Here is a 57,671-nt window from a genome sequence, read left to right on the forward strand (position 1 = left end):
CTCATCGCCGCTCAAGAGTTGGTCGCCATCCTCTTCGGCCGGACGGGGACCATCTACCCCCGGCCCGAGTGGCTCACGGGCGCGATTTCGCTTCCCGTCATCGGCACGCCGCCGGGGATGAGCGCGGCCTCGACGATACGCGTCCTCGTCGTCGCGCTCACGCTGTTGCTCGTCGCCGGTATCTTCGCGTTCTTCAAATACACCGACTACGGGCTGGCCGTGCGGGCGGGGACCGAAGACTCCGAGATGACGCAGATGCTCGGCATCCGCGTCGGTAGGCCGTTCCTCCTGATATTCGCCGTCGGTGCCGCCTACGCGGGACTCGCCGGCGTCCTCGGCGGGTCGCTGTTCAACGTGACTTCCGAAATCGGCATGGAGATAATCATCCCGTCGCTGGTCATCGTCATCATGGGCGGCGTCGGCAGTTTGCGCGGGACCGTCGTCGGCGCGCTGCTCGCCGGGCTCACCTTCGCGGTGGCGACGGAACTCGAACCGAGCATGACGCAGGCCAGTATCTATCTGCTGGCCATCGTGGTGCTGACGATTAGGCCGAGCGGTATCTTCCCCTCGGCGGAGATTGGACAATGAGCACGGACAACATCCACAAGACCGTAGACGAAGAATCGTCGTTGATTAGCTGGGACACCTGGGACGGAATCAAGCACACCGAGTCGTTCGTCCTCCTGTCGTCGGTGCTGTTCGTCCTGACGTTCTCGTACGCGTTCGGCCGCGCACCGGTCGTCTCGGATATCTTCCAGGGGTATCACGGACTCGCGGTTACGATTCTCATCTGGTCGATATTCGCGCTCGGGTTCAACCTCCTGTTGGGCCAGACCGGCCTCCTCTCGTTCGGGCACGCCATGTTCTTCGGGACCGCGAGCTACGCCTCGGCGCTGTTCGCGATTCACGTGTACAACGACCCGCTGGCGGTCATCGTCGTCGGGACGCTGGCGGCGGTCGCCCTCGGGGCGGTCGCGGCGCTGATTCTCCTGCGCCTCCACACGGTGTACTTCTCCATCGTGGCGCTGGCTATCGGCCAGTTCCTCTACTTCCTCGCCCGAGAACCGCTCGTGGAGATAACCAAGGGCATAAACGGGCTCGAAGTGCCGCGGTCGCCCGTTCTCGGGTTCTTCGAACTGGAACACCAGTACGGCGGCCTCCTCGGCGAACTCATCGTGAACAACCTCTACCTCTTCGTCGGCGTCTTCTTCGTCGCCGTCGTCGCCTCCATCACGCGCATCCGCAAGTCGCCCTACGGGCTCATCTTCAAGGCGATTCGCGAGAACGAGACGCGGACGGCGTTCGTCGGTCTCGACGTCTGGCGCTACAAGTTCGCGGCGTTCCTCCTCTCTGCGTCCATCGTCGGCCTCGCCGGCGGCCTGATGGCCGTCAACACCCAGTTCGCGGGCGTCGAGCGACTCTACTGGTCCGTCAGCGGCGACGTCGTCGTCATGACCGTCCTCGGCGGCCTCGGCACGCTCGCCGGGCCGGTCATCGGGACGTTCGTGTTCTTCTACTTCAAGGGCATCGTCAACGGCTTCCCGACGCTCGGCAACTACTGGCTGCTCCTGCTCTCGCTTTCGTTTACCACGGTCGTGTGGGTCTACCGCGACGGTATCTGGGGGATGACGACCGCCTTCACCGGCGCGCTCCGCGAACCCAGAGAACTGCTTGACTCCCTCACGGGTGGCGACTCGACCGGCGACTCCTCGGGAGGTGAGAACTGATGGCGCTGCTCGAAACCCACGGGCTCACCAAGGAGTTCGGCGGGCTCACGGCGCTCGACGGCGTCGACATCGAAGTCGAAGAGGGCGAACTCGTCTCCCTCATCGGCCCGAACGGCGCTGGCAAGTCCACGCTCATCAACACCATCACCGGTCGGCTGCGCCCGACCGAGGGCGAGGTGTTCTACGCCGGGAACGAACTCGTCGGCATGAAGCCGTTCGAAATCGCACAACTCGGCGTCGGCCGGTCGTTCCAGACGGCGTCGATTCTCCCGGAACTCACGGTGCGCGAGAACGTGCAGGTCGCGTCGTTCGCGGCCGAACACGGCTCGTTCCGGGTCAATTTCTTCCGCCGGCGGGACTCGTTCGACGAGGTCCAAGCGCGGACGAACGACATCCTGGAGACCATCGGCCTCGACTCGAAGGCCCGCATGGAAGCCGGTTCGCTCCCGTACGGCGACAAGCGGCGCTTAGAGGTCGCCATCGGGCTCGCGACCGACCCGGACCTGCTGTTCATGGACGAGCCGACCGCCGGCATGTCGCCGACGGAGACCGAGATAACGGTCGACCTCATCCACGACCTCCTCGCCGACTGGGGGATGACCATCTTCCTCGTCGAACACGACATGGACATCGTCTTCGACGTGTCCGACCGCATCTTCACGCTCCACCAGGGACGGCTCATCGCGCAGGGCACCCCCGAGGAGATTCGGGAGAATCCGGCCGTTCGCGAGGCCTACCTCGGAGGTGGGGAACAATGAGCCTGCTCGAACTCGACGACGTGCACGCCTACTACGGACCGAGCCACATCCTCCGCGGCGTCTCGCTCGGCATCGACGAGGGCGAGGTCGTCACGCTCCTCGGCCGCAACGGCGCGGGGAAGACGACGACGGTCCGCAGCATCGCCGGGACCGAACCGCCGGCGATTCGGTCCGGTTCGATTCGGTTCGACGGCGACGACATCACGGACTGGCCGGCCGACAACATCGCCATGGGCGGCATCGGCGTCGTTCCCGAGGGTCGCCGGCTGTTCTCCGAACTGACGGTCGAGGAGAACCTCGAGATGTCGAAAATCACCCGCGGCTGGTGGAACACCATCCGCCGGGGCGGTCTCGGCGGCGGCGAGAGCACGATGTCGATAGACGAGCTGTACGACCTGTTCCCGCGGCTCGACGAGCGGCGGACCCAACAGGCCGGGACGCTCTCGGGCGGCGAACAGCAGATGCTCTCCATCGCGCGGACGCTCAGGCTCCCGAACCTGAAGCTGCTGTTGCTGGACGAACCGACCGAGGGACTGGCCCCGCAAATCGTCAAGGCGGTGGGCGACTCGGTCGCCGAAATCGCCGACCAGGGGCTGACGGTGCTCCTCATCGAGCAGAACGTCCGTGAGGCGCTCCGCATCGCGGACCGCGGCTACGTGCTCGACCAGGGCGACATCGTCTACAGGGGTACCGTGGACGAACTCGAATCCGAAGACCTCGACGAGTACCTCGTCGTCTGACCGCGCCGAACGCGCGCCCCTCGGCGCGACGGACGCGCTCTTTCTCTCCCACCTCGCTTCCGTTTCGGTCCGTTCTCGTTCCGATGTTCTCCGCGGCTCTCGTTCGGCTCCCGTTCCGGTTCCTGCCCCGGCGCTCAGTCTCGCAGTTCGAGGTCGCTTTTTCACCCCGGTCGCCGTCAGTCAGTCGACAATATTATTTCGTGACACTCGAACACACGGGACATGAAACGGACCAACCGACGACGATTTCTCGCCGCGTTCTCCTCGTCCGCGCTCACGTTCGCCGCGGGCTGTCAGCGACCTCCGGTCGCGTCTACGTCGCAGAGTCACCCCGTGTCCGAGCCGGTCACCTCGTGGCCGACGTTCCGCGGGGGGCGGTACAACACCGGCTACATCGGCGACGTGTCCCCGCTCGACTCGGAGCCCTCGGTCGAGTGGACGTTCGAGGCCGACGGGGCGTTCTGGGGAAGTCCAATCGTCGCCGACGGCACCGTCTACATCGGGAGCGCCGATAGCTCCCTGTACGCGCTCGACGCGGAGACCGGCGAGGACCGTTGGTCCTTCGAGGCGGACCATCGAATCGAGGGGACGCCGGCCTACGCCGACGGTATCGTCTACATCGGGTCGTACGACAAACACCTGTACGCCATCGACGCCGAGACCGGCGAGGAGCGCTGGTCCCGGGCGTTCGACGGGTTGATCCGAGGGAGCCCGACCGTCTGGGACGGGACGGTCTACACCGGCGTCGGCTGTCACAATCTCGCGTGCGCGTGGTACGCGGAGGAGGCCAACGTCTCGGAGTCCGGGTGGGTGTACGCGCTCGACGCGGAGACCGGCGAGACGGAGTGGCAGTACGAGGTCGGCGACGAGGTCGTCAGCAGTCCGGCGGTCACGGACGACCGCGTGTACGTCGGCTCCTCGGACGAGGCGCTGTACGCGCTGTCGCGCTCGACCGGCGAGGTCGAGTGGCGGTACGAGACCCGCGATATGATATGGTCGAGCCCGGCGGTCGCCTACGGCTCCGTGTACTTCACCGACTGGAACGGCAACGTCCACGCCGCCGACGCGGCGACGGGCGAGCGAGAGTGGCTCGCCGACACGGCAGGTCGATACATCTCGGGCTCCGTCGCGGTCGGCGAGGAGGCCGTCTACGTCGGTCACACGCCGTACAACACGCTCGACGACCCGACGACGAACCACGCGAAGGTGTTCCGCTTCGACCGCGAGAGCGGCACCGAGAACTGGAGCTTCGAGACGCCCGCGCTGGAGGTCGGGAGCAGTCCCGTCCTGACGGAGGACACGCTCTACGTCGGGACGCACCGGCAGTCGGACGGCGACGGCGTCGGCGTCCACGCCATCACGACCGACGGGCAAGAAGAGTGGTTCATGGAAATCGACGGGCGTGGCGTCGGGTCCAGCCCGGCGCTCGTCGACGGGCGACTGTACTTCGGTGGAACCGACGCGAAGGTGTACGCGGTCGAGTAGTCCGACTGTACGCGAGACCGCCTCCGCGACGACCTAGTCACCGCAGCGGTAGCAATCGCTCGAACGAGAACGTCTCGAAAGCCCTCAGAAGTCGATTTCCTTGAACTTGCGCGCTTGATTCTCGATGGCCTCCTCCGTGGCGAGGCGCTCGATGCTCGACGCGCCGAAGAAGCCGACGACGCCCTCGGTGTTGTTGAGGACGTACTCCGCGTCGTCGGGCCACGCGATGGGGCCGCCGTGGCAGATGACGTGAACGTCGTCACGGACCGACTTGGCGGCGTCGTGGTGCGCCTGCACGCGCTCGGCCGCGTCGTCGAGGTCGAGCGCCGTCTCCGCGCCGATGTCGCCGGAGGTCGTCAGCCCCATGTGGGAGACGATGACGTCGGCACCGGCCTCGGTCATCGCTTCGGCCTGCTCTTCGGTGAAGACGTATGGGCACGTCAGCATACCCTGCTCGCTCGCCTCGCGAATCATCTCGACTTCCTTGTCGTAGCCCATACCGGTCTCTTCGAGGTTCTTCCGGTAGCTGCTGTCCTCGTCGATGAGTCCGACGGTCGGGAAGTTCTGGACGCCGGAGAAGCCGCGACGGCGCAGGTCTTCGATGAACACGCTCATCTCGCGGAAGGGGTCGGTCCCGTTGACGCCGGCGAGTACCGGCGTGTCTTCGACGACCGGGATGACCTCGTGGCCCATCTCGACGACGATTTCGTTGGCGTCGCCGTACGGCAGGAGACCGGCCAGCGAGCCCCGACCGTTCATCCGGTAGCGTCCCGAGTTGTAAATGATGAGCAGGTCGACGCCGCCGCGTTCCGCGAACTTCGCGGAGATGCCGGTTCCGGCACCGGCGCCGATGACGGGGTCGCCGGATTCGATCGTGGATTCGATACGGTCGAGTGATTCAGCACGAGTATACTTCATCCGAGTTGACAGGCCATCGCATACGACTTTAATATTTCGGAAGAATCGACCGGCGGCCGGGCGTCGGGCGAGCGACGCGACCGAAACGGCGTCGATACGAAGGCGCTCGTCCGCGCGAATCAGTTGTCCGGGAACTCGCCGGGCGGGAAGACCGTCGCGTCGTCGTCCTCGCGAATCACGGCTTCCGGGCCGGGCGGGCAGTACACCGCGAGGAACCGAAGCGGCTCCCACGACGTGTTGATGGTGCTGTGTTCGACGCCGCTGGGGATGTGAACCATGTCGCCCGCGCTGACCGTCCGCGTCTCGTCCTCGATGGTCTGTTCGCCCTCGCCGCCGAGGATGTACAGTATCTCCTCGCTATCGGGGTGGGTGTGTCGCTCGTGGCCCTTCCCGGGTTCAAGCAACACGACGCCGGCACTGAACCCCTCGGAACCGGTGACCTCGGGTGTGTTCATCCACTTCAGCGTGCCCCAGTCCAATTGAATCGTCTCTACGTCGTCCGCCTGGACGAACCGCTTTTCGGATACCATGACGTGTTGAGTCAAACAGTATCAATTATTAAATATTTTGGTGGTCGGAACGCGGTCAGAGAACCCGCCGACGCCAACGAGGGTGCTCAAGCATTTTCGAGAGGAAAACGACGATGTCGAGCCGAAATGAGCGAGGTTCGCCACAGAACCGGCAACAGATAGCCTCAAACGCCGGTTCACTCCGGTTCGAACCGTCAGTACCCGCGCGGACGGAGCACTCCGTTTGCGTGTTGTAAATTATTAATACACCAATATAATCGCCGAGTAGAGCGTGAACGTCCCCACCGGTGACCGAACCGTGAACGCCCCGAGACCGAGCGTAATCAGACCGGCGTACGGGAGATTATCCACCTCGTCGAGCCCGGGAGGCTGTTCGCCTCACGCGGGCGACGTGGATGACGACCGGCAACACGACCGTCGTTCTCGTATCGAGAGCGAGTCGCGGGGTGACGAACGGGACGGCCGCTAAACGCTCATTTTCATATCGAGAATGGAGGCGTACAAACGCGAGTGCGGTGTCCCTCGGAGTCGGCGCTCGACCCCCATATTCAGTCGAGATTACAGGCATACATCTGTAACAAATTCATTACAGTCCTATAATTGTAATTCAATGTGCCGTCATTCGCGGTTTACGAGACGTGGAGAAGACCGCAGTGGAACCACCAGTCGGTTCTACGCTGTACCGTCCCGCGGAGTGTCGAGCGGCTTCGTGGCGCTGGCACGCTCCTGACTTCCGTCTGAGAAACGACTGCCGCTACGGCTCGCCGCGTTTACGAGACAACAACCAGCGCGACTCCGTGGCGCGCCGCGAGACCCTCGTTCGAGGTTCACGCGAGAAGTGGGCGGGGCGTCCGAAACGGTGCTTTCGAAATGTGAATCTAGAGCGTTCGTCGATAGCGGGCCCGAATACCGCCGTCCCGAGGTTACTCAGAACAGCGCGCCCGCCTGCAAGACCGCCACGAGAACGGTCAGGACGGCGACGCTGGCGACGGTGGTCGTGAAGATGGTCGTGCTGAGGTACTCGGGGGCGGTGATGCCGTCGACCGCCGTCTCGTCGGCGTACTCGATGGTGAGCGCCAGCGGGATGACCGCGGCGGGAGTGGCACACTCAAGGACGAACACCTTCGCGACGGTCGGGTCGCTGAACCCCAGCGCGAGCGCGAGTCCGAACCCGACGAGCGGCGCGACGACCAGTTTCAGCGCCGTCGGCGCGAGCGACCGCGATATCACGGACACGTTGGTCTCAGCCAGCTGGATGCCGAGGATGAGCAACATGACCGGAATCGACGCGTCGCCGACGAGTCCGACGGTCTCCATGAGCGCCGAATCGGCCGGCGGGACGAGACCGAGCGCGCGGGCGATGACGCCGGCGATGATGGCGTACAGGAGAGGGAGACGGAATATCTCCGTGACTGCGTCGAGAACTCCGCTGTCGGAGCCGTTGGACGCGATGTAGACGCCGAGGGTGTAGACCACGAGGTTCTGGATGGTGAGGTAGATGACGGCGGTCGTTCGTCCGACTTCGCCGAACGCGAACCCGGACAGCGGGATACCGACGAAGCCCGAGTTCGGGAACGCCGCCGCCAGCATGAGCGCGCCGAGGAGCGGCCCCGACTCGCCCGCGAGCCGGCCGACGCCCCACGCGATAGCAATCATGAGGAGGGCGTAGCCGACGACGCCGACGCCGAGTTTGAGCACTTCACCGCCGTCGAGGGTCGTCGTGGCGATACTGTGGAACGCCAACGCCGGGATGAGCACGTACAATCCGAGCGTGTTTATCGGCCCGACGTCGATGTCCGTCGTTCGTGCTAGGAGATAGCCGACGACGGCGACGCCGAGAATCGGGAGAATCGCGTTCGTGAACGCCCCCGTCAACGACATAGTTGGCCCCCCGAGGAGGGTCGGTTCGGCGGTCGGACGGGGTCGACTGAGACTCTGCGCTGTCGCTGTCGGCTCATGTCACTTCCATATTGCTTCTGGTATAAATAGTATCGGAGACGGTTACGTGCGGGGTCGGAGACCGTTGCCGACGAGGACGACCGACGTCAGAATTTGGACGGTCGCTTCCGAAGACACGCAGTCGGTTGTGCTTAATATATACAACTACAGTTCGAATAAAAGTCATAATCAGATGGCGAATGGCATCGGTTGGTTCGTATCGATCTCCAATAAGTAATATCTATCCTCAAATAGAATACGGAAAGCAAGTAGTAACGCCTCAATCTCGGCTATTCCACAAAATGCAAGATTATTTAGAATATTCAGATTATTCAGAATTTTCAAATTCTTCTGGATAGACCAACGATGTTTCTACAAGTATACAATTCAAATGAGAGCTGAGACCCATCGGGAGCCCTCCCTGCACCTCGGACACGCCAACTTACTTGGTTCGGGCGGCCTCGACGGCCGCGCTGAACGCGCGGGCGTTCGCTTCGATACCGTCGAACTCGCCGCAAGCGATGGCCTCGGTGTCGACGATGGAGCTCCCGACGCCGACGGCCGTCGCGCCCGCATCGAAGAACTCGCCGACGTTGTCCAGTCCGACCCCGCCGGTCGGGACGGTCGGGATGTGGCCGAGGGGGCCACCGAGCGCCGAGACGAACCCCGGTCCGAGCGTGCCGGCGGGGAACACTTTCACCATGTCCGCGCCGGCTTCGAAGGCGTTGACGGCTTCGGTCGGCGTAGAGATACCGACGAGCGAGGGCGCGCCGTAGCGGTTCGCGGTTTCGACGACGCCCTCGTCGAAGGAGGGGGTGACGATGAACTCCGCACCGGCGAGGGTCGCCGCCCGCGCCGTCGCCGCGTCGAGGACGGTCCCCGCGCCGACGGTGACCTCGTCGGCCGCGAACGACTCAGACACGGTCTCGAATCATGTCGAGGACGCCCTCGGTGTTTGCGGTTATCTCGACCGTCGAGACACCGCCGCGGCGGAGCGCATCGACCGTCTCAACTGCTGTCTCAGGGTCGGTCCCGCGGATGATTGCGACGATGCCCGACTCCGCGATTCGCTGAGCGGTGGAAGCGACCATGCTCGTAGCAGGACGGCCCACCGCTTAGCCTTCGGGGTTCGAGGGTGTACTGCAGCAAACACCGTCGGATGCAGAGGGCAAGCCGCGGCGGCCGCCCCCAAGTGGGCCGTAACTCAACGACACGGGCACACAGTTCGGACCGCGCACTTCGCTACCGACTTCGGCCCCGCGTCCTTCGTCGCCGAATTTGCTCACGCGACCACTGGCTCTCAAGTGGAACGTCCCCTTCGGGGCACGTAGGGCGACCCGTGATCCGATCGTCGACAGACAGACACCGATATTCGAGACTATGTTCCAAACTAGAGAACGTCGTTTAAAAGATGGCGTCGTCGGTCCTCTATAGGCGCTTCACGGCCAGTTGTGAGTTCGAACGAGATTTTCCATACAATACTACGACTGTAATGGTTTGGTTCAGAAACGGGGTTATTCAGACCTGACACGGAGGATATCAGCGTGGCTTCGGGACACGTCATTCTGAAATCAAGAATACCTTATTAATTTCTAACCACCGGTGTTCGGTTCGATAAACGGCTCGAACCAATGATACCCGAACACAGACACGGCTGACAGCACCACGCCATCCGATGGGAGGGGAAGAGTGTATACTCGTTCTAACATCCATATCAGAGTTCACGTTTACGGATGTACAACGTAACTACATTTTTCAGCATCAACCGACATCTTCTGCCAGTTCGTTGCAGGTGGTTCCGCCGAGTCGACGACCCGGGACGAATCTATTCTGTGATTCAGAACGTGAGCGTTCGTCACCCGGACTGCGGAGACAACGTGTGGTGTGGGACACCACAGAACATAATTTTATTAGATTTGGTTATAAACCAGGGTTCGAATGCAGTACCACCAGCTTGAGGTGTCGGGAGAGCGCTGTCTCACGGCAACTCGCGACTCCACGACGTACGACCTCACGAGCGCCGACGAGGATCTCCGGACGTTCGGGGATTTGGCTCGGGTGGCCGGTATCGCCCGAATCCCAATCGACCGACTCGCCGCCGAACTCTCCGAAAACGCCGATGTCGTCGACGAGAAGTTCGTCGACCAGCACACGACCGTCCCAGTTGACGCCGAAGAAGTCTGGGCGGCGGGCGTCACCTACCAGATCAGCGAGCAGGCGCGCGAAGAAGAGAGTTCCATGCCGGACATGTACTACGACGTGTACGATGCCGACCGGCCGGAGATTTTCTTCAAGGCTACACCGTCTCGGACGGTCGAACCGGGCGACGCCATCGGCGTCAGGGACGACTCCGAGTGGGACGTTCCCGAACCCGAACTCGGTATCGTCCTCCGGCGTGGCGAAATCGTCGGGTATACTGTTGGCAACGACGTGAGCAGTCGGTCGATTGAGGGCGAAAACCCGCTGTACCTGCCGCAGGCGAAGGTCTACGACCGCTGTTGTTCGCTCGGGCCGTGCGTGGTCACGCCCGATGACATCGACGACCCCCACGAGTTGGAGATGAGCATGACTATCGAGCGTGACGGCGAGGTCATCTACGACGACGCCACGAACACCAGCGAGATGGTCCGCAGTTGCGAGGAACTCGTGTCGTACTTCACGCGCCACAACACGGTCCCCGAACTTGCGGTCATCCTCACGGGTACCTCGCTCGTCCCCGAACAGCCGTTCGACCTCCAAGAAGGCGACCGCGTCGACATCACCGTCGAAGATATCGGCACCCTCTCGAACGGCGTCACCACCGTATGAACTCCACACCCACCGACAGCCTCGAAGAGTTCAGTCTGCCGACGGGGTGGACCGACGGAGACCGATAGAGGCATCGATGGCGTCGCCGCTCCCCGTCGGAGTCGAACCGTAGTTCCGACTCCCGCCTTCACCGACGAATCTCACCGACGCGTCGCTCGCGTCTCGCTCCGCGAAAACACTACTACTGTTCAGCCGCCGCCGCCTCTAACGACGGTTCCTCTTGAGCGAGAATGTTGATGCCGTCCGATTGCCGAAAGAGATGCAGCCGCTCCTCGTCGAAGGCGAGCGATAGCTCCTGGTTCGTGTCGGGTTTGACGTCTCCGGGCACGCGGACCCAACACTCCTCGCCCTCGATGTCGAAGTGGAGATAGTTGTCCGACCCCACCGGCTCGCGGACGTCGAGGTACGCTCGAACCGCGTTGGGTTCGTCGCTGTCTGTGAGGGTGATGTTCTCGGGGCGGATACCGAGCACGAACTCGTCCACTCCGTCGGCGTACTGTTCGATGTGTTCGAGGACCCTCTCGGAGAGGTCGTAACTGAAGCCGTCGGCGACCAGCGACGTGCCCGACAGCCGCACTTCGAACTGGTTCATCGGCGGGTTCCCGACGAAGTCGCCCACGAACAGGTTCCGAGGTTCGTTGTATATCTCCTCGGGCGTCCCTATCTGCTGGAGTTCGCCGCCGTCGACGACAGCGATGCGGTCGGACATCGTCATCGCCTCCTCCTGGTCGTGCGTGACGTACACCGTCGTCGTCCCGAGCGTGTCCTGTAACTGCTGAAGTTCCGTCCGCATGTGCAGTCTGAGCTTGGCGTCCAAGTTCGAGAGCGGCTCGTCGAACAGGAAGACGGACGGCTCGCGCACGATGGCGCGGCCCGTGGCGATGCGCTGTTGCTGACCGCCAGAGAGGTTCCCGGGATGCTTGTCCAGTTGGTCCGTGACACCCATCATCTCCGCCGCCTCCATCACCCGTCGGTTGATCTCGTCTTCGGGGAGGTCGGTCGTCAACTGCAACCCGTAGCTCATGTTCTTCCGCGCGGTCATGTGCGGGTACAGCGCGTAGTTCTGAAACACCATTGCGACGTCGCGGTCCTGCGGCTGTACGCCGTTGACGACCCGGTCTCCGATACGTATCGTCCCCTCTGTGATATCTTCCAGACCCGCAATCATACGGAGCAACGTCGACTTGCCCGAACCCGAGGGACCGACGATAGTCAGAAACTCCCCGTCTTCTATCTCGAAGCTGATGTCGTCGACAGCGACGATATCCGAGTCGCCGCCGTAGACTTTCCGCACGTTTTCGATGCTAACAGTACCCATAGTGCGTGGGTTGCCAAGAGAACTAATAATAGTTGTGGTTACTTCCGGTCAAGGCTGCATCATTGGGGTACGCGAGCGCATTCTGAACGGAACTCTCCGCACCGCCACGACGGGCAGACGAACGGGTGATGTGTCCGGCTTCATCTACCGGCAGTATTAGTCACGGAAAATAGTTTAATCCGTACCCCAGCATGTACATGTGACACATGGTTCGAGAAGCTATCACTAGCAGTACCCGTCGGAAGTTTATCAAATCTGCCGGAGTCGCGGGGACCGTCGCACTCGCAGGCTGTGCCGGCAACGGCGACAACGGTGGAGACAGCGGAAGCGGCAGCGGTAACGGTGACAACAGCGACGGCGGCAGTACCGGCAACACGGGAAGCGAGTCCTACGAAATCACCTTCTGGGAGCTGTTCAGCGGTGGCGAAGGCCCGATCATGGAGAGCATCGTCAACAAGTTCAACGAGGAACAGCCGCTCGACACGGACGCGGAGGTGACCATCAATCGACAACGAACGCCGTGGAACGAGTACTACAACAAGCTGTTCACCGCCCTCTCCGGTGGGGAGGCACCCGACATGGCCATCATGCACGCCGCGTATCTGCGGGCGTGGAGCGGAGGTGTCGACTCGATCGGTACCTACGCCGATACGGCGTCGATCAAGAGCGATTACACCGCGAGCCACTGGGACCTCGTCACCGTCGACGGCAACGTGAACGCGCTGCCGATGGACATGCATCCCCTCGGCGTGTACTACAACAAGGACCTGTTCGAGCAGGCCGGCCTGGACCCAGAGAGCCCACCGACGAACTGGGAGGAGTTCCAGCAAGCGGGTAACGCGGTCGTCGAGAATACTGACGCCCACGCGTTCACGCAGTCGCCGTACAACGACGGGTTCGGTTCGTACCGCGTGTGGAGTAGTTGGGTCAAACAGCAGGGTGGGAGCCTGTACGACGAGGAGTGGAACCCGACGTTCGACAACGAGGCCGGCCAGAACGTCGCCCAGTTGTTCTCCGACATGACGGGCGAGATGGGCTGGTCGAAGCCTACGAGCGAGGCCAACTGGGGGAACAACGCCTTCCAGAACGGGACGTGCGCGATGGCGATGAACGGGACATGGTACGTGGCGGCCTTAGCGAACGTCGACGGACTCAACTGGGGCTTCTTCGAGCCGACCGTCGCCCCGAACAAACAGCAGGATAAAGTCTGGGCGGACGGCCACTCCATCGTCCTCCCGAAGAAGCAGGGTCGGAGTGACGCCAAGTCCGAGATCGCCGCTGAAGTCGCCCACTGGATGACGACGCAGAACCCCTCGTGGGGTGCCGAAGCCGGTCACCTGCCCGCCGCGAACAGCATCTACGAGTCCGACGCCTTCCAGAACAGCCCGTACTACGACAAGACGCTCAACAAGTACGTCGAGATGGCCGAAGACGGCGACTACTTCTACCACCCGAAGGTCCCGAACGGCGACCCGAACGCGCAGAACTGGTACACGTGGCTCGTCGACATCTGGGCGCAGAACTCTGAGCCACAGGAAGCCATCGATTCCGGAATCCAGACGGTCTCCAACGGCATCTCGGAGTAATCGAAGATGGGGATAACAGAACGCATTATGGGAGGTGAGAACGCGACGAACAGCAAGACAGTCATGGGTCTCCGCAAGGAGACCATCGAGGGCGTCCTGTGGTCGATTCCGTACCTCGCCGTGTTCACGGTGTTCCTCATCTGGCCGGCCCTGAAGGGGCTCTACATGAGCTTCCACACGTACCCGAACAAGTTCGACCTCACCCAGACGGAGTGGGTCGGCCTCCAGAACTACGTGGAACTGTTCCGCGACCCGGTGTTTTACAACGCCATGGAGGGCACGCTCCTCTTCGTCGCCATCTCGGTTCCAGCGCTGGTCATCCTCGGGCTGATAATGGCGCTCGGCGTGAACCGAGACGTAGCCGGAAAGCGTACGCTCCGGGCCATCTACTTCAGCCCGTACGTCCTCACCGTCGCCGTCGTGACGCTGGTCTGGGGACAGATGTACTCCCAGAGCTACGGCCTGATAAACTACTATCTCGGCTTCTTCATCGACAACCCGCCGGGATGGCTCACGTCGCCGGACCTCGTCATGGCGGCGCTCGCGTTCATGACCGTCTGGTGGCTGGTCGGGTTCAACTTCGTCATCTTCCTGGCGGCCCGACAGAGCATCCCCGAACGGCTCTACGAGGCCGCACGCCTCGACGGTGCGACCGGCTGGCGGGCCTTCAAGGATATCACGCTCCCCCAGATGCGAAACTCGGTCGTGTTCGTGGTCATGGTACAGTTCATCCTCCAGTTCCAGGTGTTCGCACAGCCGTACGTGATGACGCAGGGCGGCCCGAAGGACACCTCGGACACGCTCGTCTACTATCTGTACCGGAGCGCCTTCTCCCAACAGCAGTTCGGCTACGGCGCGGCGATGGGGTACGTGCTGGTCGCAATCCTCATCATTATCGCAATCGTGAACTTCAAAGTAATCGGTGACTCAAATGACTGAAACGACATCGCAGAGCTCGATACGCGCGCGGCTCAACGGCGACACGGTTCGGAACGTGTTGCTTCACGCGTTCCTCTACGGCCTCGCCGTTCTCATGGCGGTCCCGTACCTGTACACGCTCTCTCGGTCCTTCCAGCCGACCGAGCTGTTGCGCGACCCGCGACCCTACTGGATACCGCCGCTCGCGGGCGAGCCGATAACGCTCGAACACTACCAGTACCTACTGAACAACACGCTCGTCGTGGAGTGGACCATCAACACCTTCATCATCGCCGCCGGTGCGACGCTGCTCATCGTCGTCATCGACTCGATGGTCGCGTTCTCGCTCACGCGGCTCGACTGGCCCGGACAGGGGCTGGTTATGGGGGTTATCCTCGCGAGCTTCATGGTTCCGTACTACATGAACATCGTTCCGCTGTACCAAATCGTCTCGGACCTCGGCCTCATCAACTCCTACTGGGGTGTGATACTGCCGGCCGTGGCCAGTCCGCTCGGCGTGTTCCTCCTCTACCAGTTCTTCAAGGACATTCCGGTCGAGTACGAGGAGGCGGCGAGGCTCGACGGGTTCACCACGTTCCAGGTGTACACCCGCATCATCCTCCCGCTCGCGAAGCCGATTCTCTCGGCGCTAGCGCTGTTCATGTTCGTCTACAACTGGAACGCGTTCCTCTGGCCGCTGCTCGTGCTGTCGAACGAGACGGCGTACACGCTTCCCATCGGACTGGTGAACCTCTATCAGGGGAACATCGACACGCCCGGGCTCCACATGGCCGTCGCGATTCTGGGGTCCTTGCCGCTGTTCATCATCTACCTCATCTTCCAGGGACAGATCGTGCGAGCAGTGCAGATGCAGGGCGCGACGGGATGAGCGAGTCAGCGGACGGCACCGTCGGCGTCCACCGCGCGCTCGTCGCCGCGGTCCGAACGGTTTTCCATCACCCGGTTCAGATGGTCGCCATCAGCGTCGGCTGGGTACTCGCATCGATCCCCCTGGTCACGCTCGGCCCGGCGACGTTGGGCGTCTACAGCGCCGTCGCCTCCGTCCGCGAACAGGGTCACATCGACCGCGACGCCGTCAGAGCGACGCTCTCGAACTACTGGCTCGACGCGTTCCTCTTCAGCGGGCTCATGGTGGCGTTCCCGGCTCTCGCCGTCTTCTATCTCGGCCGGTTCGCTGCCTCCGGGTCGGCGCTCGCGGGCGTTCTCGGGATGGTCGGGTTCTATCTCGCGTACCACGCGTGGGTCGTCTTCGCGCTGGCATTCGTCGCGCTCGCGCAGGGTGACGACGCGTTCGACGCTGTCACCGACGGATACCGGTGGTCCGTCGAGCGGCCGGTGGCGACGGTACTGGTCGGTGTCGTGACCGCGACGCTACTCGTCGTGTGTTCGGTGTTGACGGTCGCACTCCCGCTCGTGTTTCCCGCGCTCGTGGCCGCGTTCCACACGGAACTGGCCGCCCAGACGCGCGACCGAAAAGAGGACGCGGCCGACGCAGCGGACTCGACCGCTCCGACCGACCGCCCAGTCTCCGGTGAGAGTCTGCGAAACGATTTCTCCGCGACGTTTCGACGGTGACGCTACGTCCCGTCGTCGAGTTTTAGCGACTGGACGCCGTAACTGATCTCACAGAGGTTCGGCCCGTCCGCGACCGACGTGAGCTGCAGTAGCTCATCTCCGTGGCGTGAGGGCAGCAGCGGTGTCGTCCAACCGACGAACGCCCGACCGCCGAGGTCGCCCTCCGTCTCGAACGACAGTGGGGCGTCGACCGCCTCCCAGTCGCCGCTCCCGTCGAGGTTCGAGTTCGCGAGCACGACCTCGCCGTTCCCCTCCGCGAGCTCGCGGTTCCCGTCGACGAGCTGTTTTCCGGACACGAGTATCGTCCCGTCTTTGCCGCCGGCGCGGGTCCACGTCACGTACGGGCCGTTGATGAACCGCCGGCCGTCGGCGGTCGAGACGAGGGTTCCCGCGTCCGTCGGGTCGCCCCAGTCGCGCCCGTCGGGCGAGGTCTTGACGTGGACCTCGCCGTACAGGTAGTCCGGCCCGATGACCTCGTAGCTCATCATGTACGTGCCGTTGGGCAGCGGGGTGACGGTGGGCATCCCCGGGCGCGTCGTCTCGTCCGGAATGGCCGCGACGAACTGCTCGTCGCCCCACGACCGGCCGCCGTCCTCGGAGGCCTTGTACGCGACCAGCTGATTGTAGTCGTCGTCGCTCCCCATCCGCTCGTCGGCGAAGTAACAGACGAGATTCCCGTCGTCGTCCAGCCCAAGCTCCGGCTCCCAGACGGGGCTGTTCCCGTCGTAGGGGACGGCCTTGCCGCCCGTGACGACGGTGCTCACGAACTCCCAAGACGCCCCGCGGTCTGTGCTGGCGTACAGGTCGATGCTCGTCTCGCCGAGTTCGCCGACCTCGCCCTCGGGGACGTCTTCGGGGTCGTCGAGGATCGGGATGGAGTTCCCGGCGGCGAGGACCGTTCCGGCCGGCCACGGACCGACCGCGTGCGGGAGTTCGAACAGGGTCGGCTGGTATCGAAGCCCCCAGCCCTTCCCGCTCGTGTCGTGAATCTCGGAGAACTTCGACCAGGTTCGTCCCCCGTCAGTACTCCGGTAGACGGGGAAATACGGCTCCGACCCGCCGCTCATCGACGGGTAGAACTCGAACGTCGCGAGCAACTGCTTCTCGCCGCCCTTTCCCGACCCGTGTTTCAGTCGCGTGACTCGGGGATACAGCGACCCGGGAACGGGCGCGTCCGACGGGGGCGAGTACAGCGTTCCTTCGACGTCTGTCTGTTCGTCGTCGCGGCCGCTGCCCGCGATAACGCCGGTGGACCCGACTGCTGCGGCCCCCACGGCTCCGACCGCGGCGAGGTACTTCCGGCGGCTGTGCTGGCGGATGGAATCGCGTTCGCTCATGACGCTGCTATGTGTTCACACGACACCATAATAACTGTATCCCCGCTGTCAACTCGAAAAAGAACGACGGCGGCTCCGTTACTCCGTCAGGGTCAGGCCGACGACGGACGCCGGCGGCGCTTCGAACGTGATAGTTCCGTCGCCCTCGTCGGTGACTGCCAGGTTGCTGGCCTCGAACGACTCCGCGTTCTCCTTCGTCGAGTACTCCCGGATGTCGTTCCCCTCGAACAGGACGGTGGCCGAGGACACCGAGTACGCCGACGACCCGACGTCGACGGTGAGCAGTTCGGCCTCGTCGTGGCGGCGGTTCGAGGCCGTGACGAACAGCTCTCCGTCGCCTTCAGAAGCCGACGCCGAGACCATCGGGACGTCGTGGTCCTCGCCGTCGATTTCGCGTTGCTCCGTGTCGACGCTCGTTTCGAGCGCCGTCTGGCCGACGTGGTTCTCGTACAGGTCGAAGACGTGGTACGTCGGCGTCCGCCAGGCGTCCTCCTCGTCGGTCTGGACGAGGCACTGCAGGACGTTGACGAGCTGTGCGATGTTCGCCATCGAGACGACGTCGGCCCGCGCGTGGATGAGGTCGAGCACGCCGGCGGTCGTCAGCGCGTCTCGGACCGTGTTTTCCTGCTCCAGTCCGTTGTCGCTTCTCGCCTCGGGATGCCACACGCCCCACTCGTCGACGATGATTCCGATTTCTCCCTCCGGAACGTACTCCGAAATCGTCTCGGCGGCTCGGTCGATGTCGCCACCGACCTTCTGTGCGCGCGCGAAAATCTTGTAGTACTGCTCGTCGGTGAAGTCGGTGTCACCGCCCGCCTGATAGTAGCGGTGGACGGAGAAGTGGTCCATCAGGTTGAACGGCGACCCCATGCCGAGGAACGAACCGGGGCCGAACTCCATCCCGCCGTTGAGGCTGTCGAAGAAGACCTTGTTCCAGTCGTCCGTGAGGTGCCCGCAGGCGATGAATTCGGTCGAGTCCTCGTTCATCAGCTTGTCGAAGCCGTTGAAGTAGTTCGCGAACCGGCGGTACTCGTCGGCGTACTCGTCCGGCGCGAACCGACCGCCACAGCCCCAGTTCTCGTTCCCGATGCCCCAGTACTTCACCCCGTACGGCTCTTCTTGCCCGTTCTCTCGCCGCCTGTCGGCGAGTTCCGTGTCGCCGCCGTAGTTGCAGTATTCGATCCAGTCGAGCGCCTCCTGCGGCGTCGACGACCCGACGTTGACCGCGATGTACGGGTCCGTGTCGAGGAGTTGGCAGAGTCGGAGGAACTCGTCTGTCCCGAACTCGTTGGACTCCTCGGGGACGTTTTCTCGCCCCTGCGTCCACCACAGGTTCCGTCGGCGAGGACGGTCCTCTCGCGGGCCGACACCGTCTTCCCAGTGGTAATCGTCGGCGAAGCAGCCACCCGGCCAACGGAGCACCGGCATGTTCAGTCCGCGGAGCAGCGAGACGGTGTCCATTCGGATGCCGTCCTCGGTCTCGACTCTATCGTCGTCGCCGACCCAGAGACCGCCGTAGATACACCGTCCGAGGTGTTCGGCGAAGTGACCGTAGATGTTCTCCGAGATGTGGTCTATCGGCTCCTGACTGCTAACGCGTACTTCACTCTGCATACGTTCTCTCATCAGTACCCGGTTAAATAACTATTGTGCCTTGTTCCCTGTTTGCACGAGGTCAGATGCCGAACCATCCAGTTAAGCGATGGGCGCAGGTCGAAGCGCTGGTGCCTCAAGTCCGTCAGTAACGCGTTCATTGCGATCTCTCAAAGGTTCCCTATTTCAGAACGAGTGAATATCGTTCCGCGCACAATGATTACAAACCTAAATGTGTAATCTACATCAGGGTAGCAGCGGATACTCTACGAAACCGGTCTCTCCGGGCGGGTTCGAGGAATCCGGCATGTTGTTCCGGCATACTGAACAGCATCAAATAACTCGTGGGCATAGTAGTGAATAGTTAGTTCCGTTAGCTCGGCGACGTTGGCCGTATCCGGCACTCCGTCCGGAGAGTTCCCCGTGAAATCTATCGCCGCTGGCGCGACCGGCCGACGCCGAAATACGACCCGTTCCCAGAACACTATCGGGCCGATTTAACAGAGAGTTCGATACGGCGGGCCTTCCGGGCGTTCGTCCTCGATCGCGCATCCGAGTTCACGGAGACAGTAGTTCCGTCCCTGTAATTGTCTCCAGACTGCAACACGGACTGTGTTCCTGGAGCGTCGTCAGACGGGGTCAGTCTGCGCTTTTGCTTACGGAGAGGGAGGTGGCCGACTCAGTGACACTACACTCCTGCGTTTCAACCCGTACACCTGAGCAAGTTTTGCTAATTTTTCTGGTATTGAGAACAATATCTCGGTTGGGGGAAACGCGAAAGCGGGGTCATCGCGTAAGCTCAGGTAGAAGTCGGAATGTCCAACTGGTCGGTGACCCGTGGCTTCCAAGCGTACACAAGAGTTCTAACTCGGGAGGCGAGATTCGCGGTTAAAGTTATCAAAGCTAGATGAAAAATGATGGCAGCGGGTGGTGTGTTGAGCTCGACGTAGTAGTGCTGTCAGGTGTTCATGAGCGTCGACCGGGACAGACCTACTCCGCCCATAACGCCACGTCTATGACATGACTGATACGTTAGCCTCGTTGGTCGGTTACGCTATCGACCATGTGACTCGACGATTGACCCCCACATTACGTTTTCTTTCTCTGCAAATCTTAACAGCGGAACTAAACGCGACCGCTCTCCGAGAGATGTCGACAATCGTCGTAGTAAGGGTTAAGTGACTATCGAATGGCTAAGGAAATGCATGCGTTGCCCAAAGTGTAGTCACAGCCTCGCCGTCTACGATTCGTTTTACGACGTCGCCTTCGTCTGCGACTCGTGTGGATACGTCGTCCCGCGCGGAGCAGATTGAGAAGACGGATGAACCGATAGAGAATCAACAATACGAGCGTCTGTTGGGAGAATCAAACTCGACCGCCGGTGGCGCGTTCACAGCCCCGGAGGATGGGTGGGACACCACCGCTCGGGAATAGATATAGCGCTATACACTTTATTGGAAGCTTTGGGCCGCCCGTGAGCCGAGAACGGCAGTACAGGCGCGAAGTCCACCTCACCACAAATCCCAGCGTTCAGCGGGAGTCAGCAAGCCGCCAGGTGTTGTAAAGTAGTCCGGCGAAACGAAGCGACCCCCGCAATCAGTCGCTGCCGCTGTCGGCGCTGCCAGCGCCTGCGTCCGGAGTCCGCAGCACGTCCGGGTCGGCATCCGGTCCGAGCGGTTCGACGCGCACGCTCGACACTTTGTACTCCGGGATTCCGGCCTGCGGGTCGAAGGTCTCCTGAGTGAGTTTGTTGACCGCACCGGCCGCGAAGTGCATCGGGATGAAGAGCGTCCCGTCGCCGACGCGGTCGGTCACCACGGCTTTGACGACGATGTCACCACGGCGGGACTCGACCTTGACGTACTCGTCGTCCGCGACGCCGAGTTCCGCGGCGGTCGTCGGATTGATTTCGACGAAGCTCTCGCCGACGTGGCTCATAAGCCCCTCGACACGTCGAGTAATCTGTCCGGTGTGCCAGTGGTAGAGGACCCGGCCGGACGTGAGCGTGAGGGGGTACTCCTCGTCCGGTAGTTCACCGGGATGGCCGCCGTCTGCCGGCACGAAGCGGGCGAGACCGTCGTCGAAGTTGAACGCTCCCTCCTCGTAGTCGTAGAGATACGGCGTGCCGGGATGGTCTTCGTCCCAGCAGGGCCACTGGAGTCCGTGCTCGTCGCCCGATTCGAGACGCTCGTAACTGACGCCACCATAGATGGGAGTCAGGTCGCTGATCTCGTCCATGACTTCCCGCGGGTGGTCGTAGCCCCAGTCGTAGCCCAGCCTGGCCGCCAGTTCCTGCGTTATCACCCAGTCCTGGCGTGCCTTTCCGGGCGGCTCCGCGGACGCTCGAACCCGCTGAACCCGACGTTCGGTGTTGGTGAAGGTGCCGTGTTTCTCCGGCGAGGTCGCCGCCGGCAGAACCACGTCCGCGTGCTCTGCGGTCTCCGTCATGAAGATGTCCTGTACGACGAGGAAGTCCAAGCTATCGAGCGCCTCACCGGCGTGCTGGATATCGGGTTCCGAGAGCGCGGGGTTCTCCCCGACGATGTACATTCCGCGGAGATTGCCTTCGTGGGCCTCGCTGAGCATCTCCGGGACTTTGAGTCCGGGTTCTGCCGGCGGACGTTCGCCCCACACCTCGGCGAACTTCTCGCCGACCTCGTCGTCGGCCGGGTCTTGGTACCCGGGGAGACTGCCGGGCAGGGTACCCATGTCGCCGCCGCCGCCCTGCACGTTGTTCTGGCCCCGGAAGGGAGAGAGTCCGGCACCCGGTTTCCCGACCTGCCCGAGCGTGAGCGCGAGGTCGGCCATCGCGAGGAGGTTTTCCGTCCCGTGGCTGGATTGGGTCATCCCCATCGCCCAGCCGAAGACGACGTTCTCGGCGTCGGCGAGCGTCTCGGCGGCCGACTGCAGTTCTGCCGGTGGGACGCCGGCCAGTTCCTCGACTTTCTCGGGTGTGAACGCCTGGACCTTCTGCTCGACCTCCTCGAACCCTTTCGTATTCCGTTCGATGAACGTCTCGTCGTGCAGGTCGTGTTCGATGAGGTATCGGATGAGTCCGTTGAGCCACGCCACGTCGTAACCGGGCGTCGTCCGCGTGTACTGGTCGGCGTGTTCGGCGATGCCGATTTTCCGGGGGTCGAACACAACGAGGTCTGCTCCGTCGCGGACGTTCTGCTTGATTCGGGTCGCCAACACCGGATGCGACTCGGTCGTGTTCGACCCGCTGATGAGGTAGGCGTCGGCCTCGCCGATGTCCTCGTTGATGCGGTTCGTCATCGCCCCGTAGCCGAGCGTCTGTTGGAGCGCCGCCACCGTCGACGAGTGACAGAGCCGGGCGCAGTTGTCGATGTTCTTCGTGCCGAGCACCTGCCGCGCGAACTTCTGGACGAGATACGCCTCCTCGTTGCTCCCCTTCGACGACGCGAGGCAACTAACCGCGTCGACGCCGTGTTCGTCCTGAATCCCGCGGAGTTCGCTGGCGACGTGGTCGAGCGCCTCGTCCCACGAGGCCGCCTCGAACTCGCCGTCCTCGTTTCGAATCAGTGGCTTCGTGAGCCGCTTCTTGCTGTTGGCGAACTCGTGTCCGAACTTCCCCTTCACGCACGTCGAGAAGTTGTTGGCCGGTGCGTTGTCCGGGTCGTCGACGGGTTGGACGCCGAGGGCGTTGCCGTCTTTGCCCCACATCTCGAACCGACAGCCGACCGCACAGAACCCACACGTCGTCTCCGCTTTGTCGACCTTGCTCAACCGGTAGTCGCTGACGAGCGACGCGATGTCGAATAGCCGACCCTCTGGCAGCGTCTGCGCCGCGATGTTCTCGGCGGTGTGTTCGCCCGCGAGTACGGCCTTCCGACCGTATTTTCCGAGGAAGTCGGACGCCCGGCGTTTGCTCTGAGCCATATAGCGGGCGACACCGCTTTGCACCTCCTGTCTTGCGTTGGCTTCGTCCCCAACGCTCCCTGCACCGCCGGGAGCGGGCGAACGGTTCGGTGCCGTCGTGTCGTCGAGCGTCTCTACCTCCTCGTGTTCGATGACGGTCCCGACGGAGTTCCGCTGTGTGAACCCCGGCAGCGGGAGCGTTCCGGCACCGCCGATATCCTTCTCGGTCAGCGCGCCGGTCGGACAGACCGTCGCACAGTGCCCGCAGGAGACGCAGTCGGAGTCGGCCATCGTCTCGGCGTCGGACTGGAACCCGATTCGGGTGTCCGCTCCGGAGCCCTCGATACGGAGCACTCCTTCGACCTGAACGTCGTTACAGCCCTCGACGCACCGGTTACAGAGGATGCACTTGTTGCGGTCGATCTGAATGAACGAGGAGCTGTCGTCGAGCGGTTCGTATTCGCTGCGCTCGTCGAAGACGCCGTAGCGCGGGTGGTCGACCCCCTCGCTGATGGCCGTCTCCTGTAGTTCACAGCGCCCGTTCCCGTTACAGGTGGTACAGCGCAGATTGTGATTAGAGAGGACGAGGTCGAGGTTGACGCTCCGGCACTCCTCGGCGGTCGCCGTGTCGGTCTCGACCGTCAGCCCGTCCTCAGCCGGGAACGAACAGGAGGGGACGACCCCGTGTTCGTCCGTTTCGACCATGCAGGTTCGGCACTCGCTCCGAGGGCCGATTTCGTCGCTCGCGTCGCCTTCGCGGTCGTAGTAGCAGAGCGCCGGAACGTCGGCGTCCTCGTCGAGGCTGTCGGCACCGGGGTCCACGCTCACTATCTCGTCGTCGACGGCCTGCATGGCGTCGATGACGGTCGACCCCGGTGGAACGGTGACCTGCGCTCCGTTAACCGTGATTGTCGTCGGATTCTCGCCGTCGGTTCCGACGGGTGGGTCGTTCGCGGTCCCGGTCTCGAACTCCGCCGTGACCGGTGTCTCGTGCTGCGGGTCGTCTATCTCCGGAACGCCCGGGAGTGGGTCGTCAGTACTCATAGTTTGTCAGTACAGGTGCCGCTCGGACAGCGGCCGTCAGCATGTGCTTCGAAACTCGATTCGAACTCGTCCATCGCAGTCAGTACCGGACGCGGTGCGTGGGCACCGAGCAGGCAGTTGCTCGACTGAGCCATGACCCGGCCGAGTTCGCGTATCTTCCCCCGGTCGAACGAGCCTCGGTAGACCGCTCGCAACAGCTCGGTGAGTTGAACGGTCCCTTCCCGTCCCGGAACGCACCGCCCGCTGTTGGCTTCCGAGGCAAAGCGCGCTCGGTCTCCGGCAGTCGCGACCGCACACCGCTCATCGTTCAACAGTTCGACGACGCCCTCCGTTCCGAGGCCAGCCGCAGTCAGTCCGGCGACGGTTGGCGCGATGTCCAGCGTCCGGGTGACTCCGCCAAAAACCCCGCCGACGCAGGCCATCTTGAACGAACCCTCCAGTTCGACGGCGTTCCGAACCGCCGAGAGGTGGGCGTCAGAGTCCAACTCTATCGTCGCGGGAGCGGTCACGTCGCCGGTGACAGTCAGCAGTCGCGTCGCCGATTCAGACTCGTCTCGATTGGTATCATCCGAGTCCGAGAGCGCGAGATGGATATGGGCGAAGGTCCGCGGCGTGTGGATGACCGTGGGGCGACCGTAGAGCCCGTACTCGGCCGGCGACGGTGGCTGGAGACGGGGCTCGATTCTATCCGCACCCTCTATCGCTTCGAGCGCCGCCGTCGGTTCGCCGGCACGGTATTCGTCCGGGCCTTCGACGAGCACCGGAACGACCGGTAGTTCGTCCGCGGCGGCCGCAATGGCCTGCTGAAGACGTTCCCGGAGTTCGGTGTCGGTCTCTGCGAGGTGGATGACCGCATCGGTCGTATCGAGGTACTCGGCGACGGCCGCCACGCCGTCGAGCACCGACATCGGCGACCCGGCGAGGAGCGTTTGGTCCGCCCGCTGCCGGTCGTCCGCGTCGTTTGCGTTCACGACGACGACTGGGTCGCCGTCGGTCTCTCGTGCGCGTCGCCAGGCGTCCTCGACCGGTTCGTCGGCGGTGGCATCTCCTCTGCCTCGACCGACGAGCCCAGCGTTCGCGATTGCGCCCGCGTCCCTGTCGAGCGAGTGAAACTGACACGCCGTCGGGTCCAGCGGGTCGACCCACCCACAGGGACCGAGGACGCTCCGTTGCCCCACCGCGAGCGGCCCGTCCGTCGGAACCGGAAGCGTCGTCGTCTCGACGTCGTGTTCGACGACTGCCGCGGCACCGTCCGTCGGTAACTCGCCTTCCTCCATGTCGGCAACGAGGTCTCGGACCCTCGGTCCCTCCGGAGCCGGGAAGAACGCGGTCCGCCCCGCGCCGGTCGCGAGAACCAACGGGTCGTACTCGCTGATTCCGGTGGGGCCCGTTCGGAGGACCGAGACGGAGTCAGCGGTAGTGCGTGCGGTACTCAAGACACGCTCTCCGTGCTCCGTTTGCCCGGCTCCCGAGACCCGGAGTACCGGCGTTTGGAGTCCGTTTCCTGTGCGATTCATTCTCACGGATGAAGAGACACGGTAGGGTTAAAAAATCACCTCAACCCGCCCTCGTTGGAGCGTGGCCTCGACACGTTCAGTAAGCCGAACGCGAAGTCGGCTCTCGCACGGTTGGACTGGGGCAGTTTCACGGCGGGTGGTTGTTCCAGACGGAACAGCGAGCGGAGCAAAGAGCTAAGACGGCGACGTGCCGTCTACCGTGATGATGACGAACCCACGGTTCGACGACGTTCGAGAGAAGGCGGCCGATGCGACTCGCGAAGACGACGTCCTGTCCGTGTACACCGGACTCGTCCACCACGACGGTCGACACGAGTACTACTTCGCCAACGATACCGAAGAGGCGTCGGAGTTACGCGAGACTGCGGCCGTCCAACTCGGGATGCTGGTTCGGATCCTCGCGGACCGCTCCGATAGCGACGTCGAGGAGATTACCGACCTCGCGGCGGAGCGAGCCGAGAACATGCGATTGAGGTAGTCACGGGCTCTGGTACCGGGTTCGAACGCCCCGCACATCATGTAAGAAAGCAGAGTTCTTGTGGGATATCTCGGCTCGCACGTGAGATGCAGACCGCCGGCGAAGTTGGTTGTGGTACGGTCCTACGACAGTCGGTCGGACAGATAGTGCCGAGTTCGGCCGCGACCGTCGAATTCGAACTCGAGTTCCTGTGAGCGAGCGATCGAACCGGGTTCAACATAGAAAACACACATAATAATTTTTCTGATATTTTGAGAATGCGTTACTAAACTCTCCTCAAGCGTGAAGTGTCCGATATCAAGAAGACCGAATCGACCCGAGATATAAATAGCAACCGTTCGCAGAGGCCGAGTGGAGTCCGCACAATGTCTATGAACGCAGTCGTCTACAAAGGCGAACGAGAAGTCGCAGTCGAAGAAGTCGAAGAGCCCCAGATCGAACATCCAAACGACGTCGTCATCGACATCACGACGACCTGCATCTGCGGGTCCGACCTCCACATGTACGAGGGACGGACGGCCGCGGAGCCGGGAATCGTGTTCGGCCACGAGAATATGGGTATCGTCGAAGAGGTCGGCGAGGCCGTCAGTAGCCTCGAAGTCGGCGACCGCGTCGTTGCACCGTTCAACGTCGCCTGTGGCTTCTGTGAGAACTGTGAGAACGGCTACACCGGCTTCTGTACGAACGTCAATCCGGGATTCGCCGGCGGAGCGTACGGGTACGTCGCCATGGGACCCTATCAAGGAGGGCAGGCCGAGAAGCTCCGCATTCCGTACGCCGACTTCAACGCGCTCAAGCTACCGGACGGACGGGAACACGAGGACTCGTTCGCGCTGCTCGCGGACATCTTCCCGACGGGCTGGCACGGCACGGAACTCGCCAATCTCGAGGCCGGTGACTCCGTCGCTATCTACGGTGCCGGACCGGTCGGCCTGATGGCCGCCTACAGCGCCAAGCTCAAGGGCGCTGCCGAGATTTACGTCGTCGACCGCGTTCCCAGTCGCCTCGCGCTCGCCGAGGAACACTGCGACGCCACGCCCATCAACTTCGAGGAGGGCGACCCCGTCGAACAGATCAAAGAGATTCACGGCGGCGGCGTCGACAAGGGCGTCGACGCGGTCGGCTATCAGGCTATCGACCCGGACAAGGAAGCCGACTCCGCGTACGACCCCGCCCGCGAGAACCCGGCGGTCGTCATCAACAACCTCATTCGGACGGTCCGCCCGACCGGCGAGCTCGGTATCCCCGGTCTCTACGTGCCCGACGACCCCGGCGCTCCCGACGAGATGGCCGCTCAGGGTCGCCTCGGCATCGACTTCGGCCTCCTCTTCGAGAAGGGCCAAGCCCTCGGCACCGGCCAGTGTAACGTCAAGGAGTACAACCGTAAACTCCGGGACATGATAATCGAAGGCCGCGCCGACCCGAGTTGGGTCGTCTCCCACCGCGTCGGCCTCGACGACGCGCCCGAGATGTACGAGAAGTTCGACAACCGCGAAGAGGGAGTCACGAAGGTACTGCTGGAGCCCTGACGTAGCGGAGTCTCTCAACCGGCCCCCTCACCGACACTCCTTTGCCGGGGAGTCCGGTAACGTGTTCTATGTGTCAGTACTGTAGTTACCGATACCACGACGGCTGGACCCAGTTGCTGGAGTACGACGAGGTGTACCAGACGGACGTCAGCAGTGAGTCGGAATCTACCTACGGCTTCCACGAATCGTGGGACGAACTGCGAAAAGAGGTCGATTTCGGCGCGACCTGATCAGGCGGGGCCGCGAGGAAACGGGTCGTCGGGATACTCCGCCGCTCGCTCGTCCGTCGTCGTCAGACACTCGTCGAGTTCTCGGGTCAGTGTGCCCTCGTCGAGGTCGCGGCCGATGAACACGAGTCGCGTCTCGGGGTCCTCGTCTTCCCACCGGCCGATGGGACCGGCCTGTACCGACGGCCCCGCCTGACTCACGCCGAGAACCGTCTCGGGGCGACTCGCAACCCACGCGAACCCTTTCGCACGGACGACGTTCCCCTGCCAGTCATCGAGCCACGCGTCGAGGCGGTGCGGATGAAACGGACGGTCTCGACGGTAGACGAAGGACTCGACGCCGTGGGTCGTCGCGGCCGAGACGTCTCCGTCGTGAGTATGCTCGTGGTCGTGGCCGTGGTCGTGCTCGTGGCCCGCCTCCGCCTCGGCCCCGTCGCCCGTGAGGGCTTGTTTCCAGCCCTGGTGGCGCTTTGCCTCCTCGAAATCGAAGCACCCCGTATCGAGAACCCGCGTCGGGTCGACTTCGCTGTGCGTCGTCCGGTGGAGGTTCGCGCGCGGCTGGAGTTCCCGAATCTCCGCTTCGACGGCGTCCAACGCATCATCGGGGACCATATCACATTTGTTCAGCAACAGCACGTCACAGAACTCGACCTGCTCTACGAGCACCTCCGTCAACGGCCGTTCCGGGTCGGGAGCGGCGTCCGGAAGCGATTCTTCCGGGTCGAACGCCTTCCAGAACCCGTAGGCGTCGATGACCGAGACCGTGGTATCCAACCGGAGTCGTTCCGGCAGACCGCCCTCGTTCGACTCGCCCGTCAGCGCCCGCGCAATCGGGAGCGGTTCGCTGATTCCCGAGGCTTCGATGAGGAGATAGTCGAACGAGCGCTTCTCCGCCAACCGCGTCACCTCAGTCACGAGGTCGTCCTGCAACCGGCAGCAGATACAGCCGTTCGAGAGGTCGACGACCCCATCGTCAGCCTCTGACGCGACTAACTCCGCGTCGACGTTCAATTCGCCCATGTCGTTGACGACGACGGCGATGTCTCTGTCACCGGGGCCGTTCAGGAGTCGATTGACCAACGTCGTTTTACCCGCCCCGAGTGGACCGCTAACGACCGTAATCGGTATTTCCGCTGTGGACATATCGATGATGTATGACGCCTCGCGGGTGGTCGTATTGAAGACTGGGCCGACCGACCCAAACAGGCTATAGAACCCGCCGTTCTCCGAACTACCGTCGGTAAAACACATCGTGACTTATCATTGACATTTTTGGTTTCCTGTCCGTTCGTGTTGGACACCTCGAACACCGAACAAACCGAGCCGTGCGTCTTTGTCGAAGGCGTTCGCTCCTCGAAACCGCTCGACGGTCCGCGAGAACGGCAGCATCTTTTTGGTCGCCGGTACTGACGAACGACCAGATGGCACCTCCGATCTCTGACCGACTCCTCACAGTCGACTTGTCCGCCGGCTCGGTCGAGAGTACGCCGATTCCGGACGAGTGGCGACAGCGATACGTCGGCGGAAAAGGGTTGGGTGCCCGCTATCTCTACGACGAACTCGACGCCGGCGTCGACCCGCTCGGCGAAGAAAACGCGATTCTGTTCATGCTCGGCCCGCTCTCGGGCTATCTGCCGGGCGAGTCGAGATACGCCGCCATCACGAAATCCCCGTTGACGGGGTGTTTTCTCGACTCGTACGCGGGAGGTGAGTTCCCCGACTCTCTGGCCGGCGCGCTCGGGTCGCACATGGGCCTGTTCGTCACGGGCATCGCGTCCGACCCCGTGCACCTCGTCATCGAAGACGGCGGCGCTACAATCGTACCTGCCGAGACGTGGGGTGCCAGTACGGTCGAAACGGCCCGAGCGTTCCCGGATGCGTCCGTCGCGTGTATCGGCCCCGCGGGAGAACGACAGGTCGCATATGCCACGGTCGCCTCCGACGCCGGCGACCACCACGCGGGCCGAGGGGGAGCGGGAGCGGTGATGGGTTCGAAGCGGCTGAAGGCGATCATCGCGAAAGGAGACCCACCTGACGGGTTAGACGACCTGCGAGAGGCCTACGCGACGAAGTACCGAGAGACCGCTACCGGACAGTGGCTACGGGCCAGCGGGACCGTCGAGACGATCGACTTCGCGAACGAAATCGGCGCGCTCTCGACGCGAGGCTGGAGCGACGGACAGTTCGAATCGGCGGACGAGTTAGGCATCACGACAGTCGAAGACCGAGCCGTCGGTCGCGAATACGCCGACGCGGCGACTCCGGGAGGGTATCGCGTGGCCACGGAGGAAGGAGACTACGTCCCACGCGGCGCCACCGCGATGTCGCTCGGGGCGGGACTCGACATCGACGACTTCGACGCCATCACAGAGTTGGGACAGACCTGTGACCGGCTCGGAATGGACCTCATTAGCGCGGGCAGTGCAGTCGCGTGGACGATTAAGGCTAACGCCACCGACGTACTCGACCGCTCGCTCTCGTTCGGTGAGCCCGACGGAGCACGCGCCCTCTTGCAGGAGATTGCGGAACGCGAGTCAGCCCTCGGCGACGCGCTCGCGGACGGGGTCGAAGCGGCGGCGACGCGGTTCGGCGGGCGAGACCTCGTCCCCACGGTGAAGTCGATGGCGCTCCCGGCCTACGATCCGCGCGGCGCGCAGAGCATGGCGCTCGCGTACGCGACCAGCGACCGGGGTGCGTGCCACCGGCGGGCGCGACCCATCGAGCGCGAGGTGTTCGACGGGAACTGGGGAGCCGGCCGGACCGCGGCGGAGGTCATTCGCGAACAGGACCAACGGTCGGTACTCTGGAGTCTTATCGCCGATGACTTTTTTGGCGACGCGCTCGACGACCTCGGCCGGGAATGGCTCGAATCGGTCGGTCTCGAAACCGCCGGGGAACTCGCCACAGTCGGCGAACGGGTTTGGAACGTGACGCGCCTGTTCAACGTCCGTGAAGGTATCTCGCGCGAGGACGACACGCTGCCGGCCGCGCTCCAAGAGCCGCTTGCGACGGGACCGCGCGCTGGTGCAGTCGTCGAGCGCGACGAGTTCGACTCGATGCTCGACGCGTACTACCGCCGCCGCGGCTGGAACGAAAACGGCGTGCCGACGACTCGGACTATCGACCGCCTCGACCTTACTGAACTCACCGAGGACTTCGACCCACTCCATGATTGAATACCACGCGAACGGCTGGACGACGAACTGTGTACTCCCCGTGGAACGAATATGAAGCTCTCTGATGCGCTCCGCGCTCGAAGCGGCGTGGTCTGCGTCGTCGGCGCGGGCGGGAAGAAGTCCACGCTGTACGCGCTTGCGCGTCGGCTCGACCGCGCCGTCGTGACGGCCACGGTCCGCATCCCCATCTTCGACCAGCACGTCGCCGACGTGGTCGTGACCGAGCGCCCGGTCGCCGCGCTCGAACGCGCGACGGACTGGCCGGTGGGCGTCGTTCCCGACCGCGACCGCGACGACCGTTACCGCGGGTACGACCCCGGCGTAGTCGACGCCATCGGAGAATCGGACGCCACCGACGCCGTGCTGGTGAAGGCCGACGGTGCACGGATGCGCGAGTTCAAGGCCCCGGGAGACCGCGAACCACGGCTCCCGACGACCGCCGACACCGTCCTTCCCATCGCCAGCGTCCACGCCGTCGGTGAGCCACTCACCGAAGCGTGCGTCCACCGCCCGGAACGGGTCGCCGCTCTCACCGACCTCGAACTCGGCGACACGATCCGCCCGTCCGACGTCGCAACAGTACTCACCAGCGAACGCGGCGGCCACGCGGGCGTCCCCGACGGTGCGACAGTGATTCCCGTGCTGAACAAGGTTGACGACGCGGCCCTCGAGGCTGTCGCACGGGAAATCGCTTCGGCCGTTCTGGCACAGTCGGACGTCCCACGCGTCGTACTGACGCAGTTAACGGCCTCCGAACCCGTCGTCCGCGTCGTGGAGCGCTAGCGCAACCGCTCCGCCGCGTGAGCGAGCTCTTCGGGGGTGTTGATGTTCTCGAAGGTATCGAGGCTCGCGTACTCGCGCACCTCGTCCTCCCCAACGACGACGTAGTCGAGCGTGAACAGCGGGTCGATGATTTTGTGGCTCCCTTCAGCTAGCGCGGTTTCACAAGCGTCGGCCATCGCCGAGGCTCGATACACCGCGTGAGTAGGCTGGAACCAGCCGTCACCGACCCGCGGCACGGCGGCGTCGTGGCCGGCCGCCCGCTCGAACAGTCCGTCGATGAGCGCGGGTTCGAGAAAGGGCATATCGCATGCGGCGACGAACGCGTACTCCGTCTCCACGGCCCGCAGCCCGGTCATGATTCCCGACATCGGCCCCTCGTCGCACGCTGCGTCTTCTGCAATCGTTATCGGGCGGTCGTAACCGTCGAGCGCGGTTCGGAGTGCAGCGGTCTGTTCCGGTCGGCAGTTGACGACGAGGCTATCGATTACATCGACCATCTGGTCGGCGACGCGGCGGATGAGCGGCGTTCCAGCGAGAGACGCCACTGCTTTGTCCTCCGCACCGAACCGCGTCGAGTACCCTCCGGCGATGATGACACCGGTTCGCATACTAAGCGTGTTCATCTTCGTTGTGCAAAGCAGTTGTGCTACGAACCGGATATCGATCTGGTCAGTTCGTACTGATTTCAGCATCGTACCGCGCTGTATTCCATGCTACCGTCGCTCGAATCCGGTCCATTCTGTGTGTTTGATACCTCTTGAGGAGTCAGAACGTTTGATTTCGGGACATGTGAGGGGGCGAGAACGTACTGGAACCATTACACAGATAGCTGTGTTATTCTATGTTTTAATTCATTTAAAATTGGCTGAGAATCCAGAACGAATTCCGAATCAGCGGTCTCACAGTTTCGGAGGATGGAAGTGTTGCGTGCCTTCTCAACGACAATCTCGATCTCAAATCAAAACAGTAGGTCGTGTTGTTCGGATATCAGCGATTATTCTGACTACTACCGTTAAATCACCTGTGCGGCCTCCAGGTTTCGTTTGTGATTATTGGTAATTTGGTGAATCGAATATGTCTGGATCCTAACCCATCCCCCGATAGTAGTCAATCCTCTCTGAAGAATCGGTCTCTTTTCCACAGAGCCAGCCATATAATTTCGTCTATTTTATTATTATATTAATTCCTTGACTCTTCGTGAGTTTTAGTTCTACATCTGTGAACTTGTAGTTCATCTGTTGCCATATTTGTTGAATATGACTGAGACATTATTGTCAAACCAACATGGAGTAACCACGCATAATATGTTTTCAATCTAACTAAGATAATTAGAAATAAATATGAGAAAGTTTCAAATGAATATAATGAACGTATTCATTGCGGGGGCAACCGGTGTACTCGGAAAGCGCCTCGTTGACGAGTTCACAGAGGCGGGTCACGATGTCGTCGGCTTGACGCGTGACGATCTCGGCGACAGAATAGTCAGTAACAACGGTGGTCGCCCGCACCGTGGAGACCTCTTCGATGAAGAGTCGCTCGTGGAGGGTGCTGCAGACGCTGATGTCGTCATTCATGCCGCAACGGCGATTCCAACCGAGACAAAGACGAGCGCCGAAGACTGGAAGCAAAACGACCGGATTCGACGGGAGGGTACCCAAGCGCTAACAAGCGCTGCGGCGGAAGTAGGTGCCGAACAGTACATTCAACAGAGCGTTGTCTGGGTTGCTCGCCAACCCGATGGATCGCCGTTCAATGAGCAGTCGTCACTACACCCCGACCGCACGACTCAGTCTGCAGTTGATGCAGAAGAAATAGCGAAACAAGCCAGCGAAAGCGCACCGTTTGACACGACGGTTCTCCGCTGTGGCTGGTTCTATTCGTCGGACTGCGAGCAGACGAAGACAATTGCGGAGAACGTCGCTTCCGGAGACATGCCAGTAATCGGCGGTGGTCTCCTCGGCAAAGACGATGCCTCCATCTCTCCGATTCACGTTGATGACGCCGCATCTGCGTTCCTTGCCGCGGTCGAAGCCGAAGCTAACGGTGTCTGGCACGTCGTAGACGACCAACCGGTGACGATGGCAGAGTTTCTCTCTGAGTTCGCGACCCGACTCAATGCGTCCGAACCGAGTCGTATTCCGGGATGGCTCGCACGCTTCTTTATTGGCAAAGACACCGTTCGCTTCTTTACGAATCCCATGTCGACATCCAATGACAAGTTTCGCGAAGCCACGGGTTGGGAACCGCAGTACCGGACCTACCAGGAGGGTCTTCGCGCAGTAGTGCAGAATCTGTAGATCGACTAGGTACGACCAGTCCACCGGCGATGAGTTTTACTCAAGAAAGCACGTCTATTTCTGCCAGTTTGAGACGCGAGTAAGTCCTTGAGTGAATGGTCATGACGCTTGCAGACCTTCTCGGCGAGTGCTTCGTGACGGATTTAGAAGAAACGTTGGTGTGTGAGCGGACAGCGATGCCTATCAGGGTGTTCGCCGTCCAACTCCACGCGACCGACTGTTAATTAGAAGTCTATTGAAATCCTGTATTTCGGACAAATTGTTGGTGCCAAAAGACCAGTCGCTTATGACTGCGGTAACGTGGCGGCTCTGGTGAATCACTAGACGGCGGCGGGTTCGTTCGTTAATTCAAAGGAGTTGAAGCGGAAGACTGCCGATGCTTATGTCGAAGATCTCCCGCTTCACGAAGAAAGCGGTCACGTTGGCTAATCACCAGACCCAAATCAATCAAACACTATTTCTTAGCGAAGACTTCCTCGAAGGACTACCGCGTTCGGCTGTTCTACTTCGTGTTCGCAGTTCTTGTACAATATCTGGCGGCTCACTAACTTCCTACTGAAAGCTGGTGTTGATGGTGATATAGACTATGCACCAGTCGTTACTGCTGGTGAGTGCGTTGAGTTGGTCTCTTCGGCGCTGGTGCCACCTGACTAATTGAGTGGACACCATCCGGTTTGTTTTTCGTGAGTGGTGACGCTATTTGTTGATGACATAGTTCGGATGATTTCTGACAACCGAAGAGAACTACCCCATGTAACCGAGTTTTCGAGTCGGTTTATTTCGTAATATGGTCGAATTCCTCACCAAAGCCGCGCAAAAGCTACCCATCCTCCGAAACTGTGGGCGGTCTCAGGGAGACAGATGATATTGCGCTATACGATTTATGAAATCCGCGACTATCGTATTGCGGTACAAGACGAGTGAAAACAGGAGATGGGCACACACCAAACCCCGCAGAATAGAACTGTGAGAGCCGAAGAAGCTATTTCCAGAACTAACCGCCCGATGGTTCAACATCGAGTCGCATACTCTGGCGACGCACTGGAACAGCTCATCACTACATTCGTGTCTCACCTGCGAGTTGCTCGTTCGGTCCACAACCCCCGGGTCGGAGCACCCAAACCGGGGCTCCGCCGACCAATCCGAATCTGAATCCGTGATTTTCGAGACAATCAGCAATTGTGAAATATATTTGAATTGAATACTAGCGTCGTTGTCTGTAGTAGACAATGAGCTTTAGTAGTATTGCCGGGGGGAGTCGGTGGTGAACAAATGAATCACATACCGCTATATAAAATTAGATATCGGTTCGGCCACGCAGTTTCGGGGAGTGTGAATTTTTGCGCGGCTTTGTCGAGGGGTTCGACGTTATTACGGGCGAAACAGGGTCAAAAAATGGGTTACACGAGGTAGTTCTCTGCGATTGTCAGAGGTCGACTGAGATAGTTCACCAATAGACGGCGCGACCACTCACGAAAGCGAACCGGATGGTCCACAAATTAGTCTGTGGAACCAGTACCGGAAATTAGCTCAACGCACCCTCCAGCAGATGACCGGTGACAGTCCCTCTCTCCATCAGTCCCAGCTTTCAGCGGGAACTCAGTGAGCCGCGAAATATTGTAGCGTAGTAAGTGAACACGGGAGAGGAGGGAAAACCGATTCCAGTTCGAACGGAGAAACGGCGCGTCGGTGCAGCGACGATGCGCCGAATTGCGAGCCACACTAAGCGGCAGTCATTGCAACGCGGGGTCGAAGGCTGCAGTGCTGGATCGCTGTCGTCGTGACGTAGCGGTTCCGGTCACCACGGGCGGCCGTCCCAGAGCGGTTGGACGCCGCCGATGAAGTTGAAGTTCCACCGCTGCTGGTCCCCACCGTTCCACGGCCACTGGACGACGTCGTCTCCGTCAGCAGTCCCGGCGTTGTACACCTCAGCAACGTCATCAGTAGCGATATTTTTGATGCGGTAGGTCCCGTCCCCGTTGTCGATAATGTTCCACTTCTGGGGCGCACCGGTGTACCACGGCCACTGCTGGAGACTCGCGCCGTCCGTGGTCGTCCCGTCCGGCACGTCGAGTGCGCGGTTGCTGTTCTCGTTGACGATGCGGTACTCGCCGCCGCCGATGTACTCGACCCACCACCGCTGGCAGGTGCAGTCGTTCGCGGTCCACTGCCGAACGTTCGCACCGTCGCTCGTACTGGCATCTGCGACTTCCATCACTTTCCCGCTGTTGACGTTCTGAATCTCGTAAATCCCGTCGGCGAGGATGCCGCTGTCGTTGGTGTTCGGTTCGACCGACTGAAGACTGGGCGTCTTATCGCCGGCGATGACGGGCCAGTCGTCGTCTGTCCACTCGACGCGGTCGATGAAGAACTGCCGGGCCGGAACGCCGTCTACGTACTCCGGACCAGTACGGTCGTAGGCGTGATATACGAACCAGTCCTGCCCGTTGTCGTCCGTCGTGATGTCTCCGTGGGCGGGCGCGACGAACCGACCGTTCGAGGTGAGTTGCGCGATGCCGGCGTTGTCGCTGTTGTAGTTCATCATGTCCGTTCCGGACACGTCGGTGTACGGTCCGAAGAAGTTCGTCGAGCGCCCGACTTCCACCTCGTAGGTGCTGCTGTAGCCGTTACAGCAGGTCCCGGTTGCGACAAACAGGTACCAGTAGCCGTTGCGGTAGAAGACTGTCGACCCCTCGTAGGCGTCACCGGCGACCTGTTGGAGCGTCCCCGGCTTCCAGTCCTGTAGGTCCGAGGTGAGCTCCACCAGATAGATTCCCTGGAAGCTCCCCCAGAACAGATACGGCGTGCCGTTGTAGTCGACGAAGTACCCGTCGATGGACCCGCCGCCGGCGTGGTCGTTGTCACCGATAATCTGGCCGTAGTCAGTGAAGGGCCCGTCCGGCGTGTCGGACTTCGCGAGGCCGATACCGAACTCACCGCTCTCCCACGGGCGGGGTGAAAGCGAGTAGAACATCACCCACTCTCCGCCGTAGTAGTGGATGTCCGGTGCCCAGATGGACCCGTACGTCCAGCCCGGACGGGAGTCGAAGGCTTCGCCGACGTAGGTCCACTCGTGGAGGTTGTCAGAGCGCAGAATCGGGACGAGCAACTCGTCGGAGTCGTTGTTCCGATTCATGTTCGTTCCGTAGGCCCACCAGGTTCCGTTTCCGTCCCGGTGAATCGTCGGGTCGGGGAAGTGAGGACCGTACAGTGCGTTGTGGTAGTGTGTCGAATCGTCCGTCGTCGCAGAGACTGACCCGCTCCCCGCCACTGCAAGAGTCGAACCGAGAGCGCCGATACCGATGCTTTTCAAGACGTTCCGCCTGTTCATGCCACTGTCATCATCTGCCATGCAACTGCTAAACTATAGACACACATACATAATGCTTTTTACTGTTATTGTCTGGATCGTTTCTTCTCACTCCGGGTGAACACGATAGTGGAATCGGCTTCTCGACCGACAGGCGCGGAGAGGCCACATCATGAGCCACGAGGCGAGAGTGGCTTCGAAATAGCAGTTATCTAACACGGCGTGATTGCGAGCCGAGTCGGTTATTCAGTGACAAGTAGTCATCAACCAGATAATACTTCGCACATTTTCTATTGGTTCTATGTGATACTGCCATTAGAATTAAGTTAACTGTATATGATTATATTTTGACGGTCGTAGTTCCTCAACTGCGCGTCAGGAAGGCGGTTGACGAGCGCTCTAGACCTCCTACCGCACATCGAAGCACCATGACACACTCAAATCGGCGGAAGACACAACCCGAACAGTCACCCGATAGTCGGCTCACGCCGACGCGACGGAAGTTCTTGCAGGCGACCGGAATGGCCGCGGTAGCCATGGGAGCCGGTTCGCAATCCGGTGCCGCGGCGGAGACGGACGCGCCGGGGTCGCCCGGCCGAGTCCCGAATCTCGCGGCGTACCTCGAAGACCCCGAGATAGTCGCCGAGAACGTCGAGCCGACGCACGTTACGACCGCCGTTCCCTACGGGTCCGTGCACGCGGCCCGGACGGCGGACGAACCGTTTACCGAACTCGAATCGCGATTCGCGGAGTCGGAGTACGTCCGGCTACTCGACGGAGAGTGGCAGTTCGCGTTCCACGAGAGGCCTGCCGACCTTCCCGAGTCGTACGACGGCCTTGGGGGCGACGAGTGGGAGTCGATAGCCGTTCCCGGCGTTTGGCAGACCCAGGGCTACGGTCAGCGGATTTACGCGAACAATGCCATCACCTGGGAGGCCTACGAGCCGGGTCAAGATGGCGATTTAGTGCCCGACGGGAACGGCACCGTCGACGTTCCGGGCATCGACGACGACGGCCTCAACCCCGTGGGCACGTACCGACGGTCGTTCGCAGTGCCAGAGGCGTGGGACGGACGCGAGACGTTCCTCCACTTCGAAGGCGTCAAGCAGGCCTTCTTCGTGTGGGTCGACGGCGAGTACGTCGGCTTCCGGACGGGGTCGATGACGCCCGCCGAGTTCGACGTCAGCAGCCACGTCGAGGCCGGCGGAGACCACCAGGTCACGGTGCAGGTGTATCACTGGTCCGACAGCGAGGCGCTGGAGACGATCGACATGTTCCGGTACGCCGGCATCTTCCGAAGCGTCTACTTGTTCGCGACGCCGACGGTACACCTCAGGGACTTTTACGCGCGCACCGACCTCGACGACGACTACGAGGACGGCGAACTCCGCATCGACGCCGAAATCGCGAACTACGGCGATGCGCCCGCGGGAGAGTACGAGGTCCGCGCGCACCTCTACGAGACCGCCCGCACGAAACCGGGGCGCGGACCACCGCGCGGGAACGGTACGAACGCGGCAGGTCGAGGCAACGGGAAGGGGAAGGGGCGCGACGAACCGCAGGGTCGCGGCCCGCCGGACAACGTCGGGTCCGGCCGCGGGCCGCCGCGCGGGCGCAAGGTTACGACCCTCTCGTCGACCGCGGCCGTAGACGAAGACGGCGCGGTAGTCACGCTCGATGCCGACGTAACGGACCCCGCGAAGTGGTCGGCCGAGCATCCGAACCTCTACCAACTCGCGCTGGAGCTCGCGCCCGTCGGCAGCGAGCCGACGGAGGCGATGCTGGAGAAAGTCGGCTTCCGGACCTACGAGACGACCCGCGGACGACACGGTGCCGAGGTTCTGGTCAACGGTGAGTCGGTCGATATTCAGGGCGTGAACCGCCACGAGACCGACCCCGACTTCGGGCGAACGGTCCCGATCGAGCGCGTTCGGGAGGACATCGAGACGATGCGGCGGTTCAACATCAACGCGGTCCGGACCTCCCACTACCCGAACGACCCGTCGCTGTACCGGCTCGCAGACGAGTACGGACTCTACCTGCAAGACGAAGTCTGCGTCGAGAGCCACTGGTGGCAGGAACTGCTCGCGAACACGGAGGTCTACCACGACCAGGCGGTCGCGCAGTTCCGCCGAATGGTGCTTCGAGACCGAAATCACGCCTCGATTTTCAGTTGGTCGACCGGCAACGAGGCCGGAACGGGTGCCGAACACCTCGAGATGGCGTCGCTAGCGGCCGACTCTGACGAGTACATCCCCGAGGATACCGCCGACGTGAGCGGCGTCGGAACCGTCGAGTCATTCGACGGAACTCCGGAGGGGCTAGCGTCCGACCGCCTGCTCTATCACCAACCCAACGGCGGCGGCTGGAACGTCGAGTACAGCGACATGCTCGGACCACGGTACGCCGACATCGAGACGCTGCTGTCGGTCGGCGACGGGTCGTACATCGGTGACGGACTCCGTCCCGTGGTGATGGGTGAGTACAACCACGCGATGGGCAACAGCCTGGGACTCGTCCACGAGATGTGGAACGAGCACATAAAGCCGCCAGTCCGGGAAGCGACCGACCGGGCAGGGTCCGACACCCCCGGCGTGCTCGTCGGGTCGCCGGACGTCGTCCCCGGGCCGGACGCGGCACCGGGTGGGAACACCGACGGGGCGGTCGAACTCGGCGCGGGCGACGCGATTGAAATCCGACGAAACTCCGGGCTCGAACACGACGGCGAGTTCACGGTCGGCGCGACGATTTCCGTCGCCGATGGTGCCGGGATGGGCGACGTCCCCATCGTCGTCGACGAAGGCAGGTACGCGCTGACGCTTTCGAACGGTGAAATCGAATTCTCCGTCGGCGGCGGTGAGGGCACGGCCACGGCCCCGATTCCCGACGGCGGCCTCGGCGACTGGACGACCATCGTCGGCGTCGCTGACTCGAACGCGCTCGCGATTTACGTCGACGGCGAGCGCGCAGGCACGTCGAATCGCTCCGGCTCGGGACTTCCCGCCGGTTCGGAACCAGTCCGAGTCGGCGGCGAGGGTGACCTCGCAGTCGACGGCGTCGGCATCTACGACCGCGCCGTGAACCCCGACGAGACGAACGATGCCGACGGCGAGCGAAGGGACGGCGCGCTCGTCGCGTACGACTTCGCCGACCTGCTGCGAGACAAGAGCCTCGTCGGCGGGTTCATCTGGGACTGGGTCAACCAGGACCTGAACGACACCACGGCGGACGGCGAGCCGTTCCAGTTCTACCACAGCGACGGCCCCGACGGTGCGTTCTGTCTCAACGGGTTGGTCTGGTCCGACCGAGACCCGCAGCCCGAACTGTGGCAACTCAAACACAGCCACCAGCCGGTCGGCGTCGCCGACGCCGACGTTGCGGCGGGCGAGATTTACATCTCGAACCGCTACAACTTCACGTCCCTCGACGCCGTCGAGGGGCGGTGGGAACTGACCGCCGACGGCGAAACGCTCCGCTCCGGTGGCTTCGACGTGGACATCGGACCGGGTGAGACCCGCCGCGTCGGCCTCCCCGTCCAAGCGCCGTCCGCTCCCGGGGCGGGCGTCGAGTACCGACTAACGGTGCGATTCACGCTGGCCGAAAGCACCGCCTACGCCGACGCAGGTCACGAAGTCGCGTTCGAGCAGTTAGAAGTCCCCGTCGACGCGCCAGAACCGGAATCCGCGTCGCTCGATTCGATGGGACCGCTATCGGTCGACGAAGCCGGCGATATCACCATCTCCGGTGACGGCTTCGAGTACGTGGTTGCCGACGACGCGGGGACGCTGTCTTCGATGGCGTACGAGGGAACCGAACTGCTCGAACGCGGCCCACTGTTCAATTCGTGGCGCGCCCCGGTGATGAACGAGATTCAGCAGTGGGGGAGCGCCCCCGCGCTCTCGTGGTACGAGGCGGGTCTCGACGAACTGACGCACTCCGTGGAGTCTGTCGAGGTCGAGCGTCTCGACGAGTCGCTGGTCGAGGTCGCAGTCGAGGGCTTCGCCGAGGGCGCCGAGCCGTCCCGTCGGCTTGAGACGCCGGACCGTTCCGAACACGGCAACGACGGCGTGCTCACGGGTGAGGCCCGAATCGTCACCGGTGCTTCCGGGCGGGCCGTCGAGTTCACGAACGACAGCACGCTCTCGCTCGGACAGTCGGAGAGCCTCGACATCACCGACGCGGGGCTCACAATCGAGTTCTGGGTCCACCCCGGCGAGCCACAGGACGGTGGCGCGGCGCAGGTCTACGTCTCCAAGGGCGGACGACAGTATCTGCTCAAGCGCCGCGAGAGCGGTCGTGACGGGTATCTGGAGTTCGTGTTCAACGCCGACGGCTGGCACGTCGCCGACGGACCGGTCCCAGACGACTGGACGGAGGGCTGGCATCACGTCGCGGGCGTCTGGGACGGCAGCGAGATGACGCTGTTCGTCGACGGGGAACGCCTCGGAACCGGGTCCTACGAAGGGACGCTGCAACACATCGACGCGCCGGCGCAGGTCGGTTCGAGCGTCGCCGACGGGACCGCACTCGACGAGGTTCGCATCTACGACCGCGCGCTCTCCGAAGACGAACTCGGGGGGCTCGCCGCGGACACGCCGCTCGACGGCGCGGTGGCGTGGTTGCCGCTCGACGAGTTCAGTAGCGTCGAAGATGCGAACGGTCCGGGCTTCGCCACCAGCTATCACTACCGCGTCTACGGGAGCGGCGATGTCGCTGTCGACGTGGAGGCCCGCCCCAACGAGGGGCTTCGCGAGACGGTCGAGGGCTGGCTGCCGAAGGTCGGCGTCCAACTCGAACTCCCCGAGCGATTCGGCGACTTCGAGTGGTACGGTCGCGGCGAGCTGGAGACCTACCCCGACCGCAAGTGGGGCGTCCCAATCGGGCGCTACGAGGGAACCGTGGACGAGCAGTACGTCCCCTACCTCCCCCCGACCGACAACGGGAACAAGGCCCAGACGCGGTGGGCGACGCTCTCGGACGGCGAGGTGTCTCTCCTCGGGACGTTCGGAGCCGAGGACGCGAACGTCAGCCTCGAACAGTGGGCGAATCTCGCGGCGGCCGAACACCAATCCGAACTGGATGAACGCGGGTCCGTCGGGTTCAACCTCGACCACCGGGTGACCGGCCTCGGGGGAACACCGACCGAACCACTCGACCGGTATCAGGTTCCGGTCGAGTCGACTTCGTTCGGCGTCGTCCTTCGGCCCTTCGACCCCGACAGCGACGACCCGATGGCGCTTGCGAACCGACGGCTCCCCGACGCTCAGGAGTAGCGTTCGGGCCTCGGTCTTCGGTCCTCGTTCTGCCCGCTCGTAACAGAAGCGGGGCGCAGCAGACGCGAACTCGGTGTCGAGAACCGAACCGGAGCCAGAAACCGGCCCGAGAGTCGCAGGGCGAAGAGCGTCGTCGGTATCGCAGGAGGATCAACCCGATATCGTTCGTAGCTTCCCTTCCGAACTGCTGTTCAGTCTGCCGTGCTGCCGTCGGTCCTCTCATCGCGGTTCCGACCGAGCTAGCATGTGTGTTATCAACAAACATTATATACGTACAACCTGTGCGCTAGAAGACATGACGAAACGTCATGGCGACAACAACATCGATAGACGGACAGTACTCAAATCGCTCGGGGCGGGAGCGGTGGCGACCGTCGGCGGCCTCGGACTGAGCGGGACGGCCAGTGCGGACGAGAGTTCCACGCACTACCACAACCCGGTCGGGCCGATCGGGTTCGGCGACGTGTCGATCATCGAGGACAACGGAACCTACTACGCGTACGGAACGGAGACGCCCCAGGACATCATCCCCATCGCGGAGTCGACGGACATGTACAACTGGTCGTACATCGCGCCGGCGCTCACGGAGACGCCGGGCTGGCACCCCACGGAATCGGACCCGGGCTGCTGGGCACCCGACGTCCGATACCACGACGGCCAGTATCACCTGTACTATTCGCTGTCGGTCTGGGGGAGCGACAACGCCGGAATCGGCCTGGCCACCTCGGACACGCCCGACGGCCCCTTCACCGACCGGGGACCGGTCATCGAGAGCGGCGACCTCGACCTGACGAACTGCATCGACGCGGACACGGTGATCGTCGACGGCCAGCCGTGGCTGGTCTGGGGCAGCTACGAAGGCATCTACGCCGTCCAGATGAACGGCGCGATGGACGATATCGTCCCCGGCACCGAGTTCCAAATGGCGGGCCAGATGATCGAGGGGCCGGTGATGCTCCAGGACAACGGGTACTGGTACCTCTTTTACTCCTCGGGGCAGTGCTGTGAGGGTTACGACAGCACCTACCGCCTCGAATGCGGCCGCGCGACGTCGTTCACGGGACCGTACTACAACCAGAACGGCACGGACCTGCGGGACCTCACCGAGACCCACCAGGGAGTCCCCATCCTCCAGGGCAACAGCGAGTTCACGGGTCCGGGGCACAACGACGTCTTCCGGGGCCCAGACGGCGACTGGTGGTGCTTCTACCACGTGGAGGCGACCGCCGACGACGGGACGCGCTACATGATGCAAGACCGCATCGAGTGGGACAACAACGACTGGCCGGTCATCGCCTGCAACGGCGTGCCGAGCAGCGAGGCCCCCGTCCCCGGCGAGCCCTCGGGCTGTGAGAGCGGCCCCATCGCCGACGGCACCTACCACATCGCGAACGTCAACAGCGGCAAACTGCTCGAAGTCGCCAACGCCGGGACGGCCGACGGCGACAACGTCCGCCAGTACGCCGACACCGGGAACGCGTGTCAGGACTGGGACGTCACGGCGAACGGCGACGGTACCTACGCGATCACGAACGTCAACAGTGGCCTCTGGCTGGAGGTCGCGAACGCCGGCACGGCGGAGGGCGACAACATCCAGCAGTACAGCAACAGCACCCACCCGTGTCAGGCCTGGACTATCGAGGACGCGGGCGGCGGCGAGTACCGCCTCGTCAACGCGAACAGCGGGCTACTCGCCGAGGTGGCGAGCGCGGGCACCGCCGACGGCGACAACGTCCAGCAGTGGAGCGACAACGGCGGCGAACACCAGCTGTGGACGTTCACCTCGGTCTGACCGAGCGACCGACCGGGGTCACAGCACGGCGTAGCCGCCGTCGACGTACAGCAAGTGGTCGGTGACGACCGACGCGTCGTCGCTGGCGGAAAAGAGAGAGGACCCGACCACGTCCTCGGGCGGCGCGGACCGTCCATCGGCCACGAAAAGAGTACGCGACTGCGGTCTCGGTGCGTGCGTCGCTTCCGTGTGACGCTCGGTTTCGACGGCCGAGATTCACGCGAGCGGGACGATAGTCGAGAAGACGAGGATCGAGACGATTCCCGTAACCGAGATAATCGTCGTCAGCGTCGTCCACGTTTTCAGCGTCTCCATCTGTGTCAGACCGCCGATTTCCTTCATCAGCCAGAAGCCGGAGTCGTTGTACCACGAACAGATGATGCCTCCCGAGCCGATCGCCATGACGAGGTACGCGGGGTGTACGTTGAGCTGACTCGTCAGCGGTGCCATGATACCCGCGGTCGTCAGCATCGCGGCGGTTGCTGACCCCTGTGCGATTCGGACGATGGCGGCGATAAGCCACGCGGTCACCAGCAGTCCGATACCGATGCCACGGAGGCTATCGGCGATGTACGGGCCGATTCCCGACGCGGCGAGCAGCGCGCCGAACGCGCCACCCATCGCGGTGATTGCGGCGATGTTCCCGCCGCTCTTTAGCGCCTCGGTGAGTTCGTCTTCCCACAGCGAACGCGAAAGGTCGGACCAGCGGAGGTACGTGAGCGCCGCTGTAAGCCCGGCGATAGTCATGGCGACGTTCTTGTCTCCGATGAACGCGATTCCCGGTCTGACAGCCGCGAGCGACGGGTAAATCGGTTCGAGCGTGTTGAGAATCGTCAGCGAACTCACTAACGCGACCGCGAGGAGTATCGGGAGCGCGGCTTCGAACGTCCCCGGAAGCGAGCTACTGCTCTGCTGTGCCCGTTCTTCGAGTTCTTCGGTCGTCGTCCCCATCGAGTCTCGGAGCGGGATATCCATCCGAGCGTTGGCCCAGTGGCCGAAGACGAGACCGGACATCGTCGCCGAGGGAATCGCGACGGCCACACCGACAGCCATCGTCATGCCGAGGTCGACGCCCACTTCGCTGGCGACTGCCAGCGGACCGGGAGTCGGCGGGATAAACACGTGCGCTGCAGAGCCGCCGGCACCCACGGCGATGAGGTACAACACGTAGTTCTTTCCGCGGCGTGCTCGCATCGAGCGGGCGAGCGGCGCCAGAAGGAACAGGACGCTGTCGAAGAACACCGGAATCGAGAGGACCGTGCTACTTCCCCACAGCGCGAATTCCGAGTTATCCCGTCCGACGAGCGATTGGAACGTCCGCACGACACGTTGAGCGGACCCGCTTTCGAGCATCGACTTGCCGATGATCGCCGCCATGAGGATCGGGATACCGATACCTTCCATCCCGTTTCCGAACGCCGCCGCCGTTCTCGTCGCCGCATCGACGAGCGCGAAGTCCGAGACGAACACCGAGTTGACGATGCCGACGGAGAACGCGGCGAGGCCCAACCCCACGAACGCGGGGAGGTCCCACACGACGAGGAACAGTACAACTAGTATGAGCCCGACTACGAACGTGAGTAGCGGACTATGGACAAACTCCACCGTCATGATCCGTCTGCTATTCAATCATGTTAGTTAATAATCGTTACTATATGTCAATGAATAACTTCGTTTACGGCCTTCGGAACTGCGTGGTCTTCGGAAGGCGTCTGTACGTCAACAGCCCGTAGTTTCTTCAAAGAGGGCTCGCGTGTAGGCGACATGGAACGAGTACTAGCCGTCGTAGACCCATCGGAAACCTCGAAGAAGGTCGTCCGCGAGGCCGGTTCGATTGCCGAGGGGATGAGCGCCGACGTCGTCCTCATTCACGTGACGACGGAAGACGAGTACAAAGCCCGACGCGGGACGATGGAGACACTCCTGAGGTCTTCGGGGAGTTACACACACGACGACGCGCGGGCGGGGGCGACGGAGTTCGCTCGAGACCTCGGTCGCGAAGTGCTCGCTGATTTCGAGGTGGAGTATCAGGCGGTCGGTTCCCTCGGCGACAAAGCCACCGAAGTACTCGATGCGGCAGCGGAAAACGAGTGCGACCACATCTTCCTCTCCGGACGTCAACGGTCGCCGGCGGGTAAGGCCATCTTCGGTGACACCACGCAGCGAGTCATCCTCGAGTTCGACGGATTCGTCACCGTCGCCACTCGGTGAACCTCGCCTCCCGGAACCGTCAGTGAGTATCTCTCGCTCGGTGAGGGAGCTCAATCGCGGACTGTTCGGTTGGTGAAGCGCGCACGTGAACAGGCGAATTACAGCGATTCCGTTCTCCTTCGGGACCTCCGCTAGCCGACTCACGCGAAAGCGAAAGCGACCCTCGACCAGCGGCACCGATTGCCAACATCACGTTTGCTATCTGAGAATTTTTATCGCCCACACACGAGTAAACGTTACAAAATTATATGTGTAATAGAATGGGCCAGATTCATTCGAGTATCGACATTTTAGGCGCTGAAGAGACCGCTGCGTCGGGAGTTGCGAGACGCGCAAGAAGACAGAATGTATCGAATCCTTCGACCTCACCTGTCGGCGCGCCCCCCACGAGCAGCGACCTCACCTGGAGATTCATCACAGAGATGGTGGAGTCGCGAATGAGGCGCTACAGAGACCGGTTTCGGCCGCGAGCTAACGCGTGGCCTCGGACGAAGAGCCACGGTTGGGCGCAGAGCCCCGCTCTTGGGGGTGCCGTACTCGTGTCAAATCGCGGATGATCGTTCTGAGAGGAAGAACGGTCGAGATACCGCGAGTCGGCGTGTTGTGACCCTCAGAACGCGTACACCCGCCCGGAGAGAAACTACCCGACAGCTAACTCCCGTCGCGTATTCGCCGAAAGACCGCGAAGACTTGACCGCTGTCCGAGGCTTTTTCTCGCCGTGTAGTACATAGTCGCTATGGACACGGACCCCCGCGAGGAAGTCGCAATCGACGCCGCGGAGAGAGGTGCCGACCACGCGTCGGCGCGTTTCAGAACCAAACTCGATATCGAGCAGAAAAGCGACGCGATAGACCTCGTCACGGAAGTCGACCGCGAGACACAACGGCGGGTCATCTCGACGATTCGAGAGCGGTTCCCCGACGACGCGGTCGTCGGCGAGGAAGAAGACGAACTGAAGACCGTCCCCGAGTCGGGATACGCCTGGATTATCGACCCGATAGACGGGACGCAAAACTACACCCGAGGTGCCCGCGAGTGGGTGACGAGCGTCGCCGTCGTCAGAGACCAGACGCCGATTGCGGCGGTGAACGTCTCCCCCGAGACGGGAGACACCTACATCGCCACGGAGGAGCGAGTCGAGCGAAACGGGCGCTCGATCACCGTCAACGACGAGTCGAACACCAGCGCGTTTCTCGTCTCCTCGACGCTCCGGTATCAGGACGGTGACCGACCGGGAATCGAGCGACTCGCTGGAGACATCTTCGGCACGTTCGGCGAGATGCGGAAGCTCGGGACGACGCAACTGACGCTTTCGCGACTCGCCGACGGGTCGATAGACGCGGTCGTCGGGCTCGACGAACAGCCGAACGCGTGGGACACCGTGGCCGGGGTCTACCTCGTCGAACGCGCGGGCGGAACGGTAACCGACCTCGACGGAAACAGGTGGGGGCCGGGACAGCCGGGTCTCGTCGCGTCGAACGGGCACGCACACGACGAGGTACTCGAAGCGGCGCAGGCGGCGTTCGAGGCGACGCGATAGCAGCGCCGCCCACCACCGCCCGACCGGACAGACTTCGTGACGGGTGGCCGGGGGCGTCAGAATTACACGGTTATGTCTGTAATGAAAATGGGTAGAAACCCCGTCGGCGAGAGACGCAACCCCCGAAAGACTCCACGAACATAATAATCCTGTCACGAGGCTACGGACGGGAGTTCGCCGTGAACCGACCGAGAACGAACGCCGAGACCGCGGACCGCCGACGCGGGGTGCGGGTGGTAGTTCGGTGGCATCGCCCCGGTCCGCGCCCTCACTTAAACGTTCACGCGTCCGAAAGCCGTGACGAGTGAAGCGGTCTCAAGCCTTCAATCGCCCGTAAATCCGAAGCTCACGCGTCTCGGGAGACTCGACGTTCCTAACTTCCGAATACGTATATAGAGGCAAGTCGGTTCCCCGTCGAAAAACGGATAATTCCAATCTGTATCCTTCGTAAGCATCGTTAAGGCGTGTGTTAACTATTATCAACCTCAGAGAGCACGTATAAACGTTCGACTGTCCGGAACCGGCTGCGTCGCCGAGCAGAAAGGACCGGTCGTCTACCCCCCGGGTGTTCAGCATCGAGCCTCAGTCGCTGGTCGGTATGACTGGCCCCAACAAACGGAGGTACATCTTTAACCCCTGACCGTGGATTCCCCTCCATGAATAGACACGACCCGTCCGGCGTGCTCAAGACGACCGCCGCCTCGCTGGCGCTCGTCGACCACATCCTCGAACTGGAGGGGGCGACGATGGGCGAGTTGGTCGAGGCGACGGACCTCGCGAAGAGCACCGTCCATGCCCACCTCAAAACGCTCGCGGAGTACGGCTACGTCGTGAACGTCGACAACGAGTACCACCTCGGGGCGAAGTTCTGTCACCTCGGCGACTACGTCAGGACGCGCAAGGACTACTACAGGGTCGCCCAAGAGACCGTCTCGTGGCTCGACAGCGAGTCGTCGATGGACGCGGACTTCGCGGTCGAAGAACACGGCCGAATCGTCTCGTTGTACGGCGACCTCGAGTTCGCGAACTCGCCGCGCTTTCTCATCGACGGCAGTCCGTTTCACGTCCACACGACGTGTTCGGGGAAGGCGATTATCGCCGAGTACCCGGAGACGCGGGTGCGGGAAATCATCGACCGCTGGGGACTGCCGGCGGCGACGGACGACTCCATCACGACCGAAGAGGAACTGTTCGCGGAGCTGGCGACGGTCCGCGAGCAAGGGTACGCCGAGAACAGCAGCGAGGCGGTCGAGGGCTTTTGGGCCATCGGAAAGGCCGTGAAGTCGCCGCGGGGCGAGGTGTACGGGTCGCTAAATCTGAGCGGTCCCGCCTACGTCATCGACGAGGAGACGCGGGCGACGCAGGTGGAACTGCTCGAACGCGCCGCCGAGCGGTTCGAACAGGGCGTCGCGGAACTATATCGGACTCAAGCGGACGAGGCGAACGAAGCGTGAGTGTGAGAAGCGAAAAGTGAGACGTGAGAAACGTTCGTCGGACCGACCGAGTCGGTCAGTCGAGCGCGTTACGCCGGGACGCTGCCCGACGGGACGACGCCGTCGTCAGTCCACCCGCGACGCTCGTAGTACGCTTCGAGCGCCGCTTCGAACCCGTCTAACTCGTCGGCGTACGGGAGCGTGTCGTCGCCGCGGTCGAAGCCGCGCTGGTTGTTGAAGTGCCGTTCGAGCGTGACGATGCGGTCGCCGACGGCCAGCAGGTCCTCGAAGTCGGCGCCGAACAGCATCTCGTAGCGCTCGGGGGTCATGAAGTCCCGCGAGAACTTGCAGACGATGCCGCTGTCGTTGAGCGCCATCTGGTTTTCCTTCTCGATGAGGCGCTTGGGCTTGCCCTCGAACCCTTCCGGCGGGTAGGCGTCGTCCTTGCCGACGAGCGGGTACTCCTGGGAGTAGAACACCGCGTACATGTGGTCCGCGCCGCGGTTGGCGACGGCGTACGACAGACCCTGTCCGTGGAGGACGCGCCCCTCGTGGGCGGCGAAGTCCATCCCCTTGACCGTCCAGTTCTCGACGCCGAGGTCGTCGTGGACGCGGGCGATGCCCTCGGCGAGGTCGTCGCCGATTCCCTCCCGGAGCGCGATTTTCTCCACGAGGTCGTGGATGAGGTCGGTGTTGCCGAACTCGTCTTCGCTGGCGAGGTAGGCCGCGACGGTGTTGCCGGCCGAGATGGCGTCGAGGCCGTAGCGGTCGCACAGCTCGTTCGACTTCATCACCTCGACGATGTCGTCGACGCCGGAGTTCGACCCGAACGCCATGGTGACTTCGAACTCGGGGCCCTCGGTTTCCACGCCCGCCTCCTCGTCTCTCGTGGGGAGTTTGCACGCGAACGCGCAGGCGGAACAGGTGCCCTTCTTGTACTTCTTCTTCTCGACGGCGTCGCCGTTGATTCCCTCCGCGCCCTCGAAGTGGCGCTCGGAGAAGTAGTACGACGGGAGGCCGTCCATCTCGTTGGCGAGGTCCAGCACGGCGACGGTCCCCTGCCGCTTCATGATGTGGTCGTCGGTGGCGGCCTCGCGGTGAATCTCCATCTGCGACGACGGAATCTCGATGTCGGGCGCGGAGTCGCCGCCGAAGGTGAGCGCCTTCACGTTCTTCGACCCGAGGACGGCACCGAGACCGCCGCGGCCGAACGCGCGCTCCTCGCTCGTCATGATGGAGGCGAAGCGCACGAGGTTCTCGCCGGCGGGACCGACGACCATCGTCCGGTCGGCTTCGATGCCGTGTTCGTCGTCGAGGTACGCGACCGTCTCGGGGACCGTCGCGCCGGCGAGGTCCGGGACGGACTCGAACTCGACACCCTCGTCTGTGACGTGGAGGACGACCAACTCGTCGCTCGCGCCCGTGAGTTCGACCGCCGAGTAGCCCGCGTCCGCGAAGTTCCGCGAGACGAACCCGCCCGCGTTCGACGAGCAGAGGCCGCCGGTCAGCGGCGAGACGCTGGTGCAGTTCGTGCGGCCGGTGAAACTCATGTTCGAGGACTGCATGGGACCGGTGCTGAAGTAAACCCGGTTCTCCGGGCTGAAGGGGTCAACGTCGAATGAGACGCGCTCGTGGGCGAGGCGGGTGGCCACCCCGCGGCCGCCGACGTAGGATTCGAGAATCTCGTCGATGTCTTCCGTCCGACTGGTCTCGTCCCCTAAGTCGACCGTGAGCAGCGGACCTTTTGCGTGTAACATTAGAAAAAGAAGGACTTGCCTCGCACAAATCCATTGTGGTTACTGTTACGTCGCTAACCAAATTACCGCGGGATACCAGTCCCGAAACCGAATACTGTGTACGTCATCAATAGGAAGCGTGGACAAATTATTTATGACTGTTCTACATGGGTTGAGGTATGGTCGCAGGTCCGCCGATTCACGAGTTGCACTTCGACGACGCGCCGAACGTGGGCGACGTTCCGGGGCCGAAATCGACGCGACTCCTCGAAAAACAGCAGCGAATCGACAGCAGCGCCGTCTCGTATCCCGAGGACATCCCCATCGCGTTCGAAAGCGGGAAGGGAGCGACGGTGCGTGACGCCGACGGCAACACCTTCATCGACATGTTCGCCGGCATCGGCGTGCTCAACGTGGGTCACTCGAACCCGTACGTGTTGGAGGCCGTCCACGAGCAGACCGACAAGTTCGTCCACACCGTCGATTTCCCGACGGAGGCCCGACTCGACCTCATCGAGAAGTTGGACGAAATCGCGCCCGGGGGACTGCGCGGCAACAACCGCGTCGTCTTCGGCGGGCCGACCGGGAGCGACGCCATCGAGGCGTCCATCAAACTCGCCAAGTACAACACCGAGGGAACCGGGCTCGTCGCCTTCCGCGGCGCGTACCACGGCGCGACGAGCGGCGCGATGAGTCTCACCGGCAACAAGAAGTTCAAGGGCGACTACTCGCCGCTGCTTCCCGACGTGGTCCACGCTCCCTACCCGAACACGGTCGAGATGGGCAAAGGCCCCCAGGAGGCGGTCGACCACTGTCTCGAAGAGGTCAAGGCCATCTTCGAGGACCCCTACGGCGGCCTCGCCAACCCGGCGGGTATCTTCGTCGAACCGATTCAGGGCGAAGGCGGCGTCGTCACCCCGCCGAAGGGGTTCCTGAAGGGCCTCCGCGACATCGCCGACGACAACGGCGTGCCGCTCGTGTTCGACGAGATTCAGAGCGGTCTCGGCCGCTCCGGCAAGTGGTGGGCGAGCGAGTGGTACGGCGTCACGCCGGACGTGATGACCTCGGCGAAGGCGCTCGGCGGGACCGGCTTCCCGCTGTCGGCGACCATCTACCACGAGGACCTCGACACGTGGGGGTCGGGCGACCACGCGGGCACGTACCGCGGCCACGTCGTCGGGATGCGCGCCGGCACCCGCGCCATCGAGTACATCCAGCAACACGACCTCCTCGAGCACGCCCGCGACCTCGGCCAGTACATCCGCGGCCGGCTCTCGGAGGTCGCGGAGGACAACCCCCGAATCGTGGACGTTCGCGGGAAGGGGCTGTTCATCGGCGCGGAGTTCGTCGACGCCGAGGGCAAGCCCGACGGCGACGCGGCCGACGCGCTCCAGCAGTACTGCTTCGAGCGCGGCGTGTTAGTCTGGAAGGCCGGCCGGCACGGGAACGTCCTGCGACTGCTCCCGCCGCTCGTGCTCACCCGCGACCTCGCGGAGACGGCGCTCGACGTCATCACCGACGGCATCGAAGCGGTCACGGCCGAAACGCAACGAGTCTAATCACGGTCGAACACCACGATGCCACCCGAACGAGTCATCACGGACGACGCCCCGCGCACGGACAACCCCTACTCGCAGGGCGTCGTCGCCGGCGACACGCTCTACGTCTCGGGCTACGGCCCGGTCGACCCCGAGACGAACGAGGAGGTCGACGGCGACATCGAGGAACAGACCGACCGCGTGCTCGACAACATCGCGGCCGTCGTCTCCGAGGCCGGCGGCGACGGCCTCAACGACGCGGTGAAACTGACGGTGTACGTCACCGACCTCGACGACTACGAGCGGGTCAACGAGGCGTACGGCGCGCGGTTCGACGAGGTGCCGCCGGCCCGCGTCTGCGTCGAGGTCGCGCGCCTGCCCGGCGACGTTCGCGTCGAGATGGACGCGATAGCGTATCTCGGATAGGCCGCGACCCGTGGGGGCGCAGCCGCGCGACCGCGGGTTTATTCAGGGGTGGCGGACCGCGGTTCAGTCGTTCAGTTCGTCGACCCGGCGGTCGCGCCGCTCGTTCGCGGCGTCGATTCGCTCGAGGAACGCCGACATCTGCGCTTTCATATCGGCGCGCAGGTCGGTCGCAGAGAAGTCGTCGGACTCCGCGAGGAGCCTGACGAACGCCTGTAGCTCCTCGTCCGTGAGCTGGTCGAACGCGCCGCGTTCGAGCTTGTCGATGACGGCGTCGACGTCGATTTGGCCGACCGGTTCGACGTTGAAGTCGACCGTGACCATCCGGTAGTCGGAGCCGGCGAGTTCCTGTTCGGCCTTGTTGACGCCCTCGGAGAGCATGTCCTTGAACGGGGTGTAGTAGCCCATCGTCCCGAGGTGGAGGAACGCGAGCATGTCGGTGATGCCCCGGGTGTACGCCTCGCGGTCGGCGGCGTCGGGGTTGAACACCGTCTCGCGGTCGCGGTCTTCGAGCGACTCGAAGAGGATGGTGAAATCGAGTATCGCGTTGCGGAGGCGGCGTCGAATCCGGTTGCGCTTCTGTTTTTTCGAGTGGTCGGTGTAGTCGGTCTTCCGACCGAGCAGGAACTCGCGGTCGCTCGGCGTCAGGATGCCGCGGCCGCGGTCGGCGGCGTAGGCGAGGTCGTCGGTGCCGTCCGTTCCGTCGGCGTCGTTTGCCATATACAGAACGCGTGTACGAATTCGATTAAGTGTTACGAACGGACCGAATATCCGGACGTATCGGGTCGATAGCCGAGGTATTCCGAAGTCTCGTCTACAGTTCGTGTGAACGCACCGGTCGAGGGCGGTGGGAGGCGCTACGCAGCGAGGAAAGCGCACGACTGCAGCGGGTCGACGTCCGACTTTCCGACCGTTTGTAAACGGATTTCGTTCTCGGCGTCACCGATAACCACAAATTTTATTGGTAATGTTTGCACTTGTCGTGATGTGGGACATCACGTAGCATGGTGTCCGTCGGAGCGAGAGTATGTCAGACCACAACATAGCACACGCGTGCAACGGTCGTCGTGACGCACAGTTCGGGGCGCGGGCCCCGGCCAGTCAGTCGGGAGGTGACGGCCCCGGTCGGACGGGGTCGAACGGAGCGGTCGCACAGGGGGGTGTCAGCCGTGAGTTCCGCTGACGGCGCGGTCGGGCGCTTCCTCGACGAAATCGAGCCGGTGGTGTTCGCGTTCGGCGCGGCGATAACGCTGCTCTTCGTCGGCGCGTTCAGCCTCAATCCCGAGGCTTCCTACGACTTCGTCCTCGGGATTCGCCGGTGGATTCTCGCCACGTTCAACTGGTTCTTCCTGTTGGCGATGCTCGGGTTCGTCCTGTTCTTGGGCTTCGTGATATTCGGGCCGTGGGGGAACCTGAAGCTCGGTGACGAGGACCCAGAGTACGGGTTCCTCTCCTACTTCGCGATGATGTACTCCGCCGGGCTCGCGGCGGGTATCGTCTTCTGGGGGCCCGCGGAGGCGCTGTTCCACTACTCGACGGTCCCGCCGCTGTACGGGGCCGAGGCCCAGTCCGCGGCGGCGATGCCGCTGGCGGTCCAGTACTCCATCTTCCATTGGAGTCTGACCCAGTGGTCGTGTTTCACCGTGATGGGGCTCGCCATCGGCTACTTCGTCTACAACTACGACGCGCCGCTTCGCGTGTCGGCGGTCCTGACGCCGGTGCTCGGCGCGGACAACGTCGACGGCGCGATAGGGAAAACCGTCGATATTCTCGCCGTGTTCGCGACCCTCGGCGGCGTCGCGACCTCGCTGGGCTTCATCGGGAGCCAGTTCATCACCGGACTGAACTTCCAGTGGGGCATCCAACTCGGCGACGTGGGGACCATCCTCGTCATCACGGGCATGGTCGTCATCTTCACCATCTCGTTGGTGCTGGGCGTCGACAAGGGGATTCGCCGGCTCTCGAACTTCAACATGGTCGTGTTCTCCCTGTTGATGGTCGCGACGCTGGTGTTCGGGCCGACGTTCCGCATCCTCGAACTCGGCACGCAGGCGACCGGCGGCTTCATCGGCGACTTCTTCCAGATGAGCCTGTTCACGCAGGCCACCACGGCCAGCGCAGGGAAGTGGGTCAACGCGTGGACCGTCTTCTACTGGCTCTGGCCGCTGGCGTGGTCGCCCTTCGCGGGCCTGTTCATCGCCCGCATCTCGCGCGGTCGGAGCGTCCGTGAGGTCGCGTTCGCCGGTATCGGCGCGACCTCGCTCGCGACGGTCCCGTGGTTCGCCATCGTCGGCGGCGCGGGCGTCATCATGCAGCACACGGGCGCGGCGAACGTCCTCGGGCCGGTCTCCGAGTACGGCGAAGCGGTCTCGGGGTACGTCCTCTTCGGCAATCTCCCCATCGTCGGACCGCTGCTCCTGTTCGGGTTCCTCGTGCTCGTGACGACGTTCTTCGTCACCTCCGCCGACTCGTCGACGCTGGCGGTGTCGATGATGACGACCGGCGGCAAAAAGGAACCCTCCGCGCTCAACCGCATCTTCTGGGCCGTCCTCCAGGGCGCGGTGGCGTCCATCCTGATGGTCGTCGGCGGCGTGAACGCCCTGCAGTCCGCGGCGATTATCACGGGCGCGCCGTTCGCGGTCATCTGCGTGATAGCGACGCTCGGGCTCATCCGGACCTTCCAAGACGACTACGGAAGCCTGCTCCTCCAAGACGAGACGAACCTCTGGGGGAAGTCGGAGTCGACCGGCGGGCAGGCACCGGCCGCGAACGTCTCCAGCCACGACGACGACTGACGCCGACTCCAGCCGAACGCGGTTCCGTCCCCGTCTCTGTCCCCGTCGCCGTCCATCTCCATTCTCTGAAGACCGGTACCGACCGAGAGCGCCGCCGGCGCGGTCGCCGAGGCGGACCGCGAGCCGTGACGCGTGGTAGCCTCTATGATACCAAGTTTTAATGTACGGTATCAACAAATCCTGTGTATGGATCGGGATACCGCAGAACCGGACGCAGCAGCGCTGCCCGGACCCAACGCGAAGCAGTGGGTCGAGTTCCATCACAAGCACGCCGCGCCCAGCGAGTACTCCCACGAGTTCGTCTGGGACGTGACCGCCGAGGCCGACGGCCCGTTCGTCACCGACGTGGACGGCAACGTCCTCTTGGACTTCACCTGCCACATCGGGGCCGCGCCGCTCGGCTACAACAACGAGAAGGTGCTGTCGAAGCTCCGGGAGTTCGACCTCGTCGAACCGATGAAAATCGCCGGACAGGACATGTACTTCGGCGCGGGACCGGACCCCGAAACCGCCGAGTTCCCCGGGTCGAGCCACCTGATGGACAAGCTCACCGACGTCTCCTCTCACTACGGGATGGACACGGTGTTCCTGTCGAACTCCGGGGCCGAGGCCGTCGAGAACGCGATGAAGATAACGCACGACCACAAGGCCCCCGCGAAGTACGGCTACGCCTTCGAGGGGAGCTTCCACGGCCGGACCCTCGGGACGCTCTCGCTCACGAAATCGAAAGAGGTCTACACCCGCCACTACCCGCAAGTCGCGGGCATCGAGACGGTTCCGTTCTGCGCGGACTCGGGCTGTTCGGCGGACTCTTGCGACTGCGGTTTCTTCGCGGGCGGCGGGTCGCAGTTGCGGAACTCGCTCTCGCCGGAGGGCGGCCACGTCAACCCCGACGAGGTCGCGTTCGCGATTCTCGAACCGATTCAGGGCGTCGGCGGCTACCGCTTCCCGAGCGAGGAGTTCATGGCCGAGGTGGGCGACGTCTGCGACACCTACGACATCCCGCTCGTCGTGGACGAGATTCAGTCGGGCGTCGGGCGGACGGGCGAGATGTGGGCCGCCGACCACTACCCCATCGAACCCGACGTCATCGCCAGCGCGAAGGGGCTCCGCGTCGGCGCGACCGTCTCGCGGTCCGACGTCTTCCCGACCGAGAAGAACCGCCTCGGGTCGACGTTCGGCGGCGGCGACCTGCTCGCGTCGATGCAGGGCGCGCTCACGCTCGACGCCATCGAGGAGTACGACCTGCTCGACAACGCGACCGAGCGCGGCCGGCAGGCGAAGGAGCTCCTCGCCGACGACGCACCCGACCACGTGGTCGACGTGCGCGGCAAGGGCCTCATGCTCGCCGTCGAGTTCGACACCAAACAGCGCCGCGACGCCGTCGTCGAGGCGGCGCTCGACCGCGGCCTGCTCACTCTCGGCTGTGGGAAAAAG

General features: G+C 62.9%; 40 protein-coding genes and 3 pseudogenes (2 of these 43 running past the window's edge). 27 read left to right on the top strand and 16 right to left on the bottom strand.

Features of this window, described 5'->3' with window-relative positions; all coding sequences use genetic code 11:
- The 5 genes from ABY42_RS16635 to ABY42_RS16655 form a co-directional block, all read left to right on the top strand.
- Positions 1-588, top strand: partial view of a branched-chain amino acid ABC transporter permease gene (locus ABY42_RS16635; protein ID WP_004971749.1) — the 3' portion only. It extends 354 nt beyond the left edge of the window; 588 of the gene's 942 nt are visible here — the last part of the coding sequence; its start codon lies off the left edge, out of view; it ends in the stop codon at positions 586-588.
- Positions 585-1,727: a branched-chain amino acid ABC transporter permease gene (locus tag ABY42_RS16640; RefSeq protein WP_004971747.1), complete on the top strand. Its 1,143-nt coding sequence runs from the start codon at positions 585-587 to the stop codon at positions 1,725-1,727. The genes ABY42_RS16635 and ABY42_RS16640 overlap by 4 nt, the downstream gene beginning before the upstream one ends.
- Positions 1,727-2,485 carry an ABC transporter ATP-binding protein gene (locus ABY42_RS16645; RefSeq protein ID WP_004971745.1) on the top strand — a complete coding sequence of 253 codons (759 nt, stop codon included), beginning with the start codon at positions 1,727-1,729 and terminating at the stop codon, positions 2,483-2,485. Before ABY42_RS16640 ends, ABY42_RS16645 begins: the two co-directional genes overlap by 1 nt.
- Positions 2,482-3,225, top strand: coding sequence for an ABC transporter ATP-binding protein (locus ABY42_RS16650; protein ID WP_004971743.1), 744 nt, complete (start codon positions 2,482-2,484; stop codon positions 3,223-3,225). The genes ABY42_RS16645 and ABY42_RS16650 overlap by 4 nt, the downstream gene beginning before the upstream one ends.
- Before the next feature lie 222 nt (positions 3,226-3,447).
- Positions 3,448-4,710, top strand: coding sequence for an outer membrane protein assembly factor BamB family protein (locus tag ABY42_RS16655; protein WP_050460178.1), 1,263 nt, complete (start codon positions 3,448-3,450; stop codon positions 4,708-4,710).
- Between the two features lie 84 nt (positions 4,711-4,794).
- Here the strand turns inward: ABY42_RS16655 and ABY42_RS16660 are convergent, their stop codons facing one another.
- The 4 genes and pseudogenes from ABY42_RS16660 to ABY42_RS16675 form a co-directional block, all read right to left on the bottom strand.
- A complete protein-coding gene (locus ABY42_RS16660) occupies positions 4,795-5,628 on the bottom strand; it encodes a phosphoenolpyruvate hydrolase family protein (RefSeq protein ID WP_004971739.1) in 834 nt (277 codons plus the stop codon).
- Between the two features lie 119 nt (positions 5,629-5,747).
- Positions 5,748-6,158: a cupin domain-containing protein gene (locus ABY42_RS16665; RefSeq protein WP_004971736.1), complete on the bottom strand. Its 411-nt coding sequence runs from the start codon at positions 6,156-6,158 to the stop codon at positions 5,748-5,750.
- Positions 6,159-7,085: 927 nt separating this feature from the next.
- A complete protein-coding gene (locus tag ABY42_RS16670) occupies positions 7,086-8,039 on the bottom strand; it encodes an AEC family transporter (RefSeq protein WP_004971734.1) in 954 nt (317 codons plus the stop codon).
- A gap of 499 nt (positions 8,040-8,538) precedes the next feature.
- Positions 8,539-9,187, bottom strand: a pseudogene (locus ABY42_RS16675) (bifunctional 4-hydroxy-2-oxoglutarate aldolase/2-dehydro-3-deoxy-phosphogluconate aldolase).
- Between the two features lie 847 nt (positions 9,188-10,034).
- Between ABY42_RS16675 and ABY42_RS16680 the strand changes: the two are divergent.
- The gene (locus ABY42_RS16680) at positions 10,035-10,904 is read left to right on the top strand and encodes a fumarylacetoacetate hydrolase family protein (RefSeq protein ID WP_050460179.1); all 870 of its coding nucleotides are present in this window, start codon (positions 10,035-10,037) and stop codon (positions 10,902-10,904) included.
- 181 nt (positions 10,905-11,085) lie between these two features.
- Here ABY42_RS16680 and ABY42_RS16685 read toward each other — a convergent pair whose 3' ends face one another.
- On the bottom strand, positions 11,086-12,222 hold the full coding sequence (locus tag ABY42_RS16685) for an ABC transporter ATP-binding protein (RefSeq protein ID WP_081605168.1): 1,137 nt from the start codon (positions 12,220-12,222) through the stop codon (positions 11,086-11,088).
- Between the two features lie 206 nt (positions 12,223-12,428).
- Here ABY42_RS16685 and ABY42_RS16690 point away from each other — a divergent pair, with 206 nt between their 5' ends.
- From ABY42_RS16690 to ABY42_RS16705, 4 genes are all read left to right on the top strand, one after another.
- On the top strand, positions 12,429-13,808 hold the full coding sequence (locus tag ABY42_RS16690; protein ID WP_050460180.1) for an ABC transporter substrate-binding protein: 1,380 nt from the start codon (positions 12,429-12,431) through the stop codon (positions 13,806-13,808).
- A gap of 63 nt (positions 13,809-13,871) precedes the next feature.
- The gene (locus ABY42_RS16695) at positions 13,872-14,747 is read left to right on the top strand and encodes a carbohydrate ABC transporter permease (protein ID WP_004971713.1); all 876 of its coding nucleotides are present in this window, start codon (positions 13,872-13,874) and stop codon (positions 14,745-14,747) included.
- On the top strand, positions 14,740-15,615 hold the full coding sequence (locus ABY42_RS16700; protein ID WP_004971711.1) for a carbohydrate ABC transporter permease: 876 nt from the start codon (positions 14,740-14,742) through the stop codon (positions 15,613-15,615). The genes ABY42_RS16695 and ABY42_RS16700 overlap by 8 nt, the downstream gene beginning before the upstream one ends.
- Positions 15,612-16,322 carry a hypothetical protein gene (locus tag ABY42_RS16705; RefSeq protein WP_050460181.1) on the top strand — a complete coding sequence of 237 codons (711 nt, stop codon included), beginning with the start codon at positions 15,612-15,614 and terminating at the stop codon, positions 16,320-16,322. Before ABY42_RS16700 ends, ABY42_RS16705 begins: the two co-directional genes overlap by 4 nt.
- A gap of 2 nt (positions 16,323-16,324) precedes the next feature.
- On the opposite strand, the gene ABY42_RS16710 is transcribed toward ABY42_RS16705, so the two are convergent.
- The 4 genes from ABY42_RS16710 to ABY42_RS16725 all read right to left on the bottom strand — a co-directional run bounded on the left by ABY42_RS16710 (position 16,325) and on the right by ABY42_RS16725 (position 25,692).
- Positions 16,325-17,659, bottom strand: a complete 1,335-nt coding sequence (locus ABY42_RS16710; RefSeq protein WP_050460182.1) for a sialidase family protein — start codon at positions 17,657-17,659, stop codon at positions 16,325-16,327.
- Positions 17,660-17,737: 78 nt separating this feature from the next.
- On the bottom strand, positions 17,738-19,273 hold the full coding sequence (locus ABY42_RS16715) for an alpha-N-arabinofuranosidase (RefSeq protein ID WP_050460183.1): 1,536 nt from the start codon (positions 19,271-19,273) through the stop codon (positions 17,738-17,740).
- 1,575 nt (positions 19,274-20,848) lie between these two features.
- On the bottom strand, positions 20,849-24,175 hold the full coding sequence (fdhF, locus tag ABY42_RS16720; RefSeq protein WP_050460184.1) for a formate dehydrogenase subunit alpha: 3,327 nt from the start codon (positions 24,173-24,175) through the stop codon (positions 20,849-20,851).
- On the bottom strand, positions 24,172-25,692 hold the full coding sequence (locus ABY42_RS16725) for an NADH-ubiquinone oxidoreductase-F iron-sulfur binding region domain-containing protein (protein ID WP_050460185.1): 1,521 nt from the start codon (positions 25,690-25,692) through the stop codon (positions 24,172-24,174). Before ABY42_RS16725 ends, fdhF begins: the two co-directional genes overlap by 4 nt.
- A 202-nt stretch (positions 25,693-25,894) precedes the next feature.
- Here ABY42_RS16725 and ABY42_RS16730 point away from each other — a divergent pair, with 202 nt between their 5' ends.
- From ABY42_RS16730 to ABY42_RS19910, 3 genes are all read left to right on the top strand, one after another.
- The gene (locus tag ABY42_RS16730) at positions 25,895-26,170 is read left to right on the top strand and encodes a hypothetical protein (RefSeq protein WP_050460186.1); all 276 of its coding nucleotides are present in this window, start codon (positions 25,895-25,897) and stop codon (positions 26,168-26,170) included.
- A 371-nt stretch (positions 26,171-26,541) separates the two neighbouring features.
- Positions 26,542-27,699 (top strand): glutathione-independent formaldehyde dehydrogenase, encoded by a 1,158-nt coding sequence (locus ABY42_RS16735; RefSeq protein ID WP_004971697.1) that lies wholly within the window; start codon positions 26,542-26,544, stop codon positions 27,697-27,699.
- 68 nt (positions 27,700-27,767) lie between these two features.
- Positions 27,768-27,929, top strand: a complete 162-nt coding sequence (locus ABY42_RS19910) for a hypothetical protein (protein WP_004971696.1) — start codon at positions 27,768-27,770, stop codon at positions 27,927-27,929.
- Here ABY42_RS19910 and ABY42_RS16740 read toward each other — a convergent pair whose 3' ends face one another.
- Positions 27,930-29,069: a CobW family GTP-binding protein gene (locus ABY42_RS16740; protein WP_050460187.1), complete on the bottom strand. Its 1,140-nt coding sequence runs from the start codon at positions 29,067-29,069 to the stop codon at positions 27,930-27,932. It lies immediately after the preceding gene.
- A gap of 278 nt (positions 29,070-29,347) precedes the next feature.
- Between ABY42_RS16740 and ABY42_RS16745 the strand changes: the two genes are divergently transcribed.
- Entirely contained in the window at positions 29,348-31,102 is a 1,755-nt protein-coding gene (locus ABY42_RS16745) for an aldehyde ferredoxin oxidoreductase family protein (RefSeq protein WP_050460188.1), read from the top strand.
- Between the two features lie 51 nt (positions 31,103-31,153).
- Positions 31,154-31,885, top strand: a complete 732-nt coding sequence (yqeC, locus tag ABY42_RS16750) for a selenium cofactor biosynthesis protein YqeC (protein WP_050460189.1) — start codon at positions 31,154-31,156, stop codon at positions 31,883-31,885.
- Here yqeC and ABY42_RS16755 read toward each other — a convergent pair.
- On the bottom strand, positions 31,882-32,493 hold the full coding sequence (locus ABY42_RS16755) for a molybdenum cofactor guanylyltransferase (RefSeq protein ID WP_049904886.1): 612 nt from the start codon (positions 32,491-32,493) through the stop codon (positions 31,882-31,884). The genes yqeC and ABY42_RS16755 overlap by 4 nt on opposite strands.
- Positions 32,494-33,249: 756 nt before the next feature.
- Between ABY42_RS16755 and ABY42_RS16760 the strand changes: the two genes are divergently transcribed.
- The 3 genes and pseudogenes from ABY42_RS16760 to ABY42_RS19995 all read left to right on the top strand — a co-directional run.
- Positions 33,250-34,182 carry an NAD-dependent epimerase/dehydratase family protein gene (locus ABY42_RS16760; RefSeq protein WP_050460228.1) on the top strand — a complete coding sequence of 311 codons (933 nt, stop codon included), beginning with the start codon at positions 33,250-33,252 and terminating at the stop codon, positions 34,180-34,182.
- A gap of 101 nt (positions 34,183-34,283) precedes the next feature.
- A pseudogene (locus tag ABY42_RS19535) lies at positions 34,284-34,403 on the top strand (IS6 family transposase); the annotation flags it as partial.
- A gap of 183 nt (positions 34,404-34,586) precedes the next feature.
- A pseudogene (locus ABY42_RS19995) lies at positions 34,587-34,836 on the top strand (transposase); the annotation flags it as partial.
- 1,144 nt (positions 34,837-35,980) lie between these two features.
- On the opposite strand, the gene ABY42_RS16765 reads toward ABY42_RS19995, so the two are convergent.
- Positions 35,981-37,534 (bottom strand): family 43 glycosylhydrolase, encoded by a 1,554-nt coding sequence (locus tag ABY42_RS16765; protein WP_231608345.1) that lies wholly within the window; start codon positions 37,532-37,534, stop codon positions 35,981-35,983.
- 386 nt (positions 37,535-37,920) lie between these two features.
- On the opposite strand from ABY42_RS16765, the gene ABY42_RS16770 reads away from it, so the two are divergent.
- Both ABY42_RS16770 and ABY42_RS16775 read left to right on the top strand, forming a co-directional pair.
- Entirely contained in the window at positions 37,921-42,765 is a 4,845-nt protein-coding gene (locus tag ABY42_RS16770) for a glycoside hydrolase family 2 TIM barrel-domain containing protein (protein WP_156224444.1), read from the top strand.
- Between the two features lie 364 nt (positions 42,766-43,129).
- Positions 43,130-44,557: a family 43 glycosylhydrolase gene (locus ABY42_RS16775; protein WP_050460231.1), complete on the top strand. Its 1,428-nt coding sequence runs from the start codon at positions 43,130-43,132 to the stop codon at positions 44,555-44,557.
- 18 nt (positions 44,558-44,575) lie between these two features.
- On the opposite strand, the gene ABY42_RS20090 is transcribed toward ABY42_RS16775, so the two are convergent.
- A complete protein-coding gene (locus ABY42_RS20090; protein ID WP_269433872.1) occupies positions 44,576-44,701 on the bottom strand; it encodes a hypothetical protein in 126 nt (41 codons plus the stop codon).
- A 72-nt stretch (positions 44,702-44,773) separates the two neighbouring features.
- A complete protein-coding gene (locus tag ABY42_RS16780) occupies positions 44,774-46,168 on the bottom strand; it encodes a GntP family permease (protein WP_050460190.1) in 1,395 nt (464 codons plus the stop codon).
- A gap of 153 nt (positions 46,169-46,321) precedes the next feature.
- Here ABY42_RS16780 and ABY42_RS16785 point away from each other — a divergent pair, with 153 nt between their 5' ends.
- From ABY42_RS16785 to ABY42_RS16795, 3 genes are all read left to right on the top strand, one after another.
- Entirely contained in the window at positions 46,322-46,768 is a 447-nt protein-coding gene (locus ABY42_RS16785; protein WP_004971680.1) for a universal stress protein, read from the top strand.
- 737 nt (positions 46,769-47,505) lie between these two features.
- A complete protein-coding gene (locus ABY42_RS16790) occupies positions 47,506-48,309 on the top strand; it encodes an inositol monophosphatase family protein (RefSeq protein ID WP_050460191.1) in 804 nt (267 codons plus the stop codon).
- A gap of 656 nt (positions 48,310-48,965) precedes the next feature.
- Positions 48,966-49,763 (top strand): IclR family transcriptional regulator, encoded by a 798-nt coding sequence (locus ABY42_RS16795; RefSeq protein WP_049904874.1) that lies wholly within the window; start codon positions 48,966-48,968, stop codon positions 49,761-49,763.
- A 68-nt stretch (positions 49,764-49,831) separates the two neighbouring features.
- On the opposite strand, the gene ABY42_RS16800 is transcribed toward ABY42_RS16795, so the two are convergent.
- On the bottom strand, positions 49,832-51,499 hold the full coding sequence (locus tag ABY42_RS16800; RefSeq protein ID WP_050460192.1) for an aldehyde ferredoxin oxidoreductase family protein: 1,668 nt from the start codon (positions 51,497-51,499) through the stop codon (positions 49,832-49,834).
- A gap of 158 nt (positions 51,500-51,657) precedes the next feature.
- Here ABY42_RS16800 and ABY42_RS16805 point away from each other — a divergent pair, with 158 nt between their 5' ends.
- Both ABY42_RS16805 and ABY42_RS16810 read left to right on the top strand, forming a co-directional pair.
- Positions 51,658-53,037, top strand: a complete 1,380-nt coding sequence (locus ABY42_RS16805) for an aspartate aminotransferase family protein (RefSeq protein ID WP_050460193.1) — start codon at positions 51,658-51,660, stop codon at positions 53,035-53,037.
- Between the two features lie 18 nt (positions 53,038-53,055).
- Positions 53,056-53,442: a Rid family detoxifying hydrolase gene (locus ABY42_RS16810; RefSeq protein ID WP_050460194.1), complete on the top strand. Its 387-nt coding sequence runs from the start codon at positions 53,056-53,058 to the stop codon at positions 53,440-53,442.
- Positions 53,443-53,505: 63 nt separating this feature from the next.
- Here the strand turns inward: ABY42_RS16810 and ABY42_RS16815 are convergent, their stop codons facing one another.
- Positions 53,506-54,159 (bottom strand): hypothetical protein, encoded by a 654-nt coding sequence (locus tag ABY42_RS16815; protein ID WP_004971668.1) that lies wholly within the window; start codon positions 54,157-54,159, stop codon positions 53,506-53,508.
- 440 nt (positions 54,160-54,599) lie between these two features.
- Between ABY42_RS16815 and ABY42_RS16820 the strand changes: the two genes are divergently transcribed.
- Both ABY42_RS16820 and ABY42_RS16825 read left to right on the top strand, forming a co-directional pair.
- Entirely contained in the window at positions 54,600-56,234 is a 1,635-nt protein-coding gene (locus ABY42_RS16820; RefSeq protein WP_004971666.1) for a BCCT family transporter, read from the top strand.
- 186 nt (positions 56,235-56,420) lie between these two features.
- A protein-coding gene (locus ABY42_RS16825; RefSeq protein WP_004971664.1) for an aminotransferase class III-fold pyridoxal phosphate-dependent enzyme crosses the window boundary here: on the top strand, positions 56,421-57,671 show its 5' portion. 108 nt of this gene lie beyond the right edge of the window; only the first 1,251 of its 1,359 coding nucleotides appear in the window; its start codon is at positions 56,421-56,423; its stop codon lies beyond the right edge, outside the window.

Source organism: Haloferax gibbonsii (genome assembly GCF_001190965.1).
Classification (GTDB): domain Archaea; phylum Halobacteriota; class Halobacteria; order Halobacteriales; family Haloferacaceae; genus Haloferax; species Haloferax gibbonsii.

Excerpts from the sequence above, each read along its gene's own strand:
- ABY42_RS16640 (WP_004971747.1), top strand. The coding sequence starts at position 585 with ATGAGCACGGACAACATCCACAAGACCGTAGACGAAGAATCGTCGTTG.
- ABY42_RS16645 (WP_004971745.1), top strand. The coding sequence starts at position 1,727 with ATGGCGCTGCTCGAAACCCACGGGCTCACCAAGGAGTTCGGCGGGCTC.
- ABY42_RS16650 (WP_004971743.1), top strand. The coding sequence starts at position 2,482 with ATGAGCCTGCTCGAACTCGACGACGTGCACGCCTACTACGGACCGAGC.
- ABY42_RS16655 (WP_050460178.1), top strand. The coding sequence starts at position 3,448 with ATGAAACGGACCAACCGACGACGATTTCTCGCCGCGTTCTCCTCGTCC.
- ABY42_RS16660 (WP_004971739.1), bottom strand. The coding sequence starts at position 5,628 with ATGAAGTATACTCGTGCTGAATCACTCGACCGTATCGAATCCACGATC.
- ABY42_RS16665 (WP_004971736.1), bottom strand. The coding sequence starts at position 6,158 with ATGGTATCCGAAAAGCGGTTCGTCCAGGCGGACGACGTAGAGACGATT.
- ABY42_RS16670 (WP_004971734.1), bottom strand. The coding sequence starts at position 8,039 with ATGTCGTTGACGGGGGCGTTCACGAACGCGATTCTCCCGATTCTCGGC.
- ABY42_RS16680 (WP_050460179.1), top strand. The coding sequence starts at position 10,035 with ATGCAGTACCACCAGCTTGAGGTGTCGGGAGAGCGCTGTCTCACGGCA.
- ABY42_RS16685 (WP_081605168.1), bottom strand. The coding sequence starts at position 12,222 with ATGGGTACTGTTAGCATCGAAAACGTGCGGAAAGTCTACGGCGGCGAC.
- ABY42_RS16690 (WP_050460180.1), top strand. The coding sequence starts at position 12,429 with ATGGTTCGAGAAGCTATCACTAGCAGTACCCGTCGGAAGTTTATCAAA.
- ABY42_RS16695 (WP_004971713.1), top strand. The coding sequence starts at position 13,872 with ATGGGTCTCCGCAAGGAGACCATCGAGGGCGTCCTGTGGTCGATTCCG.
- ABY42_RS16700 (WP_004971711.1), top strand. The coding sequence starts at position 14,740 with ATGACTGAAACGACATCGCAGAGCTCGATACGCGCGCGGCTCAACGGC.
- ABY42_RS16705 (WP_050460181.1), top strand. The coding sequence starts at position 15,612 with ATGAGCGAGTCAGCGGACGGCACCGTCGGCGTCCACCGCGCGCTCGTC.
- ABY42_RS16710 (WP_050460182.1), bottom strand. The coding sequence starts at position 17,659 with ATGAGCGAACGCGATTCCATCCGCCAGCACAGCCGCCGGAAGTACCTC.
- ABY42_RS16715 (WP_050460183.1), bottom strand. The coding sequence starts at position 19,273 with ATGCAGAGTGAAGTACGCGTTAGCAGTCAGGAGCCGATAGACCACATC.
- fdhF (WP_050460184.1), bottom strand. The coding sequence starts at position 24,175 with ATGAGTACTGACGACCCACTCCCGGGCGTTCCGGAGATAGACGACCCG.
- ABY42_RS16725 (WP_050460185.1), bottom strand. The coding sequence starts at position 25,692 with ATGAATCGCACAGGAAACGGACTCCAAACGCCGGTACTCCGGGTCTCG.
- ABY42_RS16730 (WP_050460186.1), top strand. The coding sequence starts at position 25,895 with ATGATGACGAACCCACGGTTCGACGACGTTCGAGAGAAGGCGGCCGAT.
- ABY42_RS16735 (WP_004971697.1), top strand. The coding sequence starts at position 26,542 with ATGAACGCAGTCGTCTACAAAGGCGAACGAGAAGTCGCAGTCGAAGAA.
- ABY42_RS19910 (WP_004971696.1), top strand. The coding sequence starts at position 27,768 with ATGTGTCAGTACTGTAGTTACCGATACCACGACGGCTGGACCCAGTTG.
- ABY42_RS16740 (WP_050460187.1), bottom strand. The coding sequence starts at position 29,069 with ATGTCCACAGCGGAAATACCGATTACGGTCGTTAGCGGTCCACTCGGG.
- ABY42_RS16745 (WP_050460188.1), top strand. The coding sequence starts at position 29,348 with ATGGCACCTCCGATCTCTGACCGACTCCTCACAGTCGACTTGTCCGCC.
- yqeC (WP_050460189.1), top strand. The coding sequence starts at position 31,154 with ATGAAGCTCTCTGATGCGCTCCGCGCTCGAAGCGGCGTGGTCTGCGTC.
- ABY42_RS16755 (WP_049904886.1), bottom strand. The coding sequence starts at position 32,493 with ATGCGAACCGGTGTCATCATCGCCGGAGGGTACTCGACGCGGTTCGGT.
- ABY42_RS16760 (WP_050460228.1), top strand. The coding sequence starts at position 33,250 with ATGAACGTATTCATTGCGGGGGCAACCGGTGTACTCGGAAAGCGCCTC.
- ABY42_RS16765 (WP_231608345.1), bottom strand. The coding sequence starts at position 37,534 with ATGGCAGATGATGACAGTGGCATGAACAGGCGGAACGTCTTGAAAAGC.
- ABY42_RS16770 (WP_156224444.1), top strand. The coding sequence starts at position 37,921 with ATGACACACTCAAATCGGCGGAAGACACAACCCGAACAGTCACCCGAT.
- ABY42_RS16780 (WP_050460190.1), bottom strand. The coding sequence starts at position 46,168 with ATGACGGTGGAGTTTGTCCATAGTCCGCTACTCACGTTCGTAGTCGGG.
- ABY42_RS16785 (WP_004971680.1), top strand. The coding sequence starts at position 46,322 with ATGGAACGAGTACTAGCCGTCGTAGACCCATCGGAAACCTCGAAGAAG.
- ABY42_RS16790 (WP_050460191.1), top strand. The coding sequence starts at position 47,506 with ATGGACACGGACCCCCGCGAGGAAGTCGCAATCGACGCCGCGGAGAGA.
- ABY42_RS16795 (WP_049904874.1), top strand. The coding sequence starts at position 48,966 with ATGAATAGACACGACCCGTCCGGCGTGCTCAAGACGACCGCCGCCTCG.
- ABY42_RS16800 (WP_050460192.1), bottom strand. The coding sequence starts at position 51,499 with ATGTTACACGCAAAAGGTCCGCTGCTCACGGTCGACTTAGGGGACGAG.
- ABY42_RS16805 (WP_050460193.1), top strand. The coding sequence starts at position 51,658 with ATGGTCGCAGGTCCGCCGATTCACGAGTTGCACTTCGACGACGCGCCG.
- ABY42_RS16810 (WP_050460194.1), top strand. The coding sequence starts at position 53,056 with ATGCCACCCGAACGAGTCATCACGGACGACGCCCCGCGCACGGACAAC.
- ABY42_RS16815 (WP_004971668.1), bottom strand. The coding sequence starts at position 54,159 with ATGGCAAACGACGCCGACGGAACGGACGGCACCGACGACCTCGCCTAC.